The sequence below is a fragment of the Streptomyces sp. HUAS 15-9 genome (genome assembly GCF_025642155.1).
Lineage (GTDB): Bacteria > Actinomycetota > Actinomycetes > Streptomycetales > Streptomycetaceae > Streptomyces.
The window spans coordinates 7,598,539-7,655,108 of record NZ_CP106798.1 but is presented as its reverse complement, the minus strand read 5'-3'; the positions used below and the strand labels follow the sequence as shown (position 1 = coordinate 7,655,108).

50 protein-coding genes and 2 pseudogenes (2 of these 52 only partly in view) are annotated in these 56,570 nt (G+C 71.3%); 12 read left to right on the top strand and 40 right to left on the bottom strand.

Going from position 1 to position 56,570, the window contains the following annotated elements; genetic code table 11:
• From N8I87_RS34865 to N8I87_RS34840, 6 genes are all read right to left on the bottom strand, one after another.
• On the bottom strand, window positions 1–563 hold the 5' portion of the coding sequence (locus tag N8I87_RS34865; RefSeq protein WP_263214764.1) for a GAF domain-containing protein. Its footprint begins 10 nt before the window's first position; only the first 563 of its 573 coding nucleotides appear in the window; its start codon is at window positions 561–563; the stop codon falls past the left edge of the window.
• 62 nt (window positions 564–625) lie between these two features.
• Window positions 626–1,225 carry a GTP-binding protein gene (locus tag N8I87_RS34860; RefSeq protein WP_263214763.1) on the bottom strand — a complete coding sequence of 200 codons (600 nt, stop codon included), beginning with the start codon at window positions 1,223–1,225 and terminating at the stop codon, window positions 626–628.
• Window positions 1,203–1,574 (bottom strand): DUF742 domain-containing protein, encoded by a 372-nt coding sequence (locus N8I87_RS34855; RefSeq protein WP_263216807.1) that lies wholly within the window; start codon window positions 1,572–1,574, stop codon window positions 1,203–1,205. Before N8I87_RS34855 ends, N8I87_RS34860 begins: the two co-directional genes overlap by 23 nt.
• Window positions 1,575–1,576: 2 nt before the next feature.
• Window positions 1,577–2,011, bottom strand: a complete 435-nt coding sequence (locus tag N8I87_RS34850; protein ID WP_263214762.1) for a roadblock/LC7 domain-containing protein — start codon at window positions 2,009–2,011, stop codon at window positions 1,577–1,579.
• 80 nt (window positions 2,012–2,091) lie between these two features.
• On the bottom strand, window positions 2,092–4,305 hold the full coding sequence (locus N8I87_RS34845) for an ATP-binding protein (protein WP_263214761.1): 2,214 nt from the start codon (window positions 4,303–4,305) through the stop codon (window positions 2,092–2,094).
• Between the two features lie 409 nt (window positions 4,306–4,714).
• Entirely contained in the window at window positions 4,715–5,980 is a 1,266-nt protein-coding gene (locus tag N8I87_RS34840; protein WP_263214760.1) for an MBL fold metallo-hydrolase, read from the bottom strand.
• Between the two features lie 203 nt (window positions 5,981–6,183).
• On the opposite strand from N8I87_RS34840, the gene N8I87_RS34835 reads away from it, so the two are divergent.
• The 3 genes from N8I87_RS34835 to N8I87_RS34825 all read left to right on the top strand — a co-directional run bounded on the left by N8I87_RS34835 (window position 6,184) and on the right by N8I87_RS34825 (window position 9,001).
• Entirely contained in the window at window positions 6,184–6,762 is a 579-nt protein-coding gene (locus N8I87_RS34835; RefSeq protein WP_263214759.1) for a carboxymuconolactone decarboxylase family protein, read from the top strand.
• A 307-nt stretch (window positions 6,763–7,069) separates the two neighbouring features.
• Window positions 7,070–8,248, top strand: coding sequence for a Glu/Leu/Phe/Val dehydrogenase dimerization domain-containing protein (locus N8I87_RS34830; RefSeq protein ID WP_263214758.1), 1,179 nt, complete (start codon window positions 7,070–7,072; stop codon window positions 8,246–8,248).
• A gap of 93 nt (window positions 8,249–8,341) precedes the next feature.
• Window positions 8,342–9,001, top strand: coding sequence for a TetR/AcrR family transcriptional regulator (locus N8I87_RS34825; protein ID WP_317633517.1), 660 nt, complete (start codon window positions 8,342–8,344; stop codon window positions 8,999–9,001).
• Between the two features lie 41 nt (window positions 9,002–9,042).
• Here the strand turns inward: N8I87_RS34825 and N8I87_RS34820 are convergent, their stop codons facing one another.
• The 3 genes from N8I87_RS34820 to N8I87_RS34810 all read right to left on the bottom strand — a co-directional run bounded on the left by N8I87_RS34820 (window position 9,043) and on the right by N8I87_RS34810 (window position 13,471).
• Entirely contained in the window at window positions 9,043–9,828 is a 786-nt protein-coding gene (locus N8I87_RS34820) for an SGNH/GDSL hydrolase family protein (protein ID WP_263216802.1), read from the bottom strand.
• Between the two features lie 277 nt (window positions 9,829–10,105).
• A complete protein-coding gene (locus N8I87_RS34815) occupies window positions 10,106–11,056 on the bottom strand; it encodes a M23 family metallopeptidase (protein ID WP_263214757.1) in 951 nt (316 codons plus the stop codon).
• A 342-nt stretch (window positions 11,057–11,398) separates the two neighbouring features.
• Complete coding sequence (locus N8I87_RS34810; RefSeq protein ID WP_263214756.1) at window positions 11,399–13,471, bottom strand: alpha-galactosidase; 2,073 nt, start codon at window positions 13,469–13,471, stop codon at window positions 11,399–11,401.
• Between the two features lie 172 nt (window positions 13,472–13,643).
• Between N8I87_RS34810 and N8I87_RS34805 the strand changes: the two genes are divergently transcribed.
• Window positions 13,644–14,441: a tyrosine-protein phosphatase gene (locus N8I87_RS34805; RefSeq protein ID WP_263214755.1), complete on the top strand. Its 798-nt coding sequence runs from the start codon at window positions 13,644–13,646 to the stop codon at window positions 14,439–14,441.
• Window positions 14,442–14,469: 28 nt separating this feature from the next.
• Here the strand turns inward: N8I87_RS34805 and N8I87_RS34800 are convergent, their stop codons facing one another.
• From N8I87_RS34800 to N8I87_RS34710, 20 genes are all read right to left on the bottom strand, one after another.
• The gene (locus tag N8I87_RS34800; RefSeq protein ID WP_263214754.1) at window positions 14,470–14,592 is read right to left on the bottom strand and encodes a DUF6126 family protein; all 123 of its coding nucleotides are present in this window, start codon (window positions 14,590–14,592) and stop codon (window positions 14,470–14,472) included.
• Window positions 14,589–15,236, bottom strand: a complete 648-nt coding sequence (locus N8I87_RS34795) for a helix-turn-helix domain-containing protein (RefSeq protein WP_263214753.1) — start codon at window positions 15,234–15,236, stop codon at window positions 14,589–14,591. Before N8I87_RS34795 ends, N8I87_RS34800 begins: the two co-directional genes overlap by 4 nt.
• A 104-nt stretch (window positions 15,237–15,340) precedes the next feature.
• Entirely contained in the window at window positions 15,341–16,726 is a 1,386-nt protein-coding gene (locus N8I87_RS34790; RefSeq protein WP_263214752.1) for an aspartate aminotransferase family protein, read from the bottom strand.
• Complete coding sequence (gene dxs, locus N8I87_RS34785; protein ID WP_263214751.1) at window positions 16,723–18,651, bottom strand: 1-deoxy-D-xylulose-5-phosphate synthase; 1,929 nt, start codon at window positions 18,649–18,651, stop codon at window positions 16,723–16,725. The genes N8I87_RS34790 and dxs overlap by 4 nt, the downstream gene beginning before the upstream one ends.
• Before the next feature lie 28 nt (window positions 18,652–18,679).
• Window positions 18,680–19,837, bottom strand: coding sequence for a flavodoxin-dependent (E)-4-hydroxy-3-methylbut-2-enyl-diphosphate synthase (gene ispG, locus N8I87_RS34780; protein WP_263214750.1), 1,158 nt, complete (start codon window positions 19,835–19,837; stop codon window positions 18,680–18,682).
• Between the two features lie 4 nt (window positions 19,838–19,841).
• Complete coding sequence (gene hpnH, locus N8I87_RS34775) at window positions 19,842–20,867, bottom strand: adenosyl-hopene transferase HpnH (protein WP_263214749.1); 1,026 nt, start codon at window positions 20,865–20,867, stop codon at window positions 19,842–19,844.
• A gap of 5 nt (window positions 20,868–20,872) precedes the next feature.
• Entirely contained in the window at window positions 20,873–21,514 is a 642-nt protein-coding gene (locus N8I87_RS34770; RefSeq protein ID WP_263214748.1) for a 5'-methylthioadenosine/S-adenosylhomocysteine nucleosidase family protein, read from the bottom strand.
• On the bottom strand, window positions 21,514–23,559 hold the full coding sequence (gene shc / locus N8I87_RS34765; protein ID WP_263214747.1) for a squalene--hopene cyclase: 2,046 nt from the start codon (window positions 23,557–23,559) through the stop codon (window positions 21,514–21,516). Before shc ends, N8I87_RS34770 begins: the two co-directional genes overlap by 1 nt.
• A 118-nt stretch (window positions 23,560–23,677) precedes the next feature.
• Window positions 23,678–24,742 (bottom strand): polyprenyl synthetase family protein, encoded by a 1,065-nt coding sequence (locus tag N8I87_RS34760; RefSeq protein WP_263216800.1) that lies wholly within the window; start codon window positions 24,740–24,742, stop codon window positions 23,678–23,680.
• Between the two features lie 68 nt (window positions 24,743–24,810).
• Complete coding sequence (gene hpnE / locus N8I87_RS34755; RefSeq protein ID WP_263214746.1) at window positions 24,811–26,223, bottom strand: hydroxysqualene dehydroxylase HpnE; 1,413 nt, start codon at window positions 26,221–26,223, stop codon at window positions 24,811–24,813.
• Window positions 26,220–26,360: a DUF6380 family protein gene (locus tag N8I87_RS44510; protein ID WP_390705552.1), complete on the bottom strand. Its 141-nt coding sequence runs from the start codon at window positions 26,358–26,360 to the stop codon at window positions 26,220–26,222. Before N8I87_RS44510 ends, hpnE begins: the two co-directional genes overlap by 4 nt.
• On the bottom strand, window positions 26,360–27,313 hold the full coding sequence (hpnD, locus tag N8I87_RS34750; protein WP_263214745.1) for a presqualene diphosphate synthase HpnD: 954 nt from the start codon (window positions 27,311–27,313) through the stop codon (window positions 26,360–26,362). The genes N8I87_RS44510 and hpnD overlap by 1 nt, the downstream gene beginning before the upstream one ends.
• A complete protein-coding gene (gene hpnC, locus N8I87_RS34745; protein ID WP_263214744.1) occupies window positions 27,310–28,212 on the bottom strand; it encodes a squalene synthase HpnC in 903 nt (300 codons plus the stop codon). The genes hpnD and hpnC overlap by 4 nt, the downstream gene beginning before the upstream one ends.
• A gap of 361 nt (window positions 28,213–28,573) precedes the next feature.
• A complete protein-coding gene (locus tag N8I87_RS34740; RefSeq protein ID WP_263214743.1) occupies window positions 28,574–29,353 on the bottom strand; it encodes an ABC transporter ATP-binding protein in 780 nt (259 codons plus the stop codon).
• On the bottom strand, window positions 29,346–30,275 hold the full coding sequence (locus N8I87_RS34735; RefSeq protein ID WP_263214742.1) for an ABC transporter permease: 930 nt from the start codon (window positions 30,273–30,275) through the stop codon (window positions 29,346–29,348). The genes N8I87_RS34740 and N8I87_RS34735 overlap by 8 nt, the downstream gene beginning before the upstream one ends.
• Before the next feature lie 83 nt (window positions 30,276–30,358).
• Complete coding sequence (locus N8I87_RS34730) at window positions 30,359–31,243, bottom strand: glycosyltransferase family 2 protein (RefSeq protein ID WP_263214741.1); 885 nt, start codon at window positions 31,241–31,243, stop codon at window positions 30,359–30,361.
• 5 nt (window positions 31,244–31,248) lie between these two features.
• Window positions 31,249–32,028 (bottom strand): CDP-alcohol phosphatidyltransferase family protein, encoded by a 780-nt coding sequence (locus N8I87_RS34725; RefSeq protein WP_263214739.1) that lies wholly within the window; start codon window positions 32,026–32,028, stop codon window positions 31,249–31,251.
• On the bottom strand, window positions 32,006–33,067 hold the full coding sequence (locus N8I87_RS34720; protein WP_263214738.1) for an iron-containing alcohol dehydrogenase family protein: 1,062 nt from the start codon (window positions 33,065–33,067) through the stop codon (window positions 32,006–32,008). The genes N8I87_RS34725 and N8I87_RS34720 overlap by 23 nt, the downstream gene beginning before the upstream one ends.
• Window positions 33,055–33,807 carry a phosphocholine cytidylyltransferase family protein gene (locus N8I87_RS34715; RefSeq protein WP_263214737.1) on the bottom strand — a complete coding sequence of 251 codons (753 nt, stop codon included), beginning with the start codon at window positions 33,805–33,807 and terminating at the stop codon, window positions 33,055–33,057. Before N8I87_RS34715 ends, N8I87_RS34720 begins: the two co-directional genes overlap by 13 nt.
• A complete protein-coding gene (locus N8I87_RS34710; protein WP_263214736.1) occupies window positions 33,804–35,645 on the bottom strand; it encodes a DUF5941 domain-containing protein in 1,842 nt (613 codons plus the stop codon). Before N8I87_RS34710 ends, N8I87_RS34715 begins: the two co-directional genes overlap by 4 nt.
• A 291-nt stretch (window positions 35,646–35,936) precedes the next feature.
• Here N8I87_RS34710 and galE point away from each other — a divergent pair, with 291 nt between their 5' ends.
• The 3 genes from galE to idi all read left to right on the top strand — a co-directional run bounded on the left by galE (window position 35,937) and on the right by idi (window position 38,791).
• The gene (gene galE / locus N8I87_RS34705; protein WP_263214735.1) at window positions 35,937–36,908 is read left to right on the top strand and encodes a UDP-glucose 4-epimerase GalE; all 972 of its coding nucleotides are present in this window, start codon (window positions 35,937–35,939) and stop codon (window positions 36,906–36,908) included.
• A gap of 133 nt (window positions 36,909–37,041) precedes the next feature.
• Window positions 37,042–37,983, top strand: coding sequence for a cation diffusion facilitator family transporter (locus N8I87_RS34700; RefSeq protein ID WP_263214734.1), 942 nt, complete (start codon window positions 37,042–37,044; stop codon window positions 37,981–37,983).
• Between the two features lie 214 nt (window positions 37,984–38,197).
• The gene (gene idi, locus N8I87_RS34695; protein ID WP_263214733.1) at window positions 38,198–38,791 is read left to right on the top strand and encodes an isopentenyl-diphosphate Delta-isomerase; all 594 of its coding nucleotides are present in this window, start codon (window positions 38,198–38,200) and stop codon (window positions 38,789–38,791) included.
• Window positions 38,792–38,797: 6 nt separating this feature from the next.
• Here the strand turns inward: idi and N8I87_RS34690 are convergent, their stop codons facing one another.
• Window positions 38,798–39,292 (bottom strand): ATP-binding protein, encoded by a 495-nt coding sequence (locus tag N8I87_RS34690; protein WP_263216798.1) that lies wholly within the window; start codon window positions 39,290–39,292, stop codon window positions 38,798–38,800.
• A 246-nt stretch (window positions 39,293–39,538) separates the two neighbouring features.
• On the opposite strand from N8I87_RS34690, the gene N8I87_RS34685 reads away from it, so the two are divergent.
• Window positions 39,539–40,294: an enoyl-CoA hydratase/isomerase family protein gene (locus N8I87_RS34685; RefSeq protein ID WP_263214732.1), complete on the top strand. Its 756-nt coding sequence runs from the start codon at window positions 39,539–39,541 to the stop codon at window positions 40,292–40,294.
• Here the strand turns inward: N8I87_RS34685 and N8I87_RS34680 are convergent.
• Together N8I87_RS34680 and N8I87_RS34675 are read right to left on the bottom strand one after the other, a co-directional pair.
• Entirely contained in the window at window positions 40,281–40,916 is a 636-nt protein-coding gene (locus N8I87_RS34680) for a DJ-1/PfpI family protein (RefSeq protein WP_263214730.1), read from the bottom strand. The two genes, N8I87_RS34685 and N8I87_RS34680, sit on opposite strands and share 14 nt — an antisense overlap.
• A gap of 74 nt (window positions 40,917–40,990) precedes the next feature.
• Complete coding sequence (locus N8I87_RS34675; RefSeq protein ID WP_263214729.1) at window positions 40,991–41,950, bottom strand: GlxA family transcriptional regulator; 960 nt, start codon at window positions 41,948–41,950, stop codon at window positions 40,991–40,993.
• A 159-nt stretch (window positions 41,951–42,109) separates the two neighbouring features.
• Here N8I87_RS34675 and N8I87_RS34670 point away from each other — a divergent pair.
• Window positions 42,110–44,523: pseudogene (locus N8I87_RS34670) on the top strand (Tex family protein).
• Between the two features lie 157 nt (window positions 44,524–44,680).
• Here the strand turns inward: N8I87_RS34670 and N8I87_RS34665 are convergent.
• Together N8I87_RS34665 and N8I87_RS34660 are read right to left on the bottom strand one after the other, a co-directional pair.
• Window positions 44,681–46,321: an ABC-F family ATP-binding cassette domain-containing protein gene (locus tag N8I87_RS34665; protein ID WP_263214728.1), complete on the bottom strand. Its 1,641-nt coding sequence runs from the start codon at window positions 46,319–46,321 to the stop codon at window positions 44,681–44,683.
• 36 nt (window positions 46,322–46,357) lie between these two features.
• A complete protein-coding gene (locus tag N8I87_RS34660; protein ID WP_263214727.1) occupies window positions 46,358–47,386 on the bottom strand; it encodes an oxidoreductase in 1,029 nt (342 codons plus the stop codon).
• A 90-nt stretch (window positions 47,387–47,476) separates the two neighbouring features.
• Here N8I87_RS34660 and N8I87_RS34655 point away from each other — a divergent pair, with 90 nt between their 5' ends.
• Complete coding sequence (locus N8I87_RS34655) at window positions 47,477–48,397, top strand: NAD(P)/FAD-dependent oxidoreductase (RefSeq protein ID WP_411577402.1); 921 nt, start codon at window positions 47,477–47,479, stop codon at window positions 48,395–48,397.
• Window positions 48,398–48,402: 5 nt separating this feature from the next.
• Here N8I87_RS34655 and N8I87_RS34650 read toward each other — a convergent pair whose 3' ends face one another.
• The gene (locus N8I87_RS34650; protein ID WP_263214725.1) at window positions 48,403–50,352 is read right to left on the bottom strand and encodes a Xaa-Pro dipeptidyl-peptidase; all 1,950 of its coding nucleotides are present in this window, start codon (window positions 50,350–50,352) and stop codon (window positions 48,403–48,405) included.
• Between the two features lie 181 nt (window positions 50,353–50,533).
• Between N8I87_RS34650 and N8I87_RS34645 the strand changes: the two genes are divergently transcribed.
• Window positions 50,534–52,027, top strand: a complete 1,494-nt coding sequence (locus tag N8I87_RS34645; protein ID WP_263214724.1) for a M1 family metallopeptidase — start codon at window positions 50,534–50,536, stop codon at window positions 52,025–52,027.
• 403 nt (window positions 52,028–52,430) lie between these two features.
• Here N8I87_RS34645 and N8I87_RS34640 read toward each other — a convergent pair whose 3' ends face one another.
• The 3 genes and pseudogenes from N8I87_RS34640 to N8I87_RS34630 form a co-directional block, all read right to left on the bottom strand.
• Window positions 52,431–53,348 carry an adenosine kinase gene (locus tag N8I87_RS34640; protein WP_263214723.1) on the bottom strand — a complete coding sequence of 306 codons (918 nt, stop codon included), beginning with the start codon at window positions 53,346–53,348 and terminating at the stop codon, window positions 52,431–52,433.
• Window positions 53,345–53,833 carry a macro domain-containing protein gene (locus N8I87_RS34635; protein WP_263214722.1) on the bottom strand — a complete coding sequence of 163 codons (489 nt, stop codon included), beginning with the start codon at window positions 53,831–53,833 and terminating at the stop codon, window positions 53,345–53,347. Before N8I87_RS34635 ends, N8I87_RS34640 begins: the two co-directional genes overlap by 4 nt.
• A gap of 42 nt (window positions 53,834–53,875) precedes the next feature.
• Window positions 53,876–54,124: pseudogene (locus N8I87_RS34630) on the bottom strand (amino acid permease); the annotation flags it as partial.
• 39 nt (window positions 54,125–54,163) lie between these two features.
• Between N8I87_RS34630 and N8I87_RS34625 the strand changes: the two are divergent.
• Entirely contained in the window at window positions 54,164–54,877 is a 714-nt protein-coding gene (locus N8I87_RS34625; RefSeq protein WP_263214721.1) for a MerR family transcriptional regulator, read from the top strand.
• A gap of 24 nt (window positions 54,878–54,901) precedes the next feature.
• Here the strand turns inward: N8I87_RS34625 and N8I87_RS34620 are convergent, their stop codons facing one another.
• Together N8I87_RS34620 and N8I87_RS34615 are read right to left on the bottom strand one after the other, a co-directional pair.
• A complete protein-coding gene (locus N8I87_RS34620; protein WP_263214720.1) occupies window positions 54,902–56,236 on the bottom strand; it encodes a glycoside hydrolase domain-containing protein in 1,335 nt (444 codons plus the stop codon).
• A gap of 166 nt (window positions 56,237–56,402) precedes the next feature.
• On the bottom strand, window positions 56,403–56,570 hold the final stretch of the coding sequence (locus N8I87_RS34615; protein ID WP_263214719.1) for a 3-hydroxyacyl-CoA dehydrogenase NAD-binding domain-containing protein. The gene runs 2,010 nt beyond the window's last position; only the last 168 of its 2,178 coding nucleotides appear in the window; its start codon lies off the right edge, out of view; the stop codon is at window positions 56,403–56,405.

The following is a 56,570-nucleotide window of genomic DNA, read 5'->3' as shown; positions in this document are numbered from 1 at the left end:
GTGGACCCCTCGAGCCGCTCAAGACCCGCGGCGAGTTCCACGGCCGTCGCCTTGATGGTCTCCAGACCGGGCTTGCCCCAGTGCCGGGGCTCGATGTCGGCGACGCACACGGTGCCCAGCACCATGCCCGTGCTGTCGATGAGCGGGGCTCCCAGATAGGAGCGGATGCCGTACGTGTCGACGACCGGGTTGCCCGCGAACCGCGGGTAGTCGCACACGTCCTCCAGCACCAGCGCCTTGCGCCGGACCACCACATGGGGGCAGAAGCCGTGGTCGCGGGGCATATAGCGGCCCACTTCGGGCCTCGTGCCGTCGGGCAGCACGACCGGTCCGGCGCCCGGGGTGCGCAGGCCGGCGAAGAACTGCCGCTCCTCGTCGATGAAGTTGACCATGGCGTACGGCGCGCCGGTGTGCTCGGCGAGGCGGCACGCGAAGGCGTCGAGGGCGGGCTCCGGGCGCTCCCCCAGGCCGAGTCGGCGCAGTCTGTGGGTGCGGGCGGGGGCCTCTCGGTCCTCGGGGGTGAGCAGCAGACCCCTGACCGGGCGCGGCGGCTCGTAGCTCATGGCCTGGCTCCGGCTGTGTGGACGTGGGTCATGTGCGGGCTCCGTGGCGGGTTGTGCGGGGATCACCTGTGGGCGCCGTGGCTCGGCGCGTGGACGGGGGCGTGGGCGATGAGATGGCGCACCAGGGTGAGCAGGGTCTGGACGCCGGAACTGGAGATGCGCGCATCGCAGCGGACGACGGGGACCTGGGGGTCGAGGTCGATGGCGGCGCGCACCTCCTCCGGGTCGTAGCGGTAGGACCCGTCGAACTCGTTGATGGCGACGATGAAGCCGAGACCGCGCTCCTCGAAGAAGTCGACGGCCGCGAAGCAGTCCTCCAGGCGGCGGGTGTCGGCGAGGATGACCGCGCCGAGCGCGCCTTCGGACAGCTCGTCCCACATGAACCAGAACCGCTCCTGTCCGGGCGTGCCGAACAGATACAGCACATGCTGCGGGTCGAGCGTGATGCGGCCGAAGTCCATCGCCACGGTCGTCTCTATCTTGTTCTCGATGCCGTCGAGACTGTCGGTCGCGGCGCTGACCGTGGTGAGGAGCTCCTCCGTGCTGAGCGGCGCGATCTCGCTCACCGCGCCCACGAAGGTGGTCTTGCCGACCCCGAACCCGCCCGCCACAAGGATCTTGAGTGCGGTGGGGAACGGGTCATAGCTGTCGTCGTAGTCCATCGAGCACTGCCTCCAGAAGGGACCGGTCAGTGGGGTTGTGGTGGAACGCGGGGGGCTTGGCGGTCAGCGCCCCGCAGTCGACGAGGTCGGAGAGCAGCACCTTGGTGACCACCGCCGGCAGCTTGAGATGGGCCGCGACCTCGGCGACGGGGACGGGGGCGCGGCACAGGTCGAGTGCCTGGGCGTGCTCGGGGCCGAGGTAGCCGAGGGGGGTCGCTCCGGTGGCCATCACCTGTGACATGAGGTCCAGGTCGATGGTGGGCCGGGTGCGGCCGTTGCTGACCGTGAAGGGGCGCACCAGCCGTCCGGCCGCGTCGTCGAGCCAGGGCCCGTCGCCGGCCGTCGGCACGCTCAAGGCCTCATCGCCGGGGGTTCGACGGCAGGCTGCCGGGGCGCGGTCACCAGGTAGGGGCGGACGCTCTTGACGAGCATCGCCATCTCGTAGCCGAGCACCGCCGCGTCGGCCTCCCGGCCGGCGAGCACCGCGAGGCAGGTGCCGGAGCCGGCGGTGGTGACGAACAGCAGGGTCGAGTCGAGTTCGACGACGACCTGCCGCACGTCCCCGCCGTCGCCGAAGCGGATGCCCGCGCTGCGGCCGAGGGAGTACAGGCCGGACGCGAGGGCGGCCATGTGGTCGGCGCTGTCCGGGTCGAGGCCGTGGACGGACTTCACCAGTCCGTCGCAGGACAGGAGCACCGCGCTGGAGGTGTGCGGTACGCGCTGCACGAGGCCGCTCATCAGCCAGTCGAGGTCGGATACCTGGGCGGTCGGCGCATCGCTCGCCATGGTCGATCGACTCCTTGGGGTACGAAGGTCTGTGGGAGCGCCGGGCGTGGGGGTGGGTCCTGGGGCGGAAACGGGGGTGGTCATCCGGCCGGTGCGCTCCCGTCGGGCCGGGCGGTGAGTTCGGATTGCACGGGGACCGGGTGGTGCGGGTCGGTCGCGCCCCGGTCCGTCAGGCTCGTACGGGTCCACTCGGTGTGAGGTGCCTCGGTGTGGCGTGCCTCGGTGCGGGTCGGCTCCTGATCCATGTCTCCCCGACCCATGTGGGCGTGCCCCACCGCTGTCGGCGAGGTGTGGATCGACTCCACATGTGCCGATCCGCCATGCACGGACTCGACATGTGCCGGTCCCCCATGCATCGGCTCGGGATGCACCGCCTCCGTGTGCTGCTGCGCCTCGGCGAGGCCGACTCCGCGCTGGAAGGCGGCCATCAGACCGGGGTCGTGTCCCGCGGGGGTCTCGGTGTCCTGGCGTGGTGCCGGCCCACCGCGCAGCTGGGGCACGATGTGCTCCTGGGCGCGGCGGCGGGGCAGTTGGGGTTTGCCCATGGTGCCGCGTACGACACCGGTGACGCGCGGGGTGGGGGACGCGCCCGCGTTCTCCTCGACCGTCCGGCGGTCGTCGGCCCGGACCCCGGGCACGGCCGCGGCGGGGTTGGGCCGCGCCTCGCGGGCACCGCGCACCGGCAGCGGCACCGGGGCACCACCGCCCGCCGGGCCCGCCGCCGCGGACTCACCATGCGCGTGCCACCTCGTGGCGCCCGACGGCGGCTCGGCGGAACGGCCCGACGGCTGCCCGGTCCCCTGCCCTGCCCGGTGACCACGCGCGGAACCCGCCTGGGATCCGCCCTGGGGCCCCGCGGGTCCGTTGGGGGCCCCACCCCCGGCACTCCCCCGGGCCCCGCCCGGACTTCCGTCCGCCGCTGCCCCGGGTACCACTGGTAAGGCACCGCCCGGGGACGGCGTGGCTGCCCCCGTCGCGGGATCCGGTCTGCCCGCGGTCCGCTGCGGCTGCTGCCGCGACGCGGGTGCGGGCGGCAGCCCTTTGCCCGTCGCCTCGCGCGGCTGCGGTACGGCTCCGGAGACGCCCGGCTGCGTACCCAGCAGCTCCTGCGGGACGACGAGGACGGCCTGCACGCCGCCGTAGATGTTGGACTGCAGGCGGACGTGGATGCCGTGCCGCCGGGCGAGCTGGGAGACGACGAAGAGGCCGATGCGGCCGTCGGCCAGCAGGCTGGCGACGTTGACCTGGTCGGGGTCGGCGAGCAGGGCGTTCATCCTGGCCTGCTCGCCGACCGGCATGCCGAGCCCACGGTCCTCCACCTCCACGGCGAGCCCGGAGGTGACGAGGTTGGCGCGGAGCAGGACCTGGGTGTGGGGTGCGGAGAACACCGTGGCGTTCTCGACGAGTTCGGCCAGCAGGTGGATGACGTCGGCAACGGCGTGACCGCGCAGTTCGCCGTCGATCGGCGGCACCAGCTTGACCCGCGAGTACTGCTCGACCTCGGCGATGGCCGAGCGCAGCACCTCCGTCATGGAGACGGGGTTGCTCCACTGCCGCCGCGAGACGGCGCCGCCGAGCACGGCGAGGTTCTCGGCGTGCCGCCGGATCCGGGTGGCGAGGTGATCCACATGGAAGAGGCCCTTGAGCAGGTCGGGGTCCTCGATATCGTTCTCCAGGTCGTCGAGGATCGAGATCTCCCGGTGCACGAGGGACTGCAGCCGCCGGGCGAGGTTGACGAAGACCTCGAGCTTCTGTTCGCTGCCGGTCTGGCTGGAGAGCTGTGCGGCCTGGACGACGGCGCTGACGGCGCCGTCGTGGGCGCGGGCCAGGTCGGCGGCGAGGAGTTCGAAGTCGTCGGCGTCCTCGGGCGGTCCGCCGCGCGGTTTGCGCTGCGGCGCCGTTTCCCCGCGGCGCAGCGCCTCGACAAGGGCGCGCACATCGGCTTCGCCGCGGACGGCGCTGCGGCGCAGGGCGCCGACACGGTCGCGCACCGAGCGGGCGGCGCGGCCTGCGGCGACGGCGGCGATCACGATGCCCACGACGGTCACCGAGACCGCTCCGGCGATCACGGCCCAGAGGGTCATGCCGGGCCGCACTCCAGTGGTGCGGACGGTGAACAGGACGACCGCGCTGCCGCTGAGCGCGACCGCGGTGGGCGGCAGCACGGCGAGGCGGATGAGTTGGGGACGTATGTGCGTCTCGGGCAGTGCGGGAACGGGGCGGGCGACCGGTCGCCCGTGCCGGCCGCCCTCACGGCGGTCGGCACGTGGGGCCGGTGCACGGAGGTGAGACATCGGTGTCCTCGTACTGGTCCGTCGGGCTTGATTCCTCGCGCTGGTGCGCAATATGGGCATGCGCCATCGCGATGCCGGTCGATGGAGCCGTCGAATTTCGGCCCTTCGTCGCCCGACGGACACTCACAGTAGTCGCCTGTGCATCATGTGCGGTGGGCAGTTGACAAAGTCCCACGGGCAGCGTCCCGCTCTGGTATTAGGCGTCGCACCACAGACCGATAAACCCCTCAGGGCCTTCGCTCCAGAACGAGCAAAAAGTAATCCGAGACGGTCGGAAATGAACAGGCGCTAAACCGGCGGCATTTCGCCATCGATGCGAGGGCACATCAGTGCCCCATTCGAAAAGTTACACGGAAAAGGCGAGAGGCGGCCGCGCGACCGGTGGCCGACCGCGCGGTGGCGTACGGGGTCAGCTCGCGGAAACGGTCTCCGGGTCGCCCTCGTCCTCGGCGGAGCCGACGATGTCGGCCGCCGCACGGGCCTGGTCCTGGTCCCGGTCCGCCGGGGACACCACGCCCTCGGCCTCGGCGCCGCTGTCCACCGCGGTCGGCCAGCCGCCCACCGGGGCCATGGCCACGCCGCGCCACCACGGCTCGGTCGGCACGGTCTCCGCGGTCGGCTCGAAGGGCTCGCCGGGGCGGGGCAGGGCGACGGGGGCGTCGGCCGCGCCGGCGGCCGCGAGGGTGCCCTCACCGGGGTCCGACCACGCGTGGGTGGCCAGATTGAAGGTGCCCCAGTGGATCGGCAGCATCACCCCGTGCGGCCTGCCGCCCTGGAGGTCGAGGTGGGCGCGCATGCCCTCCTCGGGGGTCATGTGGATGTCGGGCCAGAAGTCGGAGTAGGCGCCGATCTGGATCATGGTGGCGTCGAACGGTCCGTGGTCGGCGCCTATGTCCTTGAATCCCTCGAAGTACCCGGTGTCGCCGCTGTGGTAGATCCGGTGCCGCTCACCGGCGACGGCCCAGGAGGCCCAGAGCGTGTGCTGGGTGTTGCGCAGGCCGCGGCCGCAGAAGTGGCGGGCCGGAGTGGCGGTCAGGGTGAGGCCGGCGACCTTGGTCTCCTCGTGCCAGTCCAGCTCGCGCAGCCGGCTCTCGGACACGCCCCAGTGCTCGAGGTGGGCGCCGACGCCCAGCGGCACGGCGAACAGGGTGTCCGTGCCGGCCAGCGCCTTGATCGAGGGCATGTCCAGGTGGTCGTAGTGGTCGTGCGAGATGACCACGACGTCGACCGGCCCGAGCGCCGCCAGCGGAACGGGAACCGGGTGCAGCCGCTTGGGCCCGGCGAACGGGAACGGGGAGCAGCGCTCGCCCCAGACGGGGTCGAAGAGCACGCGCTGTCCGTCGATCTCCGCGAGCACACTGGAGTGGCCCATCCACGTCAGCCGCAGCCCCGTGGCGGGCGGCTTGGCGAGGTCGGCGAGGGTGGTGGCGTGCACCGGGACCGTGCCCCGCGGGGCGCGCCGGGGCCGCTCGTCCTTGTCGAAGAAGACCTTGGCGAAGTCCAGCATGGAACCGGAGGGCCGGGTCCGTGCCGTGCCTCCGGGGTTCTGGAAGACACCGTCCTTGAAGTGCGGCGATCTGTGGATACGCGCCAGGCGCTCACCGTTCGGGTCCACGCCGAAGGCAGCAGGCTGCAGCGCGCGGAGCCCGGAGCTCAGGGAACGCAAACCGGTCACGGTACCTCCAGGTGGAGTCGCTGAGGTCATCCATTATGGTCGGCCCCTCCGACAACCCCGGGTCACCGGGGTCACAGCCCGCTGCCACGGCCCCGCAACGCCTCCGGCGCTGCCATGTCACATCCGCGCGGTCCCCGTCCGTCATACCGGTGAGGGCATCCGCACCCGGGTGTACCGGCACCGGCGTCACAGGAGGTGGCCCCATGGCCCGTATCTCGCTCACCCCGCCCCGCACCCCGTTCGTGCGGCTCACCGAGTGGTACAGCCGGCGCACGTACGGCAAGATCCTCGACCCCGTCCGGGCGCTCGCGCACAATCCCCGCGTGCTCCGGAGCGATCTGCGGTTCGAGCAGTCGGTGGCGAAGTGGAACCGGCTCGACCCGGATCTGAAGGCCCTCGCCGAGATGGCGACGGCCGCCGCGATCGGGTGCTCGTGGTGCATGGACTTCGGCTACTGGGTCAGCCGGGAGCGCGGTATGGCGCCCGAGAAGGTGCAGGACGTTCCCGTGTGGCGCGACAGTGACGCGTACACGCCCATGGAGCGCGACGTCATGGCGTACGCCGAGGCGATGACGGCGACCCCGCCCACGGTCGAGGACGACCTCGTCGCCCGGCTGCGCGGCCGGCTGGGCGAGCCGGCCCTGGTGGAGCTGACGGCGATGGTGGCGGTGGAGAACCTCCGCTCGCGCATCAACTCCTCCCTGGGCCTGACGAGCCAGGGCTTCAGGGACTCGTGCGCGGTGCCGGCCTCCGGAGACGGTCGGCGGACGACGGCGAAGTAGCGGCGGCGGCGAAGCAGGGACGGCTGCGGAGTAGCGGCGACTGCCTCCACGAGGGCGGACCCACTGATGATCCGTTCAGTGCGTTGACACGGTTCGGCCCGGCTTCCGATACTGACTGGTTATTCAGTAGTACCGGTAGCCCGCCCCCCTGAGACACCATGTCCGACCTGCCCACCGAACTGGTCCCGCTGAGCGAGGAGCGGCACCATGGGGCCTGTGGCGCGGGGCGACATCCCCACCACGGTGGACCTTCCGCCGGTCGATCTGCCCGCCCCGGCCCGATCACTGCTCCCGAGGAGAAGAGCCCATGACCGCCCCCCTCATGTCGCTCGTCTGGACCGACCACGTCACCGGCCGCCAGGGCTTCCTGGTCGTCGACCGGCTGGTGCGCGGAGTGGCCAGCGGCGGTCTGCGGATGCGGCCCGGCTGCACCCTCGACGAGGTGGCCGGGCTGGCCCGCGGCATGACCATGAAGGAGGCCCTGCACTACAACCCCGAGGGCCGCTATGTGCCCCTGGGCGGCGCCAAGGGCGGCATCGACTGCGATCCCCGGGCCCCGGAGGCGTACGGCCTTCTGGTGCGCTATCTGCGGGCCATGCGGCCGTACATCGAGAGCTTCTGGACCACCGGCGAGGACCTCGGCCTCACCCAGGACCTGGTCGACCGGGCCGCCGCCGAGGCGGGGCTCGTGTCGTCGATCCAGGCCGTGTACCCGCTGCTCGACGACGAGGCCGCGGCGCGCCGGCGGCTCGCGGACGCCTTCGCGGTCGAGGTGGACGGCATCGGCCTCGACGAGCTGGTCGGCGGCTGCGGGGTCGCCGAGTCGGTGCTCGCGGCCCTGGACCGGGCCGGGGTGCCGTACGCGGGCACGCGGGTCGCCGTGCAGGGACTGGGCACCATGGGCGGGGCCACGGCGCGCTTCCTCGCGCGCGCGGGTCTGACGATCGTGGCCGTCGCCGACATCAAGGGCACGATCGCCAACCCGGCCGGCCTGGACGTCGAGACACTGCTCACCGCGCGGGACGCGTACGGCACCGTCGACCGGGCCGTGCTGCGCCCCGAAGACCGCGAACTGCCGGGCGACGCCTGGCTGTCCGCGGACTCCGAGGTGCTGGTGCCCGCCGCGGTGTCGTACGCGATCGGCACCGCCGACCAGGAGCGGATCACCGCCCGCTGGATCGTGGAGGCGGCCAACATGCCGGTGCTGCCGGCGGCGGAGGAGCTGCTGTCCGCGCGCGGGGTGACCGTGCTGCCGGACGTGGTGGTCAACTCCGGGACGAACGCCTGGTGGTGGTGGACGCTGTTCGGCGACATCGGCCCCGACGCGGACGAGGCCTTCGGCTACACCCGGAGCTCCATGCGTACCCTCATCGACCGCGTGCTGGCCCGCGCGGAGGCCGACGGCACGACCCCGAGGGCGGCCGCACACGCCATCGTGGCCGACCGGCTGCCGGTGATCGCGGACCGGTTCGGGTGGTACCGGTGACGGGTGGCGGCCCGGAGTTCCCGGTCCTCGACGAGGAGGGTCGCGTGAGGCTCGGCTACCGGTTCCCGCACTGAGACGGATTAGGGTGACCGCGTGGCGAGAGTGCGGTTGAGCGTGGCGGAGCGGCGGGAGGAACTGCTGCGGGCCGCCGTCGAGCAGATCGAGGCGCGGGGCGTGGCGGCGGTCAGGATCGCCGATGTGGCCTCGGCGCTCGGTGTGAGCAACGCGCTGGTGCTGTATCACTTCTCGACGAAGGAGAGGCTGGTCGCCGCGGCGTTCGCCCATGCGTCCGAGGCCGACCTGACCCATCTGCGCAAGCTGCTGAACCGCCGTACGACCGCGCTGCGCCGACTGCGGACCGCCGTACGCTGGTACGCCCCCACCGGCCAGGCCAAGGGCTGGCGGCTGTGGATCGAGGGCTGGGCGGTGGCCCTGCGCGAGCCCGCCCTGCGCGAGGTCACCCGGGATCTGGACAGGCAGTGGAAGGCGGCCATCACCGAGGTCATCGCGGAGGGCGTGGCGGCGGGCGAGTTCCAGTGCCCCGACCCGGCCGGTGCCGCCCTGCGGCTGACGGCCCTGCTCGACGGGCTCGCCGTTCAGCTGACGTCCTACGCGGGCGCGGTCCCGCGGTCCCGGGCGCAGCAGTGGGTCGACGAGGCCCTCGCCCGGGAACTGGGCCTGAACCGGGAGGCGTTGACGGCGCAGGAACGTGACGGCGCAAGAACAAGAACGGTGACGGCGCGGGAGCGGTGAACGCTCCCGCGCCGTCGCGCCGTGCACTCCGAGTGGGCTCGTCAGGCCACCGAGGCGATCCGCATCTTGATGTCGTCCGGGGACAGCGTCCCCTTGGCGGTCACATGGTCCCCCGACGACTCCCCGCGCAACCGCCGCCCGATCCACGGGACCAGATACTCGCGCGCCCAGTGGACGTCGTCGCGACGGACGTCGAGGGTGCCGCGGGGCGGGAGCGGGGGCCAGGGCTGTTCCGGGTCGGCCGGGACCGCCACGCCGAGGGCCTGGCCGGCCCGGAGCGCCACCCGCGTGTGCCCCTCGGGCGAGAGGTGGAGCCGGTCGTCGTCCCAGGCACGCCGGTCCTGAACGGTCTTCAGGGACCACAGGTCCAGCACCGGGCAGCCGTAGCGGTCGGCGATGGCCCGGACGTGCCCGTTGTACGTGGCGATCTTGCCGCGCAGATGCTTGAGCACGGGCACGGTGCGGGTGTCGAACCCGGTCGTCACCATGACCGTGCCGGCCGCCTCGGTCAGCTGCTCGATCGCCCGCTCGAAGCGCTCGGCCACCTCGTCCGGGTCGGTGCCGGGACGGATGATGTCGTTGCCGCCCGCGCAGAAGGACACCAGGTCCGGCGCGAGCTCCACGGCCTGCGGAAGCTGGTCGGCCACGATCTGGTCGAGCAACTTCCCACGTACCGCGAGATTGGTGTATTTGAAGTCGCCCTCGGGCCGCCGGTCCGCGAGAAGTACCGCGAACCGGTCGGCCCAGCCGACGAATGCCCCGTCGGGGCCGGGGTCGCCGACGCCCTCGGTGAAGCTGTCCCCCACCGCCACGTACGACCCGATCACTGATCTGCTGTCACTCTTCGAATCGTCTGCCACGTCGGCCCATGATTCACCTTCGGATGTGACCTACGCGATCGTAGGAAGGGGTTGACGAACGGTGAGATAGGACACTCTTAAATAGTTTGCCAACGCGGGAATATGACGCCGTTGAGGCGGGTTGACGCATCGATCGCACAGTGCCGTCGCGCTGCACCATGGCACCGCAACACCGAAGGCCGGACCCGGGGGGCAGGGGTCCGGCCTTCGGCGGCGTGGGGGTCGGGGCGGGTGCCCGACGCGATCAGGCGACGGGCACGCCGTGCGAGCGGAGGTAGGCGACCGGGTCCACGTCCGAGCCGTAGTCCGGCGTGGTGCGGATCTCGAAGTGCAGGTGCGGTCCGGTCACATTGCCGGTCGCGCCGGACAGTCCGATCTGCCGGCCCGCGGTGACGGACTGGCCGGCCGAGACGGAGATCTGGGAGAGGTGGGCGTACTGCGCGTAGTAGCCGTCGTCGAGCTTGATGACGACCTGGTTGCCGTACGCGCCGCCCCAGCCCGCGGAGACGACCGTGCCCGCGGCCACGGCCTTGAGGGAGGTGCCGGTCGGGACGACGAAGTCGACGCCGGTGTGGTAGCCGCTGGACCACATGCTGCCCGGGACGTGGTAGTTGGTGCCGATGGCGGCACCCGCGACCGGGAGGGTGTAGCCGGACGAGGCGACGGCGGCCTGAACGGTTCCGGCACTTTCGGCCGATACACCGGAGGCGCTCGCGGAGTTCGACACGGACGCCTGCGACGCGGACGGCTTCAGCGCGGACGGCTTCGACGCGGATGACTTCGACGCGGACGAGGGAGCCGGAGCCGAGGACTTGGTGGCCGTCCCGGCCTTTCCGCCGAGGGCGAGTTTCAGGCCCGGGTGGATCAGCGAAGGGTTGTCGCCGACGGCCTCGCGGTTGTCCCGGTAGAGCCGGTGCCAGCCACCACGGACGCTCTGCTCCTCGGCGATCTTCGAAAGGTAGTCGCCGGTCTTCACCGTGTAGGTGCGCACACCCGAATCCGCCGCCGCGGCCTTCTTCTCGGCGGTCGGAACCGACTGCACGGCCTGCGCCGAGACGGACTCAGGCGTGGCCGCATGGGCACCGGTGGCCCCGATCAGCGGAAGAGCCAGCGCCGCGCCACCGGTACCGGCGACGGCGACCGAACGGCTGAAGCGGCGGTGCTTGGGGCGGCGGTGCTTACCCTTCCGGGGCATGGCGAATTCCTCTCCGGACACGGGTGAGTTCGGGCGGACTCCGGGCGACGGCAGGATTCGGCGTTCCGTCCGGATTGGGGGCGAACGTAAGCGAGCAAGATGCGAACGGACAAGCAGTTGGTTCCTTGTGTCCGGCTTTCGCTTGATCCGTTACGGGAATTCTCGGTCACCCACAGTGAATTTCCGCCCCATTCTTCCGGTCAATTCCAAGGAAAAGCAGGCGAATTACGTGAACATGACGCGCGACGGACGGTCACGAATATGACGCTCCTCACGCACCTATACCCAGACCCCTTCATTCCAGAGCGAGTTAGAATGAAAGGGGCAGTTCGGGTATATGGTTCAAATGCGACGTAGACGGAAAACCCTCGCGTCAAGATCGCCCCGAAGTCCGGTGCGCAGCCCGTGGTGCAGCAGTACGGCACCCCGGTGAATTTCGCCCGTTTCGCGGCATTCGTACGACGCCGTCGGGTCGAGGCCACGCAGCCGCAGCGCCGGGGCCGGCTCGCCGTAGTGCTGAGCCTGGAGGCAGGCGAGGACGACGGTTTCGTCGCCGAGCACGTACTGCACCGCACTCAGCCCGCCCTCCGGAGGCCGCAGCCGGTACTGCTCGCCGCGCTGCACGACCGGGCGGATGTCCTTGTAGAGCTCCACCCGCTCCTTGGCCTCGACAAGCTCCTCCTCCGTCCACTCCGCGAGGTCGCCGCCGACCCCCAGGACCCCGGCCATGGAGCTCACGAAGCGGAAGCGGAGCGAGCTGACCCTGCCGTTGAGCTGGGTGTTCGGACTGTCGGTGACCCAGGCGGCCATGATCCGGGCCGGGTGGATCTGACTGAAGCCGTGCTGGATGCGGAGGCGGTCGAGCGGGTCGGTGTTGTCGGAGGTCCACACCTGGTCGGTGCGGCTCATGACACCGAGGTCGATGCGGCCGCCGCCGCCCGAGCAGGACTCGAACGCGACGCCCGGGTGGGCCGCCCGCAGCCGGTCCAGCAGGGCGTACAGGGCACGTACATGGTCCACCCACAGGCGCTGCGGATAGGGCTCCCCCGGCCAGCCCGCGTCGGTGAAGCAGCGGTTGAAGTCCCACTTCACATAGTCGACGGGGGCGCTGGAGAGCAGACCGTCCAGCTGCTCCCAGAGGTACTCCTGGACGTCCTCGCGGGCCAGATTGAGCACGAGTTGATTGCGTAGTTCCGTCCGCTTTCGTCCCTGTTGGTACTGCACCCAGTCCGGGTGCCCGCGATACAGGTCGCTGTCCGGGTTGACCATCTCGGGCTCGACCCAGATGCCGAACTGCATCCCGAGGGCGTGCACATGGTCGGCGAGCGGCTTGAGGCCGTTCGGGAAGCGGTCGGGGTTGGGTGTCCAGTCGCCGAGTCCGGCGCGGTCGCCGGTGCGGGCACCGAACCAGCCGTCGTCGACCACGAACAGCTCGACACCGATCGCCGCCGCCCGGCGCGCGAGGGTCGCCTGCTGCTCCTCGGAGATGTCGAAGGTCGTGGCCTCCCAGGAGTTGAAGAGCACCGGCCGGTCCCGGTCGGCGTCCGGCACGATGTACGCCCGCTGGTAGGCGTGCCAGGCACGGCTCGCGCCGCCGAAGCCGCCGTCGCTCCACAGGCCCGCGAAGACCGGGCTCGTGTACGACTCCCCCTCGGCGAGCATCAGCAGGCCCGAGTCGTCGTACCCGGCGCCACCGGTGATCTGCACGCGCGCGTCCGGGAGTTGGGCGACCGCGATCCGCCAGGACCCCGACCAGCCCAGCGCGCAGCCGTACACCTCGCCGCGCTCCTCGGTGGCGTCCGTGTCGAGCGCGACCCAGGGCAGGTGCTGGTGACCGGTGTGGCCGCGGCGGCTGCCGATGACCTTCTCGCCGTGGGTGAGCGGCGCCCGGGTCAGCAGGGACTCGGCGGCCCAGCGGCCGTGCAGCTGGGACAGTTGCCAGCCGTCACGGTCGGGCAGGGTCCAGGTGGCCGGGTCGGCGCGGAGCAGCTCCACGCGCGCGTGCCCGTGGTTGCCGACGGTCACCCAGCGCTCGATGACGTCCCCGCGCATCCGGTAGTGCAGCGTGACGGCCAGCCCTGCGTCCCAAAAGCGCAGCCGCAGTTCGTCGCCCACCGTGTCGTACGCCTCGAAGGTCCACTCGGTGCCGCGCCGCTCCTCGGTGCGCACGGACAGGGCGGGGCGGGCGAAGCGGGGGCCGCCCTCGACCGGGTACTCCTCGCGTCCGTCGAGCGGGGACTCGAAGGGCCAGTAGTCGGGCAGCGGGCGCACGGCGAGCGCCTCGGCGTCGGCGAGCGCGATGCTCGGCCCCCAGTGGAGGTGGAGCAGTTCGTCCGCCTCGGTGAGGTGCAGCGCGTAGCTGCTGTTCGGCCCGGACAGGAGCCAGGTACGACCGTTCTCGGCGATGTCCACCATGAAGTCCTCACAAGTGCCAACAGATCCGCGCAAGCCCAAACATCATCAAGGGCCGAGGGCGTCGGGGGCAACGCCTGTGGACAACTCATTGCCTGAGGAAACTCATGTCGTATCGTCGACAGCGTGCCCGTCGACGAGTCGCGTCGGCGCCGCCCGAGCGTGAGGAGCCACCGTGACGCAGCACGTCCCGTCGACCGAGCCCGAGCTGGCCGGAGTGCGCAACTTCCGTGACGTGGGCGGACTGCCGACCGTGGACGGACGGCGGGTGCGCCACGGAGTGCTGTTCCGCAGCGGCCACCTCGCGCACGCGACCGACGAGGACACGGAGTTCCTCGCCTCCCTGGGCCTGCACACGATCTTCGACTTCCGCAACGCGGCCGACCAGAAGCTGGAAGGCCCCGACGTGGCGCTGCCGGGCGTGCGGAACGTGAACATGCCGCTGAGCGACCCGGCGGACGGCGCCGAGTTCTGGACGATGGTCCGCGAGGGGAACCTCGACCAGCTGCGCGGGATCCTCGCGGACGGCAAGGCCGCGAACCGGATGATCACCTCCTACCGCAAGATGGTCAGGGAGCGCACCGCCGAGCACTCCCGGGTGCTGCACTCCCTGGTCGAGGACAGCGTCCCGGCCCTGATGCACTGCGCTGCGGGCAAGGACCGCGCGGGCCTGTCCATAGCCGTGACACTGCTCGCCGTGGGCGTGGAGCGCGAGGCGATCGTGGCCGACTACCTGGAGTCGAACGCCAAGCACCGCCGCTACCAGGTGCGGCGCAGCGGCAGCACCGAGTCGGCCTACACCCCCGAGGTGATGGAGCTGCTCAGCCCGCTGTTCGAGGCCCGGGCCGAGTATCTGGCGGCGGCCTTCGAGACGGTGGAGGAGACGTGGGGCACGGTCGAGGTCTACCTGGAACAGGGTCTCGGGTTCGGCCCCGGGCACCGGGAGCGGCTGCGCGAGCGGCTGCTCGACTGACGCCGGTTATCTCCCGGCCCCCATCGGGTCAGCCCTTGGCGCCCACCGCGAACAGCAGGTAGATGAAGGCGGCCAGGACGTGGCCGACGACGCCGTAGATGATCAGACGGACCCACAGGGCGCGGGGGAACTTCTCCTCCAGGTTGCTCATGGCAGCTCTCCGGTGATGGGGCCCAGGCACAGGGTGGCCGTGGGACTCTGCAGCAGGGTGTGGACGAACAGGAGCTCGACCCCGTCGTGGTCCTCGGCGGCGAGGCGGTGCGGGGTCAGCGAGTCGAAGTGCGCGCTGTCTCCGGGCGCGAGCAGGTGCGCGGTGTCCCCGAGGCGCAGTCTGAGCCGCCCCTTGAGGACGTACAGCCACTCCTCGCCGGGGTGGACGCGCACGATGTCGCCCTGCGAGCCGTGGGGCACGCGGACACGCAGGGCCTGCATCCCGCGGCCGGGCGCGCCGGCCTGCCAGTACGTCCAGCCGCCGGCCCGGGTCGGTTCCATGTCGGCGGCGCGCACGAGCGCGTCCCGGTCGGCGGCCGTCTCGCCCAGCAGGTCCGAGACCGTCGTACCGTAGATGCGCGCGAGTGCGAGCAGCATCGGCAGGGAGGGCTGGCGCTGTCCGGTCTCCAGGCGGGAGAGATGGGCGGGCGACAGCCCGGCCGCGCGGGCCGCGGCCTCCAGGGTGAGACCGGCGCGGCGGCGCAGCGAGCGGAGCTGGGGGGCCACGGCGGTCAGGGCGTCGGCCGGTCCGGCCGTCGGCTCGGGCCCGTGGCCGGGCGGATGCCCGGCTTCGGAGGAGCTCATGTCTCCATTCAGCCCGAGCTTTGCCTAGTTGGCAAATTTCTTGCCTCAGAGGCAAAGCCCAGACGGGTGATCAACCCTGGGAAGTGATCAACCCGGGCTGGTGATCACCGGTTGGCGACCGCCTGCTTGATCAGGGTCCTGCCGAAGTCCCACATCAGGCCGCCGCCGCTGTGCGCGTCGTCCATCACGTCGGTGAAGGCGTCCACGAAGCGGTCCACCTCCGCCTCGCCGATGACCAGCGGCGGGATCAGCTTGATCACCTCCAGATGGTCGCCGGAGACCTGGGTGAGGATGCGGTGGCGTTGCAGCAGCGGTACGACGACCATCTGCGCGAACAGGCCCTTGCGCGCGGCCTGCAGCATGGTCCAGCGGCTCTTCAGCCTCAGCGAGCTCGGCTTGCCGAACTCGATGCCGATCATCAGGCCCCGGCCGCGGACGTCGGCGAGCAGTTCGTACTTGTCGGTCAGTGCGGCCAGCCGGGACTTCAGGTGATCGCCGATCATCCGCGCGTGGGCAACGGTCTGCTCGTTCTCCATGACCGACAGGACGGCCAGCCCGGCGGCCATGGCCTGCGCGTTGGAGCCGAAGCTGGCCGAGTGGACCAGCACCCGGTCCATGGACGAGTAGACCCTCTTGAAGATCCAGTCCTTGCCGAGGGTGGCGCCGACCGGCACATAGCCGCCGGACAACGCCTTGGCCACGCACACCAGGTCGGGTTCGACGCCGTCCTCGTGCTGGTAGGCGTAGAAGTCACCGGTCCGGCCGAGGCCTGTCTGCACCTCGTCGGCGACGAGCAGCGCCTTGTGCCTGTGCAGCAACTCCTGGGCGGCGCGCAGATAGCCGGGCGGGGCCTCGTGCACCCCCTTGCCCTGGATCGGTTCGACGATCAGGGCGGCGACGTCGCCCTTCTTCAGTTCCCGTGCCAGGGCGTCGAGATCGCCGAGAGGGACGGCCGTGTCGGGCAGCAGCGGGGCGAAGCCGTCCCTGAAGCCGTCCTCCCCGTTGACCGACAGCGAGCCGGTGGTCAGGCCGTGGAAGGCGTGGTCGCAGTAGAGGATCCGCGTCCTGCCGGTGGCGTACCGGGCGAACTTCAGCGCGGTCTCCACGGCCTCCGTACCGCTGTTGCCGAAGAACACCCGGTCCAGGTGCGGACTATGGGTGAGGAGCTTCTCGGCCAGCAGGCCGGGCAGCGGCTGACAGTCGAAGCGGGTGAGGTCGGCGAGCTGGGCGTCGAGGACGTCGTGCAGCGCCTTGCGGACGACAGGGTGGTGACGGCCGAGGCCCATCACCCCGAACCCGGCGAGCATGTCCAGGTAGTCGTTGCCGTCCGCGTCCCAGAAGTGGGCGCCCTCGGCGCGCTCGTAGACCTTGTCGAAGCCGATGGTGTGCAGCATGCGCGGCAGCTGGTGGTTCAGGTGCCTGGCGTGCAGCTCGTAGCGTTCGGCTCCGCGCTCGGCCAGGAGCGCGCCGAGGTCGAACTCCGTGGTCATTCAGCTCTCTCCTTGGCTGTGCCCCCCACGTCCTTGACGGCGACCGTGTCCCCCACATCCTTGACGGCCAGGCTCGCGCCGATCCGTCCGGCGACCTCGACGGGCGTGAGGCCGATGTCGGCCAGCACCTCGCCGCGCTTGGCGTGCGCGAGGAACTGCTCCGGGATGCCGAACCGCCGTACCGGTACGTCGACATCGGCATCGCCGAGCGCCAGCGCCACGGCGGCGCCGACCCCGCCCGCGCGACTGTTGTCCTCGACGACGGCCACCAGCCGGTGCTCGGCGGCGAGGCCCGGCAGGGCGGGGTCGACGGGCTTGACCCAGCGGGGGTCGACGACGGTGCAGCCGATGCCTCGAGCGTGCAGCAGTTCGGCGGCCTGGAGGCAGACGGGCGCCATGACGCCGACGGCCACCAGCAGCACCTCGGGGCGTTCGGCGCGGTGCAGGACGTCGAGACCGCCGACGCGGTCGACCGCCGGGATCTCGGGACCCACCGACTCCTTGGGGAAGCGCACCAGGGTGGGCGCGTCGTCGACCGCCACCGCCTCGCGCAGCTGGGCGCGCAACTGCGCGGCGTCGCGCGGAGCGGCGATTCTCAGGCCGGGGACGACCTGGAGGACCGACATGTCCCACATGCCGTTGTGGGAGGCACCGTCGACGCCGGTGACGCCGGCCCGGTCGAGGACGAAGGTCACCCCGCAGCGGTGCAGCGCCACATCCATCAGGAGCTGGTCGAAGGCGCGGTTGAGGAAGGTGGCGTAGACGGCGACGACGGGGTGCAGGCCGCCGGTCGCGAGGCCCGCCGCCGACACAGTCGCGTGCTGCTCGGCGATGCCGACGTCCCACACCCGGTCGGGGAAGCGCTCGGCGAACTTGCCGAGGCCCACCGGGTGCAGCATGGCCGCCGTGATGGCCACGACGTCGTCGCGCTCCTCCCCGATGCGTACGATCTCGTCGCCGAACACCGAGGTCCAGGAGGGTCCGCCGGACGGTGTGAGCGGCTCGCAGGTGAGCGGGTCCATCACGCCGACGGTGTGGAAGTGGTCCTCCTCGTGGGCCAGGGCGGGTTCGTAGCCGCGGCCCTTCTCGGTGAGGCAGTGGACGAGGACCGGGCCGTGGAAGCGTTTCGCACGCCGCAGCGCCGACTCCACGGCCTTGATGTCGTGCCCGTCGATCGGGCCGACGTACTTGAGGCCCAGGTCCTCGAACATGCCCTGCGGGGCGAAGGCGTCCTTGAAGCCCTTCTTCGCGCCGTGCAGGGACTCGTAGAGGGTGTTCCCGACCACCGGCGTGCGCAGCAGTACGTCCTTGCCCCAGGCCAGGACCTTCTCGTAGCCGTCGGTGGTGCGCAGGGTGGCCAGATGGTTGGCGAGGCCCCCGATGGTCGGCGCGTACGACCGTTCGTTGTCGTTGACGACGATGATCAGCGGCCGGTCCTTGGCGGCCGCGATGTTGTTCAGCGCCTCCCAGGCCATGCCGCCGGTGAGCGCGCCGTCGCCGATGACCGCGACGACATGGCCCTTCTCCCCCTGTACCTGGCGGGCCTTGGCCAGCCCGTCGGCCCAGCCGAGCGCGGTGGAGGCATGGCTGTTCTCGATGACGTCGTGCTCGGACTCCTCGCGCGAGGGATAGCCGGACAGGCCGCCCTTGCCGCGCAGCTTGGAAAAATCCTGTCGCCCGGTCAGAAGCTTGTGGACATAGCTCTGGTGGCCGGTGTCCCACAGGATGCGGTCGACCGGTGACTCGAAGACCCGGTGGAGTGCGACGGTCAGTTCCACCACGCCCAGGTTGGGCCCGAGGTGGCCGCCGGTCCTGGCGACCGCCTCCACCAGGAACTCCCGTATTTCGTCGGACAGTTCACCGAGTTCCGCCTCGGACAGCGCCTTCAGGTCGCGTGGTCCCCGGATGTTCTCCAGCATCGTCACGCTCGGGCCCCCTCTCGGTCCGTGCTGTTCAGCTCACGGTGACGGCGGGCTCTCCGGACCCGTCGCCGTCCTTCTCCATCTGTTCGGCGATCTTCATCGCCTCCTCGATGAGGGTCTCCACGATCTTGGACTCGGGCACGGTCTTGATGACCTCGCCCTTGACGAAGATCTGGCCCTTTCCGTTGCCGGAGGCCACCCCCAGGTCCGCCTCGCGCGCCTCGCCGGGGCCGTTGACCACGCACCCCATGACCGCCACGCGCAGCGGCACTTCCATCCCCTCCAGGCCCGCCGTGACCTCGTCCGCCAGCTTGTAGACGTCGACCTGGGCGCGTCCGCAGGACGGGCACGACACGATCTCCAGCCGCCGCGGCCGGAGGTTCAGCGACTCCAGGATCTGGTTGCCGACCTTGACCTCCTCGGCGGGCGGCGCTGACAGGGACACCCGGATCGTGTCGCCGATGCCCCGCGAGAGCAGCGCGCCGAAGGCGACCGCCGACTTGATGGTGCCCTGGAAGGCCGGGCCCGCCTCCGTGACGCCCAGGTGCAGCGGGTAGTCGCACTGCGCCGCCAGCTGCCGGTACGCCTCGATCATCACCACCGGGTCGTTGTGCTTGACGGAGATCTTGATGTCCCTGAAGCCGTGCTCCTCGAACAGGGACGCCTCCCACAGCGCGCTCTCCACCAGCGCCTCGGGGGTGGCCCTGCCGTACTTCTGGAGCAGCCGCCGGTCCAGCGAGCCGGCGTTGACCCCGATGCGGACCGGCGTGCCGTGGTCCTTGGCGGCCCGCGCGATCTCCTTCACCTGGTCGTCGAACTTCTTGATGTTGCCGGGGTTCACCCGCACGGCCGCGCAGCCCGCCTCGATGGCCGCGAACACGTACTTCGGCTGGAAGTGGATGTCCGCGATCACCGGGATCTGCGACTTGCGGGCGATGGTCGAAAGGGCGTCCGCGTCGTCCTGGGTCGGGCAGGCGACGCGCACGATCTGGCAGCCGGTCGCGGTCAGTTCCGCGATCTGCTGAAGGGTGGCGCCGATGTCCGACGTACGAGTCGTCGTCATCGACTGCACCGACACCGGGGCCCCGCCCCCGACCGCCACCGGCCCGACGTGAATCTGCCGCGAGGCGCGCCGCTCGGCGATCGGCCGGGCCGGTACCTCGGGGACGCCCAAGGGAATGGCGGTCATGACGTCACTTCTGCTTTCCGCTGGTCATGGTCTCGCGGGCGGCCCGCAGCGACTCCTTCAGGGAGCCCATGGTGGCCAGGACGGCGGTCGGCTCGTAGCCGCAGTGCGCCATGCAGTTGGCGCACCGCGGGTCCTTGCCGCGGCCGTACGCGTCCCAGTCGGTCTCCTCCAACAGCTGCTTGTACGTGGCCACATAGCCGTCGCTCATCAGATAGCAGGGCTTCTGCCAGCCGAAGAGCGAGTAGCTCGGGATCGCCCACGCGGTGCACGGGAAGTCGACCTTGCCCTCCAGGAAGTCCAGGAAGAGCGGGCTCTGGTTGAGCCGCCAGCGCCGTCGGTTGCCGCCCGCGAAGGCCTTCTTGAACAGCTCACGGGTCTGCTGGACGCCGAGGAAGTGCTCCTGGTCGGGGGCCTTCTCGTAGGCGTAGGCGGGCGAGAGCATCATCTCGTCGACCTGCAGGTCGTCGTTGAGGTAGTTCAGCACCTCGACGACGGTCTGGGGGGTGTCGGTGTTGAAGAAGGTCGAGTTGGTGGTCACCCTGAAGCCGCGCCGCTTGGCCTCCTTGATGGCCTCCACCGCCTCGTCGAAGGTGCCCTCCTTGGCCACGGAGGCGTCGTGCCGCTCCCGCAGCCCGTCGATGTGCACCGCCCAGGCGAAGTAGGGCGAGGGCTTGAACCTGTCCATCTTCTTGCGCATCAGCAGTGCGTTGGTGCACAGGAAGACGAACTTTTTCCTGGCCACCAACTGCCGTACGATCTCGTCGATCTGGGGGTGCATCAGCGGCTCGCCGCCGGCGATGGACACCATCGGGGCACCGGACTCCAGCACCGCTCCCACGGCCTGGGCGACGGGCATGCGCTGCTTCAGGATGCCCGCGGGATGCTGGATCTTGCCGCACCCTTCGCAGGCGAGGTTGCACGCGAACAGCGGCTCCAGCTCCACCAGCAGCGCGAACTTGTCCCGCTTCCGCAGTTTCTGTTCGAACAGGTACGTAGCGACCTTGATGGACTGACGCAGCGGCATGGCCATCTGGCTCACCTCCGGGGGAGCAGCAAAGAACGGTGCCATTCGAAGAAAGCGGGAATCACGGAACGAAGGACGCGGAAGGCTGATATTCCACCGCGCACCGTGCCGATCCGGACGAGTTCATGTTCTGGGGCGTCCACGACCACCCGTACGGCCGCAACCGGGCGCTCGCCCCCGCGGACGGCGCTCAGGAGCGTCGCCGCCGACTCCATGTCGACGGCGATCGCGCCGGTCGCGCGCAGGTCGGAGCGTTCCTGACCGCGGACGACGTGGTCGGAGCCGGTGAGGGGCCCGGTGTGGACGGTGCGTCCGGGCACGGTGCGCGCGAGTTCCTTCACGAGCAGGTCGGTGCCCACGCAGGGGACGTTTCCGCGGGGGTCCCGGGTCTCCTCGGCGACGACCAGGTCGCCGGGGTGCATGCCGGGGGCGAGTCCCGCGCAGAAGCCCGTGGCCAGGACGGCCGCGCCGGCGTACGCCGGGTCGGCCAGCAGACGGGTGACGGAGCGTTCCGCCGCCTCGGGTCCCATGCCGGTGCGCAGCACGGTGACGGGCCCGCCGGCGCCGCCGTGGTCGCGGGTGCGCAGGGCGAGCCGCTCGATGCCGAGCGCGCAGGCGATCAGCAGCGGGGCCGGGGCGGGCTGTGCGGTCATCAGCTCCCCTTGGCCTCGGCGAGGCGCTGCTCGGCGAGCTTCTCGGCGGGCTTGGCGGTGTGCCGGTCGGCGAAGGGCTCGCCGTGCACATAGCGGCCGAGGGCGGTGAGCGGGAAGACCTGCCGGTAGAGGTGGTAGTTGATGGAGAAGTCCCAGGGGAATCCGGTGCCGGTGAAGTACGGCTCGTCCCACGAGCCGTCCTCGCGCTGGGTCTCGGCCAGCCACTGGATGCCGCGCTCGACGGCCTTGGAGTCCTTCTCCCCCGCCGCGAGCAGCGCCATCAGCGCCCAGGCGGTCTGCGAGGCGGTGGAGGCGCCCCGGCCGCTCCATTCCTTGACGTGTTTGTAGGAGCGCAGGTCCTCGCCCCAGCCGCCGTCGTCGTTCTGGACGCTCTCCAGCCAGGTCACGGCCCGGCGGATCGCCGGGTGGGAGGCGGGGAGCCCGGCGGTGGTCAGCGCGGGCACCACGGACCCGGTGCCGTACACGTAGTTGACGCCCCAGCGTCCGAACCACGAGCCGTCCGGCTCCTGTTCGGCCAGCAGCCATTCGATGCCGCGCCGGGTGCGCGGGTCGTGGGACAGGCCCTCGACCGCGAGCATCTCGACGACGTGCGCGGTGACGTCGGCCGAGGGCGGGTCGACGACCTCGCCGAAGTCGCAGAACGGCAACCGGTTGGGGAACGGGCTGGTGTTGTCGGCGTCGAAGGCGCCCCATGCCCCGTTGCGGGACTGCATGCCGACTTCCCAGCGCACTCCGCGCGTGATCGCCTTCTCCACCCGCTCCGGATCGTGGTGCCGGACCCGGCGCAGGGCGAGGATCACCTCGGCGGTGTCGTCGATGTCGGGGTAGTTGTCGTTGTGGAACTCGAACGCCCAGCCGCCCGGCGGGAGTCCGGGCCGCCGTACGGACCAGTCACCGGGCCGGACGACCTGTTCGCCGAGCATCCAGTCGGCGGCCTTGACGAGCTGGGGGTGATCGGCGGGCAGTCCCGCGTCGGCGAGCGCGATGGTCGCCAGGCAGGTGTCCCACACCGGGGACTGGCAGGCCTCGATCATCCGGGCGCCGTCCTCGCGCCACACGGCGTACCGGTCCAACGACTCCAGTCCCGCGCGCATCACCGGGTGTTCGAGGTCGTAGCCGAGCAGGTACAGGGCGATCACCGAGTACACGGCGGGCGGCTGGATACCGCCCCAGCAGCCGTCGTTCTCCTGCCGCTCGACGATCCAGCGGGCGGCGGAGTTCATCGCGGCCCGGCGCAGCTTGCGCGGCACGACCTTGCGCGCCCGGTGCAGCGCCTTGTCCAGCCGCTGGAAGACACCGTCCCAGCTCGCGGCCGGGGCAAGGGGACGCGGCGGGTTCGGGCGGTCCGGGTCGGTGTGCAGTTCGTCGAGCGGGAAGGGCGCGGGCCGCACCGGGCGCTTCGCGGAGACGATGGTGAGCGGCACGATGGTCTGCCGGGCCCAGCAGCCGAAGTCGTAGATGTTGAGCGGCATCCACTTGGGGAAGTAGATCAGCTCCGGCGGGAGTTCGGGCAGGTCCTCCCACTTCCACCAGCCGAACAGGGCCAGCCAGATCCGGGTGAAGACCCGGGCGGACGCGATGCCGCCCCGTTCGCGGATCCAGGCGGAGGCGCGGGCCATGTGGGGCGCCTCGGGCGCGTCGCCCGCCAGGCGGAGCGCGACATAGGCTTCGATGGTGGTGGAGAGTTCACCGGGGCCGCCGTGGAACGTGGCCCAGGTGCCGTCCGCGCGCTGCTCGCCGCGGATGAAGAGCGCGGCGGCGTGGGTCGTCGCCTCGTCGCGGATGCCGAGGAACTGACGGAGCAGCAGGTCCTCGGCGTCCATCGTGACGTTGGTCTCGAGGTCGCCCTTCCACCAGCCCTCCGCGTCCTGCCGGGAGAGCAGGAACTCGGTGGCGAGCCCGACGGCGCGTTCGGCGGCTTCTTGTACCCCGGCCGCCACGGGTGTGCTGATGTCGGTTTCGCTGGCCGCGGCGGCCCGGGGCGGCAAGGCGGCCCCGGTGCTTCCGTCGGTCGTCGCTGTCATGGCTTCCCCTTCGTGCAGTCGTGCGAGTCGTGCTGCTGTGGGTCCGCCGTCGGCCGGTACGCGTCGGATCTCGCGCCACCGGCCGGCGACTACGCGAGGGCTATTCGACCGATAGTGATCATCTCTTTCGTACGACGACGAAGTCGGCGAGCGCCACGAACCGGTCCCGCACCGGGGCGGGCATGTCGACGGCGTCGAGGGCTTCGATGGCGATGGTGTACTGGCGGCGTGCCTCCTCGGCGGTCCAGTCGCGGCCGCCGGCCTCCTCGATGAGGGCGGCGCGGGCCGCGAACTCCTCCTCGGAGAAGTTCTCGAAGTCGCTGCTCTTGGCGTCGGCGGCGAGCATCTCGCCGAGCCGCTCGGAGGCGGGTCCGCCCGCCGCGAGCGCGGCGACGACCGGCAGGGACTTCTTGCGCTGGCGCAGGTCGCTCCAGGTCTGCTTACCGGTGGCCTCCGGGTCGCCCCAGATGCCGAGCAGGTCGTCGACGGCCTGGAAGGCGAGGCCGAGGTGGTAGCCGTACTTCTCCAGGGTGTCGGCGGTGCGGTCGTCGGCGCCGCCGAGCACCGCGCCGATGGAGCTGGCGCAGGCCAGCAGCGCGCCGGTCTTGTTGCCCTCCATCTCCCGGCACTCCTCGACGCTGACCCGGTCGCGGTGCTCGTAGGAGATGTCCTGCGCCTGACCGTCGATCAGGGCGCGGGTGGCGGTGGTCAGCCGGCGGGTGGCGCGGCCGGCCTCGACGGTGCCCAACTCCAGGAGGATCTCGTTGGCCAGGGCGAACAGGGCGTCGCCGACCAGGATGGCCTGGGCGGGACCGTGCACCTTCCAGACGGTGTCGCGGTGGCGGCGCTGTTCGTCGCCGTCCATCAGGTCGTCGTGCAGGAGCGAGAAGTTGTGGACCAGTTCGACGGCGACCGCGCCGGGGATGCCTACCTCGGGGGCGGCGCCGGTGACCTCGGCGGAGAGCACGGCGAGGGCGGGGCGTACGGCCTTGCCGCCGTCGCCGTCGGCGGGGTTGCCCTTGGCGTCGATCCAGCCGAAGTGGTAGGCGGCGACGGTGTCCATGGGAGGGGCCAGCCGGTCGACGGCCGCCCGCAGTACCGGTGTGGCCAGGGTCCGACCGCGCTCCAGGAGCGCGGTCACGTCCACCGCGGTCTCTCGAGCGGCCTTCGAGGCCGGGGGCACAGTGGGCACAGTCTCTCCTCTTGTTGCGGTACCGGGGGTGCGGGGGCCTGCCGGGTGCTGATGGAGCATCAGGCCGCCTCCTCGAAGTCGAAGAGGTGGCTGGGGCGGGGCCGGCCCAGGGCGCTCAGCGCGGCGTCGGCCGCGCTCACGCCACTGCGGACCGCACTCTCCATGGTCGCGGGCCACCCTGTGGCGGTCCACGCTCCGGCCAGGTACAGGCCGGGGGCCTTGGTGCGGGCGCCGGGCCGCAGCCGCCCGACGCCGGGGGTGGGGGCGAACGTCGCCGCACGCTCCCGGGTCACGAAGAAGTCCCGCACCCGCGCGCCGCGGGCGGCGGGCAGCAGGCGTTCCAGTTCGGGCAGATAGCGCTCGCGCAGCGCGGCGACCGGCTCGTCGATCTCGTCCTGCGCGGCGGACTGGGACAGGGCCAGGTACTGGCCGGTGCGCAGCCCGGACGCCCCGGTGCGGTCGAAGACCCACTGCACCGGGGTGCCGAGGGCCGCGAAGAACGGCTTGGCGAGCACCTTGCGGTCGTAGACGACATGGATGTTGAGGATCGGCGCGGTGCCGATCGCCAGCAGGTTCTCGGGGGCGTCGAGGGCGCCGGGCGGCAGCAGACCGTGGCTCTCGCGCTGCGGTACGGCGAGGACGACGGCGTCCGCCTCGATCGTCTCGCCGGGAACCTGAACGCTCCAGCTCCCGTTTTCGTTGATGAAGACGGAGGTGACGCGTGTACGGACCTCGGTACGGACGCCCGCGGAGTCGAGCGCCTTGCGGGCGAGGCGGTCGTGCAGTTCGCCCAGCGGGACGTGCGCCCAGCCGATGTCGGCCGCGCCCGGCTCGGACAGCAGACCGGTCTTGAACACCATCGCGGCGAGCCCCAGCGAGGCGTCGCCCGCGACCGCGTTGAGGGTGGCGACCCCGACCAGGTCCCACAGGGCCTCGACGGTACGGGCCGACTGGCCGTGCCCGGCCAGCCAGCTGCCGAAGTCCTGCGTGTCCAGGGTCGGATCGGCGAGGTCGAGCCCCTTGAGCGCGAGCGCGGCACGCCCCACGTTCGCCCGCTCGGCGAGCGAGAGATGCGGGTAGGTGGCCAGGCTCCGGCCCAGATGCAGGGGTACGGGCAGGGCGTCGCGCCGCAGCCTCCCCAGCCGTCGGCCCTCGGGCTTGGCGATGTCGAGAACGGGCACGTCGAGACGATCCTGCAGTGGCGCCAGCGCCGTGCCCTCGATGCGGTCGAGGAACCAGCGGTAGGCGGTGCAGCAGCGCAGGTACACATGCTGGCCGTTGTCGACGGTCAGCTCGCCGCGCCGGAACGAGAAGGCGAGCCCGCCCAGGCGCGGCCTGCCTTCGAGCAGGGTGACACGGACGCCCGCGTCGGCGAGCGCGAGCGCGGCCGTGATCCCGGCCAGTCCGCCGCCGACCACGACGGCGCTGCGCCCGGTGCCCCCCGGCGCGTCGGCCTGCCTGCCGTCGTTCATCGCGCGTCCTCCCGTGCGTGCCCGCCGTGGTGGTTGAACAGTGCACGGCAGGCCGTCGCAGTCAGGGACGCCGCACCACACCGGAGGGTTGCGTGCCGTTTCTCTCCGGTGGAGTCACCTTGGACCGTATTGTCCATCAGGCGCGCCTCCTGACGGTCCGCCGGGACGCGTGCCGACGGGTGTCGAGGCCGGACAGGCCGCGCACGGCGACATAGGCCTTCTCGCGTCCGGGCAGCGAGACCCGGCCGCGCAGCACGGCCTCCGGCTCGCGCTCGATACGGTCGAGCAGCCGGCGGTAGATGCCGGCCATGGCGGCGACACAGGCACCGCTGCGCCGGTCGAGCATGGGGAGCAGCCGGTAGCCCTCGGCGAAAAGGGCGCGGGCCCGTCGCACTTCGAAGTGCACGAGGCCCGCGAAGTCGGAGCCCTCTGGTGGTGTCGGCCCGTTGAACCCCGCCGAGCAGCCGAATTTCGCGAGGTCGTCGGCGGGCAGATAGGTACGGCCGCCCTCGGCGTCCTCGCGGACGTCTCTGAGAATGTTCGTGAGCTGCAGCGCGAGACCGAGGGTGTCGGCGTACTCGGGCGCGCGCTCGGCACCGCGCGCACCCTCTTCCGTACCGAACACGCCGAGCGAGAGCCGCCCGATGGCGCCGGCCACACAACGGCAGTAGACCTTCAGGTCGTCCCAGGTCTCGTAGTGCTCGCCGCGTACGTCCATGAGGACGCCGTCGATGAGTTCGTCCAGGCCGCCCAGCGGGACCGGGAAGGCCCGGGCGGCGTGCGTGAGGGCGACGGCGACCGGGTCGGTGTCGTCCTCGCCGACCGCGCCCTCGCGGATCCGGGCGAGCAGGGCCCGGGTGTCCTCGAGGCGCGCGACCTTGACCTCGTCCGCCAGCGCGCCGTCGCCGATGTCGTCGACGCGCCGGGAGAAGGCGTACAGCGCCGACATGGCGCGGCGCTTGGGCGTCGGCAGCAGCCTGATGCCGTACGCGAAATTACGGGCCTGCTGTCCGGTGACGGCCTCGCAGTAGCTGTAGGCGGCGAGTACCGGTGAGGACACGTGTGGTGGAGACTCCACGGTCCGGATCACCCCTCTCCTCGCAGGGTCACGCCCACCTCGCGCAGCAGCTGGACCCTGCCGGGCTTGGGCGGGCCGGGAAGTACGTCGTATTCGGCGGCGGCGATCGCGCGGATCGCCGCCCTTCCCCCCGCCACGAACCCCGCGAGCAGCAGCCTCAACCTGCCGTGGACGCTACCCACCAAGGGGGCGCCTTCATTCAGGAGACCACGGGCGCGTTCTGATTCGTATGCAACCAGTGCGCGCACCGATGCGCCCGCGGTTGTCGTGGCGAGATCCGCCTCCTGGACCTGAAAGCGTTTCATGTCCTCGGCGGGCAGATAGATCCGGTCGCGGCCGAGGTCCTCGGCGACGTCCTGGAGGTGTTCGACGATCTGGAGGGCCGTGCAGATCGAGTCGGAGAGGCGGATCCGCTCGGGGGTCGAGGTTCCGGTGACGGCGAGGACGAGGCGGCCGACGGGGTTGGCGGACAGCTCGCAGTAGGCGAGGAGATCGTCGTAGGTCTCGTACCGCTTGACGATCTGGTCCTGGCGGTTGGCCTCGATCAGGCCGAGGAAGGGCCCGGGGGTGAGGGAGCGCCGGCGGACGGTGGGCTGGAGGCGGCGCAGCAGGGGGTGGTGCGGGGTGGAGTCGAACACGCGGTGCAGATCGCCCTCGAAGGCGTCGAGGAGCAGCAGGCGGTCCTCGGCCCGGTCGGGCGACACGCCGAGCAGACGGGCGTCGGCGCCGCCGGGTGCGAGGTCGCCGTCGCCGATGTCGTCGACGAGACGCGCGAAGCCGTACACCGCCATGAGGTCGTCGCGCCAGGCCCGGGGCAGGAAGAACGGGGCCACCGGGAAGTTCTCGTCCGCGGCCTTGTCGAGGGTGCCGCGCTCGGGATCCAGGGTGCGCGGCGTACCGGTCGCCGTCACCGCACGCTGCCCGGGGCGTGGACGGCACATGCTGCGTTGAGCTGGGGAGTTTCCGTAGCCATTGCCGTCACATCTCCCGTTCTACACTGCCGACCCAATACACACTATTTCGGACACGCCGCCTCGCCGTCGGTGGAGCGCCCCTGACGGTAGGTGTCGCGTATTATCGCCCCACTTGCCGCTTTCGGGGACCGGTACAGCTTACGTTGTACAACGCAGCGAGGTCCGTCGGGGTGTCCTGCACATCACAACAACACACCGATTGGCGTCAAGATTCCTACGGGAAGCCGGAGTTGACGTTTCCTTTGCAGACGCCGGGCCCCGCCGGAAAGGTTCCGGCAGGGCCCTGGGCGGAGCCGGGCTACTTGCCCGTGAACTTCTCGTACTCCTTGAGCACCTCGTCGGTCGGTCCGTCCATGCGCAACTCGCCGCGCTCCAGCCACAGGACGCGGTTGCAGGTGTCGCGGATGGACTTGTTGTTGTGACTGACCAGAAACACGGTGCCGGCTTCCTTGCGCAGTTCACGGATGCGTTCCTCGGAGCGCTTCTGGAACTTGCGGTCGCCGGTGGCCAGGGCCTCGTCGATCATCAGGACGTCATGGTCCTTGGCGGCGGCGATGGAGAAGCGGAGACGGGCCGCCATGCCGGAGGAATAGGTGCGCATCGGCAGGGTGATGAAGTCGCCCTTCTCGTTGATCCCGGAGAAGTCGACGATGTCCTGGTAACGCTCCCTGATCTCCTCACGGGACATGCCCATGGCGAGCCCGCCCAATATGACGTTGCGCTCCCCGGTGAGGTCGTTCATCAGGGCCGCGTTGACACCGAGCAACGACGGCTGGCCGTCGGTGTAGACCTTGCCCTTCTCCGCGGGCAGCAGACCGGCGATGGCACGCAGCAGCGTGGACTTGCCGGAGCCGTTGGAGCCGATCAGACCGATGGCCTCGCCGCGGTAGGCGACGAAGGACACGCCCCGTACGGCGTGCACCTTGCGCACGCCCCGCTCCTCGCCGCGCTTGAGGATGCGGCTGAGCGCGGCGGTGGCGCTGCCCTTGCCGGTCTTGGCGCCATTGACCCGGTAGACGATGTGCAGTTCGTCCGCGATGACGGTGGGGATGAGTTCCCGCTGGTCCTGCTCAGCCACGGCCGTACCTCTCCTCCGCCTTCCAGAAGTACACGAAGCCGCCGACGGCGAGCAGCGCGGACCAGGCGCCCGCGGCCACCCAGACGTGCTCGGGGAGGTTCTCGGAGCCGTAGCCGTCGATGAGCGCGAAGCGCATCAGGTCCATGAAGATGGCGGCCGGGTTCCACTGCAGGGTGGTGGCCACCCACTGCGGCTTGTCGGCCAGCATGATCGGGATGGAGAACATCACGCCCGACGCGTACATCCAGGTACGCATCACGAACGGCATCAGCTGGGCGAGGTCCGGGGTCTTGGCGCCCGCCCGGGCCATGATCAGCGCGAGGCCGGTGTTGAAGAGGAACTGCAGGCCGAGGATCGGGACGATCAGCAGCCAGGACAGGTCCGGGTAGCTGCCGAAGCCGACCGCGACGACGAACAGCACCAGCATCGAGAACAGCAGCTGCTGGAGCTGCTGCAGCGCGAAGGAGACGGGCAGCGAGGCACGCGGGAAGTGCAGGGCGCGGACCAGGCCGAGGTTGCCGGAGATCGCGCGCACGCCGGCCATCACCGAGCTCTGCGTGAAGGTGAAGACGAACACACCCGTCACCAGGAACGGGATGTACACGTCGTGCGACATGCCCCGGTCCGCCTTGAGGATGAGCCCGAAGATGAAGTAGTACACCGCGGCGTTCAGCAGCGGGGTGGCCACCTGCCAGAGCTGCCCGAGCTTGGCCTGGCTGTACTGGGCGGTCAGCTTCGCCTGCGAGAAGGCGAGGATGAAGTGCCGCCGGCCCCACAGCTGTCGGACGTACTCGACGAGCGAGGGGCGGGCACCGCTCACGGCGAGCCCGTACTTGGCGGCGAGCTGGGCGGCCGGCAGTCCCTCGTCGGGCGACGGAGGCGCGTTCACCGCGACCCCGGCGTCATGCGTTGTCTCACTCACGGGTGGAAACTTTCGTCTTCGAGTTCGTCTTCGAGGCGGTCCGCGCTTCGCCGCGCGATGCGTGACGCCTCAGGTCGAGCTTGTCAGATGACCGGAGGCCGGCCCAGACGGGTCAGCCGCCACACCGTACGCCACTTCATGGGCCGGCGGGGACCGCACCCAGTGGCCCAGCCCTCCTTGAACCCGCCGAACCAGGCCCTGAGCGCCGGGCGCGAGGGCCGGCGCAGCAGCGTGAGCAGCAGCCACACCCCGAGATAGACGGGGACCAGCGGGGCGGGGAGGTTGCGGCGGGCCAGCCAGACGCGGTTGCGGGCGACCATACGGTGGTAGACCGCGTGCCGGGAGGGCGCGGTCGTGGGGTGGTACAGCACCATGTCGGACCGGTAGTCGATCATCCAGCCCGCGTCCAGGGCCCGCCAGGCGAGGTCGGTCTCCTCGTGGGCGTAGAAGAACTCGTCCGGCAGGCCGCCGACTTCGGCGAAGACCCGGGTACGGACGGCGTTGGCGCCGCCGAGGAAGGTGGTGACCCGGGAGGAGCGCATCGGGTCGGAGGCACGCAGCCGCGGGACGTGGCGGCGCTGGGTGACGCCGGTGTCGGGGTCGGCGATGCGGAAGCTGATGATTCCGAGCTCGGGGTCGGCGGCGAAGGCCTGCCGGCACAGCTCGGCGGTGTCGTGCTGGGCGAGGAGGCCGTCGTCGTCGAGGAAGAGCAATATGTCGACGTCCCGGCCGCCCGGCCCGAAGGCCTCTGTGCCGACGTTGCGGCCGCCCGGGATGCCCAGGTTCTCGGGCAGCTCCAGCGTCCGTACGCCCTCGGGGACCTCCGGCACCGGCGAACCGTTGCCGACGACGACCACCTCGACCGGGTCGCCGTCCTGCTTGGCGACCGAGTCGAGCAGGGCGCGGAGCTCGTCGGGGCGGTTGCCCATGGTGATGACGACCGCGCCGACCTTCAGTGAAGACGTCATCGCACTCACCGCAGCCTGCTCGACGCCAGGACGGACACCAGGTGCAGCACGGTCTGCACCAGCGCGATTCCGGCGAGTACGGCGGTGCCGAGCCGGGTGAAGAACAGGTCGCCCCTGATCTGGTCCGCGATCGCCAGGACCAGGATCAGCAAGGACGCCTCGATCCCGAGGATCAGCCGGTGGAACTTGAGCGCCGCGGCGGCACGGCGGGCCAGCGCCAGGCCGGAGGAGCGGGGCTCGGAGGCGGCCTCCTTGACCGGCGGCAGACCGCCCTGGTGCCGAGCGACACCGACCAGGTCGGTCTCCGCCTTGACCAGGATCGCGCCGAGGGCGGCCAGGGTGCCGAGGAAGGCCCACAGCCAGTCGATCCGCCCGGAGCCCCACAGGTCGGCGGCGCGCAGGCCGAGGCCGACCAGGACCGCCGCGTCGGTCAGATAGGCGCCGACCCGGTCCAGATAGACCCCGCCGAGCGAGTACTGCTTCTTCCAGCGCGCGATCTCACCGTCGACGCAGTCCAGCAGCAGATACAGCTGGACCATGACCACGCCGAGCAGGGCGCCCGGGATCCCCGGCACCAGCAGGGCCGGGGCCGCGAGCACACCGCAGACGGTCATCAGGTACGTGAGCTGGTTGGGTGTGACCCTGGTGTTCACCAGGTAGCGGTCGACCCGCAGGGACACCTCGCGCATATAGAGGCGCCCCATCCAGTGCTCACCGCTGCGTCGGTCCTTCACTCCCGGGGGATGGACGACCGTGCGGAGTTCAGCTACCGATGGCCTTGACATAGTCCGCGTAGAAGTCCTTGATCTGGTGGGTCTTGAGGTCGAGGTGTTCGAGGATCGTGTAGCGGCCGGGCCGGGTCTCCGGAGCGAACTCCACGACCCGGACGAACTCGTCCACGGTGAAGCCGATCTCCTCCGGCAGCACCGGAAGCCCGTGCCGGCGCAGCACCTGGGCCATGTGCACCGACTCCTCGTGGGCCCCGCGCAGATACATCGCGAAGGCCGCGCCCAGCCCGCACTGCTCGCCGTGGCTCGCGGCGCGCCTGGGGTGGAGCAGGTCGAAGGCGTGGTTGATCTCGTGGCAGGAGCCCGAGGCGGGCCGGGAGTCGCCCGAGATCGACATCGCGATGCCGGTGAGGACCAGCGCCTCGGCGAGCACCTGGAGGAAGTCGTTGTCCCCGATGCCGCCGGGGTGCCGCAGCACCGCCTCGCCGGCCTGGCGGGCCATGGCGGCGGCGAGGCCGTCGATCTTCTCGCCGTTGACGCGGTTGGACAGCTCCCAGTCCGCGATCGAGTTGATGTTGGAGATCGCGTCGCCGATACCGGCCCGTACGAAGCGCACCGGGGCCTCGTGGATCACATCCAGGTCGATGACGACCGCGATCGGGTTCGGCACGCCGTAGGAGCCGCGCCCCGCGTCGTTGTCGAGGGTGGCGACCGGCGAGCACAGACCGTCGTGCGCGAGGTTCGTCGGCACGGCGACCAGGGGCAGGCCGACCCGGGCCGCGGCGAACTTGGCGCAGTCGATGATCTTGCCGCCGCCGAGGCCGACGACCGCGTCGTAGTGACCGGCCTTGATGTCGCCGGCCAGCCGCACGGCGTCGTCGAGGGTGCCGCCGCCCACCTCGTACCAGCTGGCGCCGGGCAGCGAGGGCGCGAGGCGCTCGCGCAGCCTGGCGCCGGAGCCGCCGCTGACGGCGACGGCGAGCCGGCCGGAGTGCGAGATGCGCTCGTCGGCCAGCACACCGGCCAGGTCGTCGAGGGCACCCGGGCGGATGTCCACGACGAGCGGCGAGGGAATGAGCCTCGTCAGTACTGGCACGCGATCTCCCGTCCCCTGGCGAGGTCGTCATGGTTGTCGATCTCGACCCACTGGACGTCGCCGATGGGCGCCGTGTCGATCCTGAAGCCGCGGTTCACGAGCTCCTGGTAGCCGTGCTCGTAGAACTGCTGCGGGTCGGTCTCCCACACGGTCCTGAGCGCGTCGGCCAGCTCCGGGGCCGCGTCGCCCTCGATCAGGGTGACGCCGATGTACTCGCCGGAAGCCTCGGCGGGGTCCATCAGCTTGGTGATCCTCGTCATGCCCTTGTCGGCGTCGACGACGACCTTCATCTCCTCGTCGGCCAGGTTCTTCACCGTGTCCAGGGCGAGGATGATCTTCTTGCCCTCGCCGCGGGCGGCGAGCAGGGTCTTCTCGACGGAGACCGGGTGCACGGTGTCGCCGTTGGCGAGGATCACACCGTCCTTGAGGGCGTCACGCCCGCACCACAGGGAGTAGGCGTTGTTCCACTCCTCGGCCTTGTCGTTGTCGATGAGGGTGAGCTTCAGGCCGTACTTCGCCTCGAGGGCCGCCTTGCGCTCGTACACGGCTTCCTTGCGGTAGCCGACGATGATCGCGACCTCGGTCAGGCCGACCTCGGCGAAGTTGCCGAGCGTGAGGTCGAGCACGGTGATGCTGTCCTCTATGCCCGCGGGACCCACCGGCACCAATGCCTTGGGAAGGCTGTCGGTGTAGGGGCGAAGACGCCGTCCGGCGCCCGCCGCCAGCACGAGGCCGATCATGCGGTTTCTCCTTCGTCGTGTACGGCGGGCGCCCCTGCGGACACCCAGAAGCGGATGCTCTCGACGAGCACCACGAGGGCGACGGCCACGGCCAGGACCGTGAGCGCGACCTTGAACTGCGCGGCGGTGAGCAGCGCTGCCAGCACGGTGACGAGCAGCGTCCGACCCTCCTGCCCCCCGATGGCGCGCACCAGCCAGGCCGGCGGCGCTCCGGCGTTCCCGCGGATGCGGTACACCGTGTCGTAGTGATGGTAGGCGACGGCGGCCACCAGGCCGAAAGCCGCGGGAAGGGCTCCGTTCACCTCCGCTTTGACGGCGAGGGCGAGCACGGTGCCGTATTCGGCGGCCCGGAAGAACGGCGGGACCAGCCAGTCGAGGGCGCCCTTGAGCGGGCGGGCGACGGCAAGTGCGGAGGTCAGGGCGTAGACGGCGGCCGCGATCACGGGCAGCGGCCCGCCGAAGTCGGTCAGTGCGCAGGCGGCCACGACGGCGGCCGCGCCCAGGAAGGCGACGGCGGGGACGGCGAGGCCGGGCAGCCCCGTCTTGAGGCCCTTCTTGAAGAGTCGTACGAGGCCGTCCGTGAGGGCGCCCGAATCGGCCAGGTCCGCCAGTGCCCGCGCCGCCCGGTCCGTGCTCCCCCAGTGCTCAACGCCTGGGGGGACCCCCATCGCCTTGCGGGTCAGCGACCGCAGCACCCGCCCCACCGTGGTGTACGTCGCCGCGAGGGCGCAGCCGATCAGCAGCGCGTAGAAGGTGATGCGCGGGGTCGTGGCCGCCGTGAGGACGGCTATCATCGCCCATCGTTCGCCGATGGGCAGGACTATCATCCGGCGCACCCAGACGGTCCAGCCGACGCTGTCGAGCTTGTCGGAGAGGGCGGCGGTGGGGCTGGTGTTGGCGGTGGCGTCGTGGTTGGCCTCGTTGAAGGAGAAGTCCACGACGTGCCGGCAGGTCTGCAGGATCATGGCGCCCAGGGCGAGGGCCCAGACGTCGTCGCCGCCGCGGGCCGCGCCGAGCGCGAGGCCCGCGTAGTAGGCGTATTCCTTGGCGCGGTCGAAGGTGGCGTCCAGCCAGGCGCCGAGCGTCGAGTACTGGAGCGAGTAGCGGGCGAGCTGGCCGTCGGTGCAGTCCAGGACGAACGAGCAGATCAGCAGGATGCCCGCGGCGACGAATCCCGCGCGGGTGCCGGTGGCCGCGCAGCCCGCCGCGATCAGCGCGGTGAGCAACGAGGCGGTGGTGACCTGGTTGGGGGTGAGACCCCGGCGGGCGCACCAGCGGGCGAGGTAGCGCGAGTACGGGCTGATGAAGAACGTGGTGAAGAAGCCGTCGCGGGACTTCACGGCCGACTTCAGGCGTACGGCCTCGTCGTCGACGGCGTCCACGGCCTGGCGTGCCTCGTTGCGGGCCTGCGGGCCGGTGGGGACGGCGGCGACCAGGCTGCCGAGCTCGGGGCGGTGCACGTCCGCGCCGTCGACGTCGAGGGCGGTGACGATGCCCTCGGCGACGCTGTCCACGGCGACCGCGCCCGTACCGCCCGCCGAGGTCTCCCGGGCGACCGCACGGGTCAGGGCCTGGCGGCCGGCCGGCTGGGCGGTCACGGCGCCCGGGATCGCGGCGAGCGGGAAGCGGGGGTCGGTGAGGCCGAGGCGCAGCGCGTGCGCATGGCCCACGAAGCGGGCGTCGACGACGGCCACCCGCCGGTCGGCCGGGACGGCGGCGAGGAGCGCCTCGGTGTCCGAGGCGTCGGTGGCCACCCGCACGTCGAAGCCGAGGGACCGCAGATCGCTCTCGAGCGACGATCCGGGGACCGGCTGACCGGTGACGATGGCGGTCGGCAACCGAACTCACTCCCTGGGTGCCGGCACGTTCGCGCCGGTCGTCCGCGTATTGGATGGGCCGCTTGTCCGTGACACCCGGGCGGCATGTCGGCAGAGGCTATCCGATGACCGGAAGCCCGTGTTCACCGCCCGTTCACGGGCCGGTCGACGCGGGCTCCACCGGCCTTTGCCGCGATCATCATCGGGGATCGGGGGCCCGCCCCACAAACCGTGCCGCGCACGCCCGGCCCCGTTCCGGGCATCCGGGACATCGTGCGTCCCCCGCGCGGCCTCGGCATAGGGTGGATGACCATGACTTGGCTGATCACCGGCGGGGCCGGATACATCGGGGCACATGTGGCGCGGGCCATGACCGGGGCCGGGGAGCGTGTCGTGGCCCTGGACGATCTGTCGACCGGGGTGCCCGAGCGGCTCCCGGACGAGATCCCGCTCATCACGGGCTCCACGATGGACGCGGACCTCGTCAAGCAGGTCTTCGCCGAGCACGGGGTGACGGGTGTGGTGCATCTCGCGGCGCGCAAGCAGGTCGCCGAGTCGGTGGCGCAGCCCACGCGCTACTACCGGGAGAACGTCGGCGGCCTCGCCACGCTGCTGGAGGGGGCCTGTGAGGCCGGGATCGAGCGGTTCGTGTTCTCCTCGTCGGCGGCCGTGTACGGGAACCCGGATGTGGACCTCATCACGGAGGACACCCCGTGTGCCCCGGTGAACCCGTACGGCGAGACCAAACTCGCCGGGGAGTGGCTGGTGCGGGCGGCGGGGCAGGCGCACGGCATGGCGACCGTCTGTCTGCGCTACTTCAACGTGGCGGGCGCGGCCGCGCCGCTGCTGTCCGACACGGGTGTGTTCAACATCGTGCCGATGGTCTTCGACCGGCTCACGAGAAACGAGGCCCCGCGGATCTTCGGGGACGACTACCCGACGCCGGACGGCACCTGCGTCCGCGACTACATCCATGTCGCCGACCTCGCCGAGGCCCATCTCGCGGCGGCCCGCCGGCTCACCCGGGGCGGCGCGGCCGGTGATCTGACGGTGAACATCGGCCGCGGCGAGGGAGTTTCGGTCCGCGAACTGATCACGGTCATCGGCGAGGTCACCGGCGATGGGCGGGCGCCCGTCGTCGAGGAACGTCGCTCCGGGGACGCGCCGCGCGCGGTCGCCTCGGCCGCGCGTGCCGCCGAGGTACTGGGCTGGCGGGCGAGGCGCGGGGTGCGCGAGATGGTGGAGTCGGCGTGGCAGGGCTGGCAGCTGCACCACGGCAAGTGAACCGGCAATGCCCTGACCTGCGGTTCGTTTCCGCAGGTCAGGGCACATGACAACGGTGTTCAGTGCCGCGTTGCCCGATACCCCCCTCCCGTAGTTCACTGTGATCCCGGGCGACACACAGGAGGGCGGATCCATGGGGGCCGGTCACGACCACGGGCACGGGCACACACACGCGCCTCCCACCGGTACGGCGGCCGCGGCCTACCGCGGCAGGCTGCGCGTCGCCCTGTCGATCACGCTCGCCGTCATGGTGATCGAGATCGCCGGTGGTGTGCTCGCCGACTCGCTCGCGCTGATCGCGGACGCGGCGCACATGGCCACGGACGCGCTGGGCCTGGGCATGGCCCTGCTCGCCATCCACTTCGCCAACCGCCCGCCGAGCACCAACCGCACCTTCGGCCTCGCGCGCGCCGAGATCCTCGCCGCCCTCGCCAACTGTCTGCTGCTGCTCGGCGTCGGCGGTTACGTCCTGTACGAGGCGATCCAGCGGTTCTTCACCCCCGCCGAGACCCACGGCCAGCTGATGCTCACGTTCGGTGCGATCGGCCTGGTCGCGAACATGATCTCGCTCACGCTGCTGATGAAGGGCCAGCAGGACAGCCTGAACGTGCGCGGCGCGTTCCTGGAGGTGGCCGCGGACGCGCTCGGCTCGCTCGCGGTGATCGTCTCGGCGGCGGTGATCCTGGCGACGGGCTGGCAGGCAGCCGACCCGATCGCCTCGCTGGTCATCGGCCTGATGATCGTCCCGCGCACGGTGAAGCTGCTGCGCGAGACCCTCGACGTGCTGCTGGAGGCCGCTCCCAAGGACGTCGACATGGCGGAGGTGCGGGCCCACATCCTGGCGCTGGACGGTGTGGAGGACGTACACGATCTGCACGCCTGGACCATCACCTCCGGTCTGCCGGTGCTGTCCGCGCACGTGGTCGTGCGCTCGGACGTGCTGAGCGCCATAGGCCACGAGAAGATGCTGCACGAGTTGCAGGGCTGTCTGGGCCACCACTTCGACGTGGAGCACTGCACCTTCCAGCTGGAGCCCGGCGGGCACGCGGAGCACGAGGCACGCCTGTGCCTGTGACGGCACCTCACTGAAGGCCGTCACGACCGGAACGCAGCGGTCCGGGGCGACCCCGCGTCCTTGTGCTCGAGGCCGCGGGACGGTTCCCGGCCACCCCTGCCGGGCACGATCATCTACCGGGTCCCTCTTCCGGCGTGGCCCGTGCCGGGAAGTGCCGGTAGCGCCGGATTCGTACGGCAGACTTGGGGTGCCAAGACCGAGGCGAAGGATGGGTATGCCGATCACACCTGCCACCGCGACGCACAGCTCGTCGAACGGCACCGCGGACGAGATTTTGCTGGAACTGGTCGACGAGAAGGGTGTGACGATCGGCACCGCGGAGAAGCTCGCGGCCCATCAGCCGCCGGGACAGCTGCATCGCGCGTTCTCGGTGTTCCTCTTCGACGAGCGCGGGCGGCTGCTGCTCCAGCAGCGGGCCCTCGGCAAGTACCACTCCCCCGGCGTGTGGTCCAACACCTGCTGCGGCCACCCCTACCCCGGCGAGGCGCCGTTCGCGGCGGCGGCCCGGCGGACGTACGAGGAGCTGGGCGTCTCGCCCTCGCTGCTGGCCGAGGCGGGCACGGTCCGCTACAACCACCCCGACCCGGCCTCGGGCCTGGTCGAGCAGGAGTACAACCACCTGTTCGTCGGCATGGTGCAGGCCCCGCTCGGGCCGGATCCCCAGGAGGTGGCGCAGACCGCCTTCGTGACCCCCGCCGAGCTGGCGGAGCGGCACGCGAAGGACACCTTCTCCTCCTGGTTCATGACCGTCCTGGACGCGGCCCGTCCGGCGGTCAGGGAGCTGACGGGCCCGTCCGCGGGCTGGTGAGGAGACTCACACCAGCCGGACCGGTTTGAGCGGCAGGGCGGCCCAGATCACCTTGCCGCCGCTCGCCGTGTGCTCCACGTCGACCACCCCGCCCGCCTCCTGGGCCACCTCGCGGACCAGGAGCAGCCCCCGGCCGCCGGTCTGACCGTGATCGGCCTCCAGGGCGGTCGGGCGGTAGGGATGGTTGTCCTCCACCGACACGCGCACCCACTCGGCACCGACGGCCACCTCCACGGCGAGCATCGGCGACAGCAGCGCCGCGTGCTTCACCGCGTTGGTGACCAGTTCGGAGACGATCAGCAACAGCCCGTGGACCAGGTCGTCCGAGACCGGGACGCCCTGGCGCAGCAGCAGGTCCCGCACGGCGTGTCGCGCCTGCGGGACCGAGGCGTCGACTGCGGCGGCGGTGAACCGCCACACCCCTTCGTACGGCAGCGGGTCCGGCGCCCTCTGGTCGCCTCCGTGTGGGCGCGGGTCGTACCCGCGCCCGTGGTTTTCCATCGTCCGGTCGCCACCCTCGCGCTCGATTGTCACCACACGTCGAGTGTTGATAACGACCTGCTCCACCCCACAGGTCTGACAGGAAGTCGGCTGGTATCGAGCGGTTCTGACCGTTGGCGTATGACAAGGTCAGTTGTGGGACTGCTCCTGTTCCGGTCGCGCCGCCTTCGCGAACTATTCGGGTTGTACGGGTTTGACGGGTTCCCCCGGGGATCATGCCCGGGCGGCGGCGGATAGCATCCCCGCATGGAGCCCCAGCTGCTGCACTCGGTCGCCGACTCGGTCGCCACCGTAGTCGTCCACCACCCGGCCAAGCGCAACGCCATGACGGCCGCGATGTGGGGGTCCCTGCCCCCGCTGCTCGACGCACTGGCCGCCGACCCCGCCGTGCGGGCGCTGGTGCTCACCGGCGAGGGCGCGACCTTCTGCGCCGGGGCCGACATCTCGACGCTGCGGGGCTCGCCGGAGGAGGCGCAGCGGCTCGCCGTGGCGGCGGAGGAGGCCCTGGCTGCGTTCCCCAAGCCGACCCTGGCGGCGATCCGCGGTCACTGCGTGGGCGGTGGGTCTCAGCTCGCGGCGGCCTGCGATCTGCGGTTCGCCGAGGAGGGGTCGCTGTTCGGGGTGACCCCGGCGAAGCTCGGCATCGTCTATCCGTCGTCCTCCACCCGCCGGCTGGTCTCGCTGGTGGGCCCGGCCACCGCCAAGTACCTCCTCTTCTCGGGCGAGTTGATCGAGGCGGAGCGGGCCCTGCGCACGGGTCTGATCGACGAGCTGCTGCCGGAGGGCGAACTCGGCAAGCGGGTCGCCGAGTTCGCCCGGGTCCTGGTCTCGCGCTCGCAGCTGACGCAGGCCGCGGCGAAGGAGTTCGCGAACGGGCGCACCGACCGGGACGCGCACTGGACGGAGCAGGCGCGCGGCAGCGGCGACACCGCGGAGGGGGTCGCCGCCTTCCTGGAGCGCCGCCCGCCGCGCTTCACCTGGATCGTGCCTACGCCAGAGTGAACCGGCTGTCCGTACGGAACTCCTCGACGAGGTGCGCGGGCGCCTTGCCCGGGGACCCGGCGTCGTAGGGCGGCTGCGGGTCGTACTCGGTCAGCAACTGCACGGCCTGGGCGTGCTCGTCGCCCGCGATCCGGCCGACCAGCGTGAGGCCCATGTCGATGCCGGAGGAGACACCGGCCGCGGTGACGTACTTGCCGTCGGTGACGACCCGTTCCCCGGTCGGCACGGCGCCGTACTCCTTGAGCAGGTCGAGCGCGACCCAATGGCTGGTGGCCCGGCGGCCCCCCAGCAGTCCGGCGGCGGCCAGCAGCAGCGAGCCGGAGCACACGGAGGTGGTCCAGGTGCTCGTGGCGTCGGCGCCGCGCAGCCACTCCAGGAGGGTCTCGTTCTCCAGCTGGGCGAAGGTGCCGGGGCCGCCGGCGACCACGACGAGGTCGGGGTGCGGCACCTCGTCCAGGGCCTTGTCCGCGGTGACGGCGAGGAATCCCGTCTCGGTGCGCACGGGGCCGGGCCGCTCGGCGACGAAGTCGAGGCGGACGTCCGGGAGACGGGCGAGGACCTCGTAGGGCCCCACGACGTCGAGGGCGGTGAAACGGTCGTAGACGACGCAGGCGATGTGCATCGCGAGTCCCCTTTCGGTGGACGGGTTCTGTGGACGGGTTCTGCAGGCGAGTTCGGCGCGTTCAGTCGACGGGTTCAGTGGGCGGGCGCGGTACGGAACCGGCGGCGGTACTCGGCCGGTGCGGTCCCGAGTGCCTTGACGAACGCGCGCCGCATGGCCTCGGGTGTGCCGTAGCCGCTGGCGCGGGAGATCTCCTCGACGCCGTCGGTGGTGTCCTCCAGGAGCCGACGGGCGTGTTCCAGACGGACCCGGTCGACGTAGCGGCCGGGGGTGACGCCGGTCTCCGCCTGGAAGGAGCGGGCGAAGTGGCGGGGCGAGAGCCGGGCGCGGGCGGCGAGCGACTCGACGCTCAGATCGCCGTCCGGGTGCTCGCTGATCCACTGCTGGACCTCGCGCAGCGGCTCACGCCGTGCGGTCTGCGCGGCGAGCTGGGCGCTGAACTGGGCCTGGTTCCCGGGCCTGCGCAGGAAGACCACCAGATGGCGGGCGATGGAGAGCGCGAGGTCCCGGCCCAGGTCCTCCTCGACCAGGGCGAGGGCGAGGTCTATCCCGGAGGTGACACCGGCCGACGTGGCGACGTGTCCGTCGCGTACGTAGATGGGGTCGGGGTCGACCTCGACGGCGGGGTGGTCCCGGGCGAGTTTTCCGCAGTACGCCCAGTGGGTCGTGGCGCGGCGGCCGTCCAGCAGACCGGCCTCCGCGAGCAGGATCGCCCCGGTGCACACGGAGACCAGCCGCTCGGCACACGGCCCGTGCCGGCGCAGCCAGTCGGTCAGCCGCGGATCGGGGTGGCGGGTGCCCTGCCCTCCGGGGACGAGCAGGGTGTGCGGCTCGGACGCGTCCGCCAGCGACTGGTCCGGTACGAGGGTGAGCGCGCTGGAAGTGCGTACGGGGGCGCCGTCCAGGGAGGCCGTACGGATGCGGTAGCTGCCCGGGATGTGGCTCTCGGCGCCCGCGAAGACCTCCAGGGGGCCGGTGACGTCGAGGCTCTGGACGCCGTCGAAGAGGACGACGAGAACGGTTCGTTGCGCCATGGTTTCGATTCTTGGCGCCCCGGCGGACGGCCGCAATGACGGGTACCCCACCTTTTCCGCCATGAACAATCCGCCATGCGGGAGCGCCCTGATCCCCGGTTGTCGGTGCCACCTGCCACAATTGCCGCGCAACCTCAGTGGAGAAGGCGGTACGGCATCGTGACGACACCCGGGTCCCTCGCAGCAGGGTCCATCGAAGGCAGGATCGCCGAAGAGCTCGGCGTACGGGAGCGGCAGGTCAAGGCAGCCGTGGAGCTGCTCGACGGCGGTTCGACGGTGCCCTTCATCGCCCGCTACCGCAAGGAAGCGACCGAGATGCTCGACGACGCGCAGCTGCGCACCCTCGAGGAGCGGCTGCGCTATCTGCGGGAGCTGGAGGAGCGGCGGACCGCGATCCTGGAGTCGGTGCGCGAGCAGGGCAAGCTCACCGAGGAGCTGGAGGGGCGGATCCGGGGTGCCGAGACCAAGGCGCGCCTGGAGGACATCTACCTGCCGTACAAGCCGAAGCGCCGGACGAAGGCGCAGATCGCGCGCGAGGCGGGCCTGGAGCCGCTGGCCGACGGCCTGCTCGGGGACCCGACGGTCGAGCCGCTCGCCGCGGCCGCCGCCTTCGTGGACGCCGACAAGGGCGTCGCCGATCCGCAGGCCGCCCTGGACGGCGCGCGGGCGATCCTCACCGAGCGGTTCTCCGAGGACGCCGACCTGATCGGCGAGTTGCGCGAGCGCATGTGGGTGCGCGGGCGCCTGGCCGCGAAGGTGCGCGACGGCAAGGAGGAGGCGGGCGCCAAGTTCGCCGACTACTTCGACTTCGCCGAGCCGTTCACCGAGCTGCCCTCGCACCGGATCCTCGCCATGCTGCGCGGCGAGAAGGAGGAGGTCCTGGACCTCGTCCTGGAGCCGGAGGAGCCGACGGAGGGCCCGTCGTCGTACGAGGGGATCATCGCGTCGAAGTTCGCCATCGCCGACCGCGGCCGCCCCGCCGACAAGTGGCTGACGGACACGGTCCGCTGGGCCTGGCGCACCCGCATCCTCGTCCACCTCGGCATCGACCTGCGGCTGCGGCTGCGCACGGCCGCCGAGGACGAGGCGGTCGACGTCTTCGCCGCGAACCTGCGCGACCTGCTGCTCGCCGCCCCGGCCGGCACGCGCGCGACGCTGGGCCTGGACCCGGGCTTCCGTACGGGCGTGAAGGTGGCCGTGATCGACGCGACCGGCAAGGTCGTCGCCACCGACGTCATTTATCCGCACGTCCCGGCCAACAAGTGGGACGAGGCCCTGGCGAAGCTCGCCCGGCTGGCGAAGGAGCACACGGTCGAGCTGATCGCGATCGGCAACGGCACCGCGTCCCGGGAGACCGACAAGCTCGCCGGTGAACTGATCTCCAGGCACCCCGAGTTGAAGCTCACCAAGGTGATGGTGTCGGAGGCGGGCGCCTCCGTGTACTCGGCGTCGGCGTTCGCCTCGCAGGAGCTGCCGGACATGGACGTGTCGCTGCGCGGCGCGGTCTCCATCGCGCGCCGGCTGCAGGACCCGCTGGCCGAGCTGGTGAAGATCGACCCGAAGTCGATCGGCGTCGGTCAGTACCAGCACGACCTGTCCGAGGTGAAGCTGTCGCGCTCGCTGGACGCGGTGGTGGAGGACTGTGTGAACGGCGTGGGCGTGGACGTGAACACCGCCTCCGCGCCGCTGCTCGCCCGGGTCTCCGGCATCACTTCCGGGCTCGCGGAGAACATCGTGTCCCACCGGGACGCCAACGGCCCGTTCACCTCGCGCTCGCAGCTGAAGAACGTGGCACGGCTGGGCCCGAAGGCGTACGAGCAGTGCGCGGGCTTCCTGCGGATCCGTGGCGGTGACGACCCACTGGACGCGTCCAGCGTGCACCCGGAGGCGTACCCGGTCGTACGGCGCATGGTGAAGACCTCCGGCCAGGAGGTGGCCGCCCTCATCGGCAACACGGGGGTGCTGCGCTCGCTGAAGCCGTCTTCGTTCGTGGACGACACCTTCGGTCTGCCGACCGTCACCGACATCCTGAAGGAGCTGGAGAAGCCGGGCCGTGACCCGCGTCCGGCGTTCAGGACGGCGACCTTCAAGGAGGGTGTGGAGAAGATCTCCGACCTGTCCTCCGGGATGGTGCTGGAGGGCGTCGTCACGAACGTGGCCGCGTTCGGGGCGTTCGTGGACGTCGGTGTCCACCAGGACGGCCTCGTGCATGTCTCCGCGATGTCGAAGACGTTCGTCAAGGACCCGCGTGACGTGGTGAAGCCCGGTGACATCGTCAAGGTGAAGGTCCTCGACGTGGACATCCCGCGCAAGCGGATCTCGCTGACGCTGCGTCTGGACGACGAGGCGGCGCCGCAGGAGCGCCAGCAGCGCGGCGGTGGCGGACGGCCGCCCCAGCAGCGGCAGGGACAGCAGCGCCAGGGCCAACAGCGGCAGGGCCAGCAGCGCGCGGGCCAGGGCCGCGGCGGAGACCGGGGCGGACGCCAGGCTCCCCGCCGCCCGCCAACAGCGCGATGGCGGACGCGCTGCGCCGCGCGGGCCTGCTCGACCCGAAGAGCGGCCGCCGCGGCTGAGACACCGGAGCGCGCCCTTCGCCCTCCCGCGTGTGCGGGAGGGGAAGGGCCGCCGGGCCCTGGGCGGCGCAGTGCCCCGCAGCCCGCGGCACTGCCGTGGCTCGGCTGAGGCCCCGAGGGCGGACGGGCCCGGTCCCCGGTACGGTGCGAGGGGCGGTCAGCGTTCCGTGAGTTTGCCCGCCGCCATCTCCAGTCGGCGGGTCACATGGACCGCGTCCAGCATCCGGCGGTCGTGGGTGACCAGGAGCAGCGTGCCCTCATAGGAGTCCAGGGCGGACTCCAGCTGTTCGATGGCGGGCAGGTCGAGGTGGTTGGTCGGCTCGTCGAGGACGAGCAGGTTGACGCCCCGGCCCTGGAGGAGCGCCAGGGCGGCGCGGGTGCGCTCGCCCGGGGAGAGGGTGGCCGCCGGGCGCAGCACATGGTCCGACTTCAGGCCGAACTTGGCGAGCAGGGTGCGGACCTCGACCGGCTCGGTGTCCGGGACGGCCGCGCAGAAGGCGTCCAGCAGCGCCTCCGGGCCGTGGAACACCTTGCGGGCCTGGTCGACCTCGCCGACCAGGACGCCCGAGCCGAGGGAGGCGTGCCCGGCGTGCAGCGGGACACGGCCGAGCAGCGCGCCCAGCAGTGTCGACTTGCCCGCGCCGTTGGCGCCGGTCACCGCGACCCGGTCCGCCCAGTCGATCTGCAGTGACACCGGGCCGAAGGTGAAGTCCCCGCGCCGTACCTCCGCCTCCCGCAGGGTCGCGACCACCGCGCCGGAGCGCGGCGCGGTCGCGATCTCCATGCGCAGCTCCCACTCCTTGCGCGGCTCCTCGACCACATCGAGGCGTTCGATCATGCGCTGGGTCTGGCGGGCCTTCGCGGCCTGCTTCTCGCTGGCCTCGCTGCGGAACTTGCGGCCGATCTTGTCGTTGTCGTTGCCCGCCTTGCGCCGGGCGTTCTTCACGCCCTTGTCCATCCAGGAGCGCTGCGTCTGCGCGCGGTCCTGGAGGGCGGCCTTCTTGTCGGCGTACTCCTCGTAGTCGTCGCGGGCGTGCCGGCGGGCCACCTCGCGCTCCTCCAGGTAGGCCTCGTAGCCGCCGCCGTAGAGGTTGATCTGCCGCTGGGCGAGGTCGAGTTCGAGGACCTTGGTGACGGTGCGGGTGAGGAATTCGCGGTCGTGGCTGACGACGACGGTCCCCGCGCGCAGGCCGGTCACAAAGCGTTCGAGGCGCTCCAGGCCGTCCAGGTCGAGGTCGTTGGTGGGCTCGTCGAGCAGGAAGACGTCGTAGCGGGAGAGCAGGAGCGAGGCGAGGCCGGCGCGGGCCGCCTGGCCGCCGGACAGGGATGTCATCGGCTGGTCCAGGTCCACCGCCAGGCCCAGCGAGTCGGCGACCTCCTCCGCCCGCTCCTCCAGGTCGGCGCCGCCGAGATCCAGCCATCGCTCCAGGCTGGTGGCGTAGGCGTCGTCGGCACCGGGCACGCCGTCGACCAGGGCCTGGGTCGCCTCGTCCATCACCCGCTGGGCCTCGGCGACGCCGGTGCGGCGGGCGAGGAACTCCCGTACGGTCTCGCCGGGCCGTCGTTCCGGCTCCTGGGGCAGATGGCCGACGGTCGCGGTGGGCGGGGACAGGCGCAGTTCGCCGTGCTCGGGCGTGAGCAGTCCGGCGAGCATCTTCAGGAGCGTGGACTTGCCCGCGCCGTTGGCGCCGACCAGCCCGATCACGTCCCCGGGCGCGACGACGAGGTCGAGTCCGGAGAAGAGCGAGCGGTCGCCGTGGCCGGCGGCGAGGTTCTTGGCGACGAGGGTGGCAGTCATCAGACCGCCGATCCTAATGGCCGCGCGCCGCGCCGGTCAGCGGGCCATCGCCTCCACCAGCACGCTCCCCGAGGTCCGGGCCACGACGAAGGACTCCCCCTTGACCGCCTTGGCGTCCAGGGCGATGCGGTGCAGGCCGGCCTCCAGGACGCCGTCGAAGACCTCCCGGGTGTGGATGCGGTAGAGCCGGTCGAGGCGGTACGCCGTGAGACGGACCCGGCAGGGTGAGGTGACCTCGATGCCCGCCTCGCCGTCCGCCGCCACCAGGCGGGTCAGCCGGCGCTGTGCCACGGGGCGGCGGTCCAGGGCGTGTTCGATCTGCGCGACGAGCAGGGGGACGATCGGGGCGAGCCCGTCGACATAGGCCACGTCGACGCGGGCGCGTTCGAACGCCCGGCGTACGGCGGCCCGTTGCGCCTCGCCGATCGCCCGGCCGAAGGCGACGGCGCCGTACGCGCGCAGTTCCTCCTCGGGAACGCCCGTGGCGTCCTGGGTGATGTCGGCGCCGATGCCGATGGTGCGCAGGGCGGCGGCGAGCTTGGCGAGGAGGGCGACGCGGGCGCCGATCAGCAGCACCCGGCGGCGGGGCTGTGCCTGCGCGTCGGTGTCGTCGAGGAGGGCGCCGAGGGCCGCGCGGTACTCGTCGCCGTGGAAGCAGAAGGGCCCTATGCCGTGATAGCCGTTGAGCTCCAGGTCGGCGTGGTCCTCGGTCTGCCAGGCGAAGTCCCGCCAGATGTAGTCGTCGCCGTCCCGCTCGATGACGGCGGTGACCGCACCGCAGGCCAGGTCCTCGCACTCGGGGCAGCCGTAGACGACGTAGCGGCCGTCGGGCAGGGGCGCCTCGCTCTCCAGGAGCAGGCTGCGGACCTGCGCGGTGAAGATGGCGGGCGGGACGTCGGAGGCGAGCGGTGAGACGGCGTCCAGGTCGGACAGCTGGAACAGCAGCGGACGTCCGTCGACGATGAAGTCCACGAAGTCCCGGTGGACCTGGTAGCCGCCGTCGGAGAGCACACCGCCGGCGCGCATCGCCGGCGCCAGGCCGAAGGACACGTATGCGGCAGACATGCTGTGAGTATTCCCAGAAGGGGACGCCTGTGAGCGCAGCATGACATATTCCGCTAACGTCCCCGCGTGGAGCGTGAGCGGAGTCACGACGTGATCGTGGTCGGCGGCGGGGTCGTCGGGCTGACCACGGCCGTGGTGCTGGCCGAGAACGGCGTCCGGGTACGGGTGTGGAACCGGGACCCGGCCGAGCGCACGACCTCGGCGGTCGCCGGCGCGCTGTGGTGGCCGTACCGCATCGAACCGGAGCCGCTCGTCGGCGGCTGGGCCCTCGAATCCCTCGCCGAGTACGAGGAACTGGCGACGCGGCCGGAGGAGACCGGCATACGCGTGGTCGAGGGCGTACACCGCGGGATGTCTCTGGACGAGTTGGGTCCCTGGGCGGCGCGGGTGCCGGGGCTGCGTACCGCGGACGACGGCGAAGGTCTGGCGGCTCTGCTGCCGTTGATCGACATGCCGGTCCATCTGGCGTGGCTGCGGGCGCGGTTGCTGAAGGCGGGCGGCACGGTCGAGGAGCGGGTGGTGACCGATCTGGCCCGGGTACCCGCGCCGGTCGTGGTCAACTGCACCGGTCTGGGGGCCCGTGAGCTCGTACCGGACCCGGCGGTGCGGCCGGTGCGCGGTCAGCTGGTCGTGGTGGCGAACCCGGGCGTCACGACCTGGTTCACCTCCGTCGATCACTCCTCGGACACCTCCACCTACTTCTTTCCCCAGCCGGGCGGACTGATCCTGGGCGGTACGGCGGAGGACGACGCGTGGTCCCTGGAGCCGGACCCGGCCGTGGCCGCGGGGATCATCGCCCGGTGTGCCGCGGTCCGGCCGGAGATCGCCGGGGCGCGGGTGCTGGCCCATCGCGTGGGGTTGCGCCCGGCGCGCGGCGCGGTACGGCTGGAGCGCCTGCCGCTGCCGGACGGACGGGCGTTGGTCCACAACTACGGCCACGGCGGCGCCGGCGTCACCGTGGCCTGGGGCTGCGCCCGGGAGGCGGCCGCGCTGGTGGGCGCGGCCGCCTGAACCCGTCAGCTGCCGGGGAGGCGCTGGATCGTACGGGGTGAGCGGACGCCTTCCAGGGGGGTGGGTGCGGGGGCGGTGGACGCGGCGCCCGAGGTCGCCCGGGTGAACGCCGCCGGGCCGCCCACCAGTGGCAGCCCGGCCGACGTGCGGGACAGGTCGACGGTGAGCGTCGGGGTGGTCGACGGCGGGTCGATGAGGTCCTTGTCGGTGCCGGCGACGATCAGCGCCAGGCGGTGTCCCTTGGGGACGACATGGTCGGTGGCCGCCAGGTCCAGCGTGATGGTGTACGCCTTGCCGGGGGTGAGCGGGACGCCCTTGCCGGCGTCGGCGTAGTTGCCGAGGTCGGCCCAGCCGCGGCTGAACACCGTGTAGTCGACGGCCTCGGTCTTCGCCTTGGTCGCCTTGAAGCAGGAGCTGTCCCCGGCCGTACTCGCGCCCCAGCAGGTGCGGCCCGTGAGGGTGGTGATGCCCTCGCCGTCGTCCGCGTAGTCCCGGATGGTGCCGGGGCCGAGGTCGACGAGGACCGCGGAGAGATGGGCCGTCGAGGTGGTCGGCGTGGCGGTCACGGTGACCTGGGACGAGCCGGACAGGCGCAGGTCCCGGGTGAGCGGCTTGCTGAGGAAACCGGCCTTCTCGGGGGTGGACGTGCCGATGCGGGCGGCCCAGTCGGTCTCGCTCAGGGCCGGGTTGTCGGTGAAGGTCTCGGTTCCCTGTCCCCGGCGCAGGCCGAGCGTGCCGACGCCCGGCTTGCTGCCGGTGGCCGGGCGCAGGGTGGTGCTCTGTGTGTCGCGCGGCGGCCAGAGCTTGGAGGTGACCCACTGGTCCGGGTGGCGCTCGATGTCGGCCATCGGCTCGCGGTCGATGCCGTTGGCGTAGCCGAGGAGCTCATGATCGAACCAGCGGTGCAGGGTGTCGACCCAGGCCCCGCGCCGGTAGTCGAAGGGGTCGACGTGGCCGGTCTGGGAGAGCCAGATCTTCCGCTCGACACCGTGCCTGGCGAGGGCGTCCCACCACTGGCCGAAGTGCTTGGTGCGGACGTTGAGGTCCTGCATGCCGTGCACCAGGAACACACTGGCCTTCACCTTGGACGCGTGCCTGACGTAATCGCGTTCGGTCCACAGGCCGGTCCAGTCACCGGTGCGCGGGGCGCCGTCGACGAGCTTCTTCTGCACCGCGGCACAGTGGGCGCGGGCAGCGGCGCTCTCGACGGCGTCGGACAGCCAGTCGGGGCCGGAGTCGTACAGCGGTGCGCCCTTGGCGAAGTAGTAGTCGTACCAGGAGGAGATGGCGCTGATCGGGACGATGGTCTTCAGGCCCCTGACGCCGGTGGCGGCGACGCCGTTGGCGATGGTGCCGTCCCAGCTCTTGCCGATCATGCCGGTCTTGCCGTTGGTCCAGGTGGCCCTGACCGTGGTGTTGCCGGTGCGGCTGGTGTAGCCCCTGGCGCGGCCGTTCAGCCAGTCGATCACGGCCTTCGCGGACCCGATGTCATAGCGGCCGCCGATGTCGACACAGCCGTCGGAGCGGTTGGTACCGGCCAGGTCGACGCCGACGAAGGCGTAGCCGCGGGGCACGAAGTAGTTGTCGTAGAAGAGCGGCATCTGGACGACGCGGCCGCTCGCGTCGTACGTCTTCTTCTGGCTCTCGTTGCCGCGCCCGCAGCAGGAGTAGTACGGGCTGGCGTCCATGATGACCGGCACCTTGCGGCCCTGGCGGGCGGGTTCGCCCGGCCGGACGATGTCGGCGGCGACGCGGTCCGTCCTCCCGTCGCCGTCCCCGTCGAGACCGGTGTCCACCCACACGGCCTCACGGATGGCGTGGGCGTACGAGTAGACGGGACGGCTCTCGCGCGGGGTGGCCCGGGCGGCCACGGGGGTGAGGAACGCGGCCATCAGAGCCGCGACGGCCAGTGTCGCGAGCGGTCTCCAGATCGTGAAGCGCGTGCGTTTCGGCATGCGCGGACGGTACCTCGGTCAACTGCCGTGCAGAAGAGGGCAGCTGAGTGAACGTCGGGACCGGGGGGCTCATGTCGGCCGGATGGCGATCGTGTGACACGAGGGGCTGTGGACAGGTCAGGGGCCACAGGTCCTGAATAGGCTCCGAACAGACTTCGTGCCCCTACGACTTGGAGTTCTCGTGCACCGCAGAATCTTCGCGCCGGGCGCGCTCGCGGCGGCCTGTCTCCTGCTGGCGATCCCGGCATCGGCCGCAAGTTCCGCTCCCGGCGCACCGGGCATCGGCGATCCCTATTACCCGTACTACGGCAACGGCGGTTACGACGTCTCCCACTACGACCTGCGGCTGACGTACCAGCCGGCCACGGACGAGCTGGCGGGTACGGCGACGATCCAGGCGAGGACCACGCAGGATCTGTCCAGCTTCGATCTGGACTTCCTGCTGGACGTGAGCGAGGTACGGGTCAACGGCGCCAAGGCCGGCTTCGCCACCTCCGGGCAGCACGAGCTGGTGATCACCCCTAAGACCCCCCTCGCGAAGGGCACGCCGATCACCGTGGTGGTCCGCTACAGCGGGGTGCCGTCGACGAAGAGCGCGTACGGCTTCACCACCTGGCACCGCACGCCCGACGGCGCGGTCGCGGCCGACGAGCCCGAGGCGGCCTGGTGGTGGTTCCCGAGCAACGACCACCCGCTGGACAAGGCGACCTACGACGTGTCGGTGGCCGTGCCGGACGGCACCCAGGCCATCTCCAACGGCACGCTCCAGTCGAGCGGTTCGAAGCTGGGCTGGACCCGCTACAACTGGCGTGAGAACAAGCCGCAGGCGACCTATCTCGCCACGCTGGCGATCGGGAAGTTCGACATCACGACCGGCACCTCCGAGGGCGGGGTCCCCGTCGTCAACGCGTACAGCAAGGACCTCGGGGACAACGACGGGGCGGCGCGGGCGAGCGTGGAGCGGACCGGGGAGATCGTCGACTGGCTCACGGGCTACTTCGGGCCGTACCCCTTCAGCTCGGCCGGAGGGTATGTCCCCAACACCACCACCGGGTTCGCGCTGGAGACCCAGACCCGCGTGTACTACAGCCCGCGCCAGTTCGCGAACGGCTCCAACACCTCGGTGGTCGTGCATGAGCTGGCACACCAGTGGTACGGCGACGACGTGTCGCTGAAGGGCTGGAAGGACATCTGGATCAACGAGGGCTTCGCGCGGTACGCGCAGTGGCTGTGGTCGGAGCACGAGGGCGAGGGCACCACGCAGGAGCTCGCCGACTATGTGTACGCCTCGCACCCCGCCGACGACGCCTTCTGGACCGTCGAGCCCGGTGACCCGGGACCGGACGACCAGTTCGACACCGCCGTCTACGACCGGGGCGCGCTGGCCGTCCAGGCGCTGCGCAACGAGGTCGGTGACGACGCGTTCTTCGCTATTCTGAAGGGCTGGCCGAAGGAGCACGCGTTCGGCAACGCGTCCGTGGCCGACTTCCGGACGTACGCCGAGAAGGTCTCGGGCAAGCCGCTGTCCGCCCTCTTCGACACCTGGCTGTTCCAGCCGACGAAGCCGACGTCCGCCGCGGCCCGCTCCGCGGTCGTCGCCAAGCCCGCGGCGGCCCCCGTCCAGCCGAAGTCCTGGAAGAAGATCGAGGCGACGAACGAGGCACACGGAGGCTGAGACACCGCAGGTACGGGGCCGGGGCAGGACCCGGGCGGCTCACCCCGGCCTCCTCCGAGGTCACGCAATCGCGGCGTCCGAGCCCGATGGGCCCAACGTCGCCTGTCCGGACGGACGCGGCCAGGCAGCGAACGAGGCGCCGGAAGCACTGGGTCGGAGCCGGGCCGCTCACCCGGCTCCGACCGAGCACATCGCCTGCCGCGACGGGCCGACGGCGGCGTCCGGGTCGGCGGGGTCGCCGCCCGGCCGTCAGGACGGCCGCCGCCAGGCAGGCGACGATCGAGGCGCACGCGGGCCGATCCACTGAAGAGACATGGCGCCGAGGGCCAGGCGGCTCACCCGGCCCCGGCCGAGGATGTCACCCGGCACGCCAGTCCGGTGCCGGCGGACGCGGCACGGTGGCTCACACGCCGGCCGACTCCAACTCGGCGACCCGGTCCAGCAGTTCGTCCCTGGCTATCGCGGCCGTCTCCGTCGACGGCACCGTGCAGGCGTACGCCCCGGCCACCGTCCCGTACAGGGCGGACCGTCGGGGCGGCTCCCCGTTGAGGTGGGCGAAGAGGAAGGCGGCGGCGAAGGCGTCGCCCGCGCCGTTCGTGTCCACCACCGGCGCGGGTGGTGTCACCGTCGGTATGTGGCTCGGCTCGCCGTCGGCCAGCAGGTAAGCGCCCTCGGCCCCGGCGGTGGCGACGACCAGCCGGGCTCTGCCCCGGTCGGCGATGCGGCGCATCGTCCGGCCGAGGTCGGTGAGGGCCGTCGCTGAGAGGAAGACGATGTCCGCCGTGTACGCGAAGGACTCGTGGTAGGGGTTCTCGCCGTCCCAGTCGTGCAGGTCGGTCGAGACGGAGACACCCGTCTCGCGCAGTGCGGGCAGGACGTGGGCACACGGGTGGGTGATGGCCACGTGGACGTGCCGGCTCGACGCGGCGAGGTCCCGGACCGTCCGCTCCGGGAAGCGGTCGTCGGCGTGGGCGCGGCTGGTGTCGTAGAGGGAGAGCCGGCGGCCGTCCGGACCGACCAGATTCACCGCGCGCTTGGTGCCGGCGGGCTGTGGGATCGCGGTGAGCGGGATCCCGCGCTCCCGGTGCAGCGCGCGGACGAGTTCGCCCTCGGGGTCGTCACCGAGCAGGTCGAGGTGATGGGTGCGCAGGCCCAGCGCGCTCAGGCCCACCGCGACGAAGTCGCCGGTCTGCCCGGCGCGGGTGCGGATCCCGGAGTCGATCATGTAGCTGTCGGCGTACGGGAGCGGCAGCTCGGGGACGTACACGATCGTGTCCACGCCCGCGCCGCCCAGCACCAGGACGTCGATGTCCCCGCTCATCCCCCGCCCTCCCCTTGGTCGTACACCGTCACCGCGATCCCGCGCCGCACCAGCCGCTCCATGATCAGCGGTTCGATCCGGGACCACTTCCCGCCTGCCAGACCGCAGCCTATGCGGGGCATGTGCACGGACGCGCCGAGTTCGATCACTTCGTCGGCGAGCCGGGCCAGTGCGGTGTCGATGGCCTCGTAGCGCACGGGCACGCCCTTGCTGCCCGTGCGAGTACCGCGCTGGCCGATCATGTTGGCCACCCAGACATACCGCTCGGCCCGCACGAGTTGTATCGCACCCAGGCCGAAGTCGTTCGACGCACGGTGGCGGTGCCATGCGCGGTACTCCGCCTCGGGCTCCGGCCAACGGCGCGAGAGCGCCAGCACGAAGCCCTTTCCCCATCCCCCGATGTCGTTGCAGACGTGGGCGATCACTTTGACGCCCTTGACCGACGGCACGGTGGCGTCACCCCGGACATAGGTGATCTCCGACATGACGCCACCGTAGGCGATGCCACTGACAGTGGCCGTGACCTGCTACTTCGTAAGCTCGGACAGCTCCCGGTCCGCGGTCTTCGACACCCGGCGGCGCACCCCGTACCAGCCGCCGACCAGCAGCGCGGCGATCACCGGGATGAGCATCAGGGTCTTGCGGCCGACCTCGGGGTCGTTCCACATCATGCCGAGGCAGACCAGCAGGAAGGCGATCGTGGCGATCTCCGTGCCGGGGCTGCCCTTGAGGCGGAAGTGCGGCCGGGTGACCAGGCCCGCCCGGGCACGCCGGACGGGTTTCACAGCACTGGTGAGACAGCAATACTGCTGCACATGACGACCGAGACCGAGGAGCCGACCCTCACCATCGACGAGCTGGCCGCCCGGGCGGGCGTCACCGTCCGCACGGTCCGCTTCTACGGCACCAGGGGCCTGCTGCCGCCGCCTGTGATCGGTCCGCGCCGGGTGGGTCACTACGGCCGTGAGCATCTGGCGCGCCTGGCGCTGATCGAGGAGCTGCAGCACCAGGGCATGACGCTGGCCGCGATCGAGCGGTATCTGCGACAGCTGCCGCCGGACCTGACCGCGCACGAGCTCGCCGTGCACCGGGCCGTGGTCTCCTCGTGGGCCCCGGACACGGCGGAGACGCTGTCGCGCGAGGAACTCGAGCGGCGGGCGGGGCGGTCCCTGGACGAGGGCGACCTGGACCGGCTCGTGGCGATGGACGTCGTCGAGCGGGCCGGTGACGCGTACCGCGTGGACCTCGGACAGCTGCGGCTCGGCGTCGAGCTGCTGGACGTACCGCTCTCCCAGGAGGCGATCCTCGCCGCGCGGAAGGTGCTCCTGGAACACTCGCGCGCGGCCGCCCACGAGCTGTCGCAACTGCTGCGCGGCGAGGTGTCGGAGCGGGACGCGCGGCATGTGCGATCGCTGTCCGCCCATATGCAGCCGCTGGTGGTGCAGGGGCTGCTGACCACGTTCCAGCGGTCCCTGAAGCAGGAGCTGCGCCTGTGGCTCGACGACTCGCAGGCAGACGCGGCTCCGTAAACCCACCGTTTCCCGACGCGCGGCTCAGCAGCGCGGCACGGGCTTGCTGTACGAGGTGCCGCTGGGCGTGGCCACATAGTGGTCCGACACATAGTGTCCGTTGTCCAGCCGGTCCCAGATCTTGGTGGTGCCGACCGTCGAACCGGACCGCTGGCAGGTGACCCACGCCAGGGCTCCGCCCGGTGAGGTGCCGACGGCGGAGTACCCCGTGCCGGGGCCGCTGCGCTCGGTCACGCCTGCCGGGGCGGTCACCTGGTACGGGTAGGCGCAGCGGGGCAGCGGCGCGCTGTAGCCGGTGCTGGAGGGGGTGCTGACGTAACGGTCCGAGACATAACCGCCGTTGGTGAGCCTGTCCCACACGGAGGTGGTGCCGACCTTGGTGCCGGGCGTCTGGCAGACGACCTTCACGGTCGAGCCGGGGGCGTGGGTCGAGGTGACCGGGTAGCTGGTCGCGGGCCCGGTGCGTGCGTTGAGCGGGGTCGTGCTGGTCACCTTGTACGGGTACGCCACCGTGGCGACGGGCGCGTCGAGCCGGTCGGTGTCGATGTTGAGGGTCACTCCCCCGTAGGTCTCGTCGTGGCCGCCGCGGAACTGCTTGGCGCGCTGGTGGACGGCCCACTTGGAGTCGGCGATGTTGGCCCAGCCCTTGAGGGAGTCGACGCTGTCGTAGCGCGCGATCCACAGGGCGTCCGGGCGGGCGTAGGCCGTGGACGTGTAGCTGTCGGCGAGTTGGCGGGCGCCCAGGTTGAGGTTCATGTAGACGCCGGAGACATAGCCGAGCCGGTGGAGTTCCTTGGTCCAGGCGGAGACGTAGGTCAGGACAGCCGTGCGGCAGATGGCATCGGTCTGGGTGTAGTGCTCGATGTCGTTGTAGAGGGCGCTGCCTGGCAGCATGCCGAGGGCCTTGGCCGCGGCGATCGCCTCCGTGGCGGCCGCGGTGCCCTGCGAGCGGGCCGTGGCCGGGCTCGTGCTGATCTTGGCGTCGGACGGCCGTGCCCCGCACGGCGGTTGCAGGCCCTTGTGGATGGGCAGCAGGCGCCACTTCAGCCCGGTCACGGAGGCCACCCAGGACGCGGTCAGCTGCGGCTGGGCGCACGTACGGTTGACGCCGGAGACATAGACGCCGAGGGCGCGGTAGGGCGAGGCGTTCCAGGCCTGCACGGTGGTGAGCGGCGGGGCCGTGCAGGCGTCGAAGGCGAGCCCCGAGTAGCGGGTGGCGGTCGAGCCCGCCGGATAGCCGACCGGTGTGGCCGGTTCGGCCGCGGCGACGGGAGCGACCGCCAGGGCAGAGGCGCCGCCGAGGAGGCAGGCGGAGGCGACGGCGAGGAATCTTCGCAGGGCAGAGCGTGAGCACGGCATGGGGACCCCCCTGAGCGGTATGGCCGGGTTCGCTCGCCCTCACGGTCGCGTCCCCAAGTCCCCGCTGTCCACAGGTGTGCAAGAAGTTCACCCGCAACGGCGCACGCCCGCGCCTGGCCGGAGGTCCGGCAGGACGCGGGCGCGGCCGTGTCACCTGGGGACGTGCTCAGCGCGCGTCGCTGAAGGTCTCCCCCCGCTCCGCCTTCTCGACCAGCAGCGCGGGCGGCTGGAACCGCTCGCCGTAGCGCTCGGCGAGTTCACGCGCGCGTGCCACGAAACCGGCGACACCACCGTCGTAGCCGTTGATGTACTGGAGCACGCCGCCGGTCCAGCC

Coding starts and splice junctions, on each gene's coding strand:
- N8I87_RS44510 (WP_390705552.1), bottom strand. CDS start 26,360: ATGGACAATACGGTCCAAGGTGACTCCACCGGAGAGAAACGGCACGCA.
- N8I87_RS34660 (WP_263214727.1), bottom strand. CDS start 47,386: ATGTCTGCCGCATACGTGTCCTTCGGCCTGGCGCCGGCGATGCGCGCC.
- N8I87_RS34690 (WP_263216798.1), bottom strand. CDS start 39,292: ATGGAAAACCACGGGCGCGGGTACGACCCGCGCCCACACGGAGGCGAC.
- N8I87_RS34700 (WP_263214734.1), top strand. CDS start 37,042: ATGGGGGCCGGTCACGACCACGGGCACGGGCACACACACGCGCCTCCC.
- ispG (WP_263214750.1), bottom strand. CDS start 19,837: ATGACCGCCATTCCCTTGGGCGTCCCCGAGGTACCGGCCCGGCCGATC.
- N8I87_RS34675 (WP_263214729.1), bottom strand. CDS start 41,950: ATGGCGCAACGAACCGTTCTCGTCGTCCTCTTCGACGGCGTCCAGAGC.
- N8I87_RS34860 (WP_263214763.1), bottom strand. CDS start 1,225: ATGGACTACGACGACAGCTATGACCCGTTCCCCACCGCACTCAAGATC.
- N8I87_RS34835 (WP_263214759.1), top strand. CDS start 6,184: ATGGCCCGTATCTCGCTCACCCCGCCCCGCACCCCGTTCGTGCGGCTC.
- N8I87_RS34620 (WP_263214720.1), bottom strand. CDS start 56,236: ATGCCGTGCTCACGCTCTGCCCTGCGAAGATTCCTCGCCGTCGCCTCC.
- N8I87_RS34730 (WP_263214741.1), bottom strand. CDS start 31,243: ATGACGTCTTCACTGAAGGTCGGCGCGGTCGTCATCACCATGGGCAAC.
- N8I87_RS34685 (WP_263214732.1), top strand. CDS start 39,539: ATGGAGCCCCAGCTGCTGCACTCGGTCGCCGACTCGGTCGCCACCGTA.
- N8I87_RS34635 (WP_263214722.1), bottom strand. CDS start 53,833: ATGTCGGAGATCACCTATGTCCGGGGTGACGCCACCGTGCCGTCGGTC.
- N8I87_RS34850 (WP_263214762.1), bottom strand. CDS start 2,011: ATGGCGAGCGATGCGCCGACCGCCCAGGTATCCGACCTCGACTGGCTG.
- N8I87_RS34845 (WP_263214761.1), bottom strand. CDS start 4,305: ATGTCTCACCTCCGTGCACCGGCCCCACGTGCCGACCGCCGTGAGGGC.
- idi (WP_263214733.1), top strand. CDS start 38,198: ATGCCGATCACACCTGCCACCGCGACGCACAGCTCGTCGAACGGCACC.
- N8I87_RS34790 (WP_263214752.1), bottom strand. CDS start 16,726: ATGACCACGGAGTTCGACCTCGGCGCGCTCCTGGCCGAGCGCGGAGCC.
- N8I87_RS34800 (WP_263214754.1), bottom strand. CDS start 14,592: ATGAGCAACCTGGAGGAGAAGTTCCCCCGCGCCCTGTGGGTCCGTCTG.
- N8I87_RS34795 (WP_263214753.1), bottom strand. CDS start 15,236: ATGAGCTCCTCCGAAGCCGGGCATCCGCCCGGCCACGGGCCCGAGCCG.
- N8I87_RS34830 (WP_263214758.1), top strand. CDS start 7,070: ATGACCGCCCCCCTCATGTCGCTCGTCTGGACCGACCACGTCACCGGC.
- hpnE (WP_263214746.1), bottom strand. CDS start 26,223: ATGAACGACGGCAGGCAGGCCGACGCGCCGGGGGGCACCGGGCGCAGC.
- N8I87_RS34770 (WP_263214748.1), bottom strand. CDS start 21,514: ATGACCGCACAGCCCGCCCCGGCCCCGCTGCTGATCGCCTGCGCGCTC.
- N8I87_RS34715 (WP_263214737.1), bottom strand. CDS start 33,807: ATGATCGGCCTCGTGCTGGCGGCGGGCGCCGGACGGCGTCTTCGCCCC.
- N8I87_RS34725 (WP_263214739.1), bottom strand. CDS start 32,028: ATGTCAAGGCCATCGGTAGCTGAACTCCGCACGGTCGTCCATCCCCCG.
- N8I87_RS34650 (WP_263214725.1), bottom strand. CDS start 50,352: ATGCCGAAACGCACGCGCTTCACGATCTGGAGACCGCTCGCGACACTG.
- N8I87_RS34815 (WP_263214757.1), bottom strand. CDS start 11,056: ATGCCCCGGAAGGGTAAGCACCGCCGCCCCAAGCACCGCCGCTTCAGC.
- N8I87_RS34640 (WP_263214723.1), bottom strand. CDS start 53,348: ATGAGCGGGGACATCGACGTCCTGGTGCTGGGCGGCGCGGGCGTGGAC.
- shc (WP_263214747.1), bottom strand. CDS start 23,559: ATGACAGCGACGACCGACGGAAGCACCGGGGCCGCCTTGCCGCCCCGG.
- N8I87_RS34810 (WP_263214756.1), bottom strand. CDS start 13,471: ATGGTGGACATCGCCGAGAACGGTCGTACCTGGCTCCTGTCCGGGCCG.
- N8I87_RS34665 (WP_263214728.1), bottom strand. CDS start 46,321: ATGACTGCCACCCTCGTCGCCAAGAACCTCGCCGCCGGCCACGGCGAC.
- N8I87_RS34680 (WP_263214730.1), bottom strand. CDS start 40,916: ATGCACATCGCCTGCGTCGTCTACGACCGTTTCACCGCCCTCGACGTC.
- hpnH (WP_263214749.1), bottom strand. CDS start 20,867: ATGGCCATGCCGCTGCGTCAGTCCATCAAGGTCGCTACGTACCTGTTC.
- galE (WP_263214735.1), top strand. CDS start 35,937: ATGACTTGGCTGATCACCGGCGGGGCCGGATACATCGGGGCACATGTG.
- N8I87_RS34625 (WP_263214721.1), top strand. CDS start 54,164: ATGACGACCGAGACCGAGGAGCCGACCCTCACCATCGACGAGCTGGCC.